The organism is uncultured Halorubrum sp., from assembly GCF_937146585.1.
GTDB classification, from domain to species: Archaea; Halobacteriota; Halobacteria; order Halobacteriales; family Haloferacaceae; genus Halorubrum; species Halorubrum miltondacostae.
On the sequence record NZ_CAKZRO010000067.1, the window covers coordinates 1 to 51901 of the forward strand.

The following is a 51901-nucleotide window of genomic DNA, read 5'->3' on the forward strand; positions in this document are numbered from 1 at the left end:
GTCGCGCTCACCCCAGAGGTCCTTTCGGAGCTCCGGCGGCGTCGCGGCGTACCCCAGCACGGTGCGGACGTACTCCCCGCCCCGTCGCCCGTCGCCTTCCCGGTCGGGGAAGACCACGAGCCGATCCGCCCGGAACACCGCCGCCGCACGGGCGACGTAGCCGAGTTTGCGAGTCGCCTCGCGGTCGTCCTCGGCTTCCCGGACGAGCGAAGACGGAACACATATCGTGAGTCCGTCTTCGGTACGCATCGTGGCGAGACTGTAACCCTCGATTCCGGACGCCACCGTAAAAGGATAGCGGTCCCGATCTCCGGCTGTGCCGCGTTCACACGGGGTCTGCGCGGGGATTCCGCCCGCAGATCCGAGCCAACTCGTCACACGGACCGACGCTGCCGCGGACCCGATCCCTCACGCCGGGACGACCCGTGTCACGTCGGGACGATCCGCGCGATCGGCGCGTCGGCGTCGTCGACGGCGGCGTAGAGCTGTCCCGTGTCCGGTTCGATCGCGACCGCGCGCATGCGCCACCCGCGGTCGGCGAGCAGCGGCTCTCGCTCGGTCACGGTCGCGTCGAGGCCGTCGCCGTCGACGGTGAACCGACCGAGGTACTGCGCCGCGAGCGTGCCCGCGAACAGGTCCCCTTCCCACTCGGGGAACGCGTCGCCGTCGTAGAAGACCGCGCCGCTCGGCGGGAAGCCGCCGGAGCCGCAGGGCCAGTAGTGTACCGGCGCGATCACGCCGTCGCGCTCGTCGTGAGCCGGTGCGAAGGGGTCGTCGGTCCCGTAGCGGCACGCCTCGCTGGCGACCGGCCACCCGTAGTCCCCCCCGCGCTCGATCACGTTGATCTCGTCGCCGTCCTCCTCGCCGTGCTCGCACTGCCAGATCCGCCCCGTCTCGGGCCGCACCGCCATCGCCTGCGGGTTCCGGTGCCCGTAGCTGTACAGCGCGTCCGCGGCGTCCGGGTCGTCGACGAACGGGTTCTCCGGGTGGGGGTCGCCGTCGGGCGTCAGCCGCAGCGTCGCGCCCAGTTCGTTCGACCGGTCCTGCGAGACGTGGCCGGGCCCGAAGTTCGTGTCGCGCCGGTCGCCGACCGTGACGTACAGCGACCCCTCGGGGCCGAACGTCGCCCGCGAGCCGAAGTGGTTCGAGCCGCCACGGAACGGCTCGGCGACGCGGATCGGCTTGAACTCTGCCAGCGCCGGCCCGTTGCTCGTGTCGAGCGAGAGCCGGCCGGCCCCGACGTGGGTCGTCGCCTCGCCCGCGCCGTTCGTCGCCGAGTACGTGAGGTAGACGCGCGCGTCGTCCGGGTAGTCCGGGTGGACCGCAACGTCGAGCAGGCCGCCCTGCCCCTCCGCGAACACTTCGGGCGCACCCGCGACCGCCTCGACCGCCCCGTCCGCGGGGTCGACGAGCGAGATGCCTCCGGTCCGCTCGGTGACCAGCAGGCGACCGTCGTCGGGCAGGAAGGCGAGCCCCCACGGGTTCTCGAACCCCTCGGCGACGGTTTCGACGTCGTACGCGACGTCCGCGCCGTCGTCCGGCGGGGCGTCGTCCCCGTCGGAGCCGTCGGTCCCGCCGCCGCCGGAGTCGCCGAGGCAGCCGGAGAGCGCGGGGAGGGCGGTCGCTCCGGCGAGGCCGCCGGCCGCGCGGAGGGCGGTGCGTCTGTCGATTCGATCGAGACCGTCAGTCATGGTTCACAGGTGGGGACGCGGCACCGATGACCCTTCCGCCGGCCGTCGTTCGGAACCCTTATATCTCCGACCCGGGCTACGATCGGATGCGAGGCACGCACCGGTAGTGTAGTGGTATCACGCAACCTTGCCATGGTTGCAACCCGAGTTCAAATCTCGGCCGGTGCATCTTCTCGCTGCGCTCGAATATCCACCGGCCTGACTCCCGCTCGCTGCGCTCGCGGGAGTCTCGGCCGGTGCCGTTCCTAACGTCGTGAGCCGACCCGGAGGGCGGTTCGTGTCAGTCGCAGTCACCGCGGAAACACGGGTTCGCTCGCGGACCGCACGGCACCTCACGGCTCCCCGGCCTCGTCGCACGGAGTTCCCCGACCGGTAGTTTCAATCGGCGATCCGGCGAACTCCCTCGCGTGACCGTACCAACGAAGACGCTCCCGAGCGGCGCGGAGCTGCCGGCGCTCGGACTGGGCACGTACGACCTCGACGACGATGAGACGGCAGACAGCGTGCGCGCGGCTCTCGACGCCGGATACGGGCATATCGACACCGCGGAGGGGTATCACAACGAGGAAGCCATCGGCGACGCCCTCGCCGAGAGCGACGTCGACCGCGACGACGTGTTCCTGACCTCGAAGGTGCTCGCGAAGAACCTCAACTACGAGTCCGTGATCGAGTCGTGCGAGACCTCGCTCGACCGACTCGGCACCGACTACCTCGACTTATACCTGATCCACTGGCCGAACCCCGCGATTTCACTGCGCGAGACGCTTCAGGCGATGGCGGAGCTTCGCGACCGCGGGCTCGTCCGCGACGTCGGCGTCTCGAACTTCAGCGCGTACCAACTCAGCTGCGCACACCACGTCTCGGACGTGCCGATCGCCGTCAACCAGATCGAGTTCCACCCGTGGTTCCAGCGCCCGGATCTCGTCGACTACTGCCGCGAGACTGACACCGTGATCGAGGCCGCGGCCCCGCTGGCGCGGACGGACGTGTTCGACGACGAGGTCGTCGCCGAGCTGGCCGAGAAGTACGACAGGCATCCGGCACAGGTCGTCGTCCGGTGGGCGATCGATAACGGCGTCGTCCCCCTCCCGCGCTCGTCGACCCCGGACCACGTCCGGGCCAACGCCGACCTCGACTGGGAGCTCGACGAGGCCGACCGGCGGCGGCTCGACGAGCGCGACCGCGACGCGCCGGTGTACGACACCCCGGCCCGCGACTGGACGAGCGACGTGTACGGGATCGAACGGTAGGTCGGCGGCCGCTGGTCCCGCTCCTCAGGCCGCGATTCAGTCGCTGAGTTCGACCGGCCGCCCGGTCTCGGCCGACTTGTAGACGCCGGCGAGCGCGCGCATATCCGTGAGGGCGTGCTTGCCGTCCGCGTGGAACGGCTCGTCCGCCAGCAGCTGGTGGCCGAAGTAGGCGAACTCCTCTTCGATCTGGTGGACCTGCTCGAAGTCGACGTCGACCCGCGTCCCGTCGCGGACGACGGCGAACCCCCGGTCTTCGCGCTCGTAGAACGCCGGGTCCAGGATGAGTCTCGCGTCCGTCCCGGTGATCTCCAGCCGACTCGCGTGCTGGGCGTTCTGACTCACCGTACAGAATGCGTCGACGTCGCCCGGGAACTCCAGTCGGAACGAGGCGTGCTCGTCGACGTCGGCGAACGCCTCGTGCTCCGAGCGGGTCCGCCCGGACACCCGAACGGGGTCCTCGCGGAGCGCGAACCGCGTCGTGTTGAGCGGGTAGACCCCGAGGTCCATCACCGCGCAGCCGCCGGACAGCTCGGGGTCGAGCCGCCACTGGTCGTGGTCGCTTCCGAGTTCGCCGAGCATCGTCTGCGACATCGTCGCGTGGACGTGGATCACCTCGCCGGCGACGCCCGCGTCGAGGAGGTCGCGGAGCCGCCGGACGGCGGGGTCGGTCTGCATCCGGTAGCCGACCATCAGGGGGACGCCGGCGTCGTCACAGGCCGCCACCAGCTTCCGCGCGCGCTCCGGCGTCACCTCCAGCGGCTTCTCGCAGAGGACCGCCTTCCCCTGCGCCGCGGCGGCCTCGACGTACTCCAGGTGCGTCGCGTTGGGCGTCGCGACGTAGACGGCGTCGTACTCGTCCGCGACGGTCCCCGACCGCAGCTCCTCGGGCGTGACGCCCGTCAGGTCGCGCTCGGCGGCGGTCGCCTCGACCGCGCCGGCGTCGACGTCGCTGACGACGGTCGCCTCGGTGTACGCCGACCGCGCGATGCCGGGCAGCGCCCACTCCCGAGCGAACCAGCCGAGGCCGACGACCGCGACCCGAATCGGGTCGGCGACGGCGTTCGGGTCGAGCGTCTCCCAGTCACGGCGCGCGAACTCGTCGAGGTACTCCGCGAAGGCGGCGTCCATGTCGCCCCCTCCGCGCGGGGGCGTCAAATAACCACGGCGACCCGCGGGGCAGCGGGCGAGTCACGTACTGCGACGCCCTCGCGGTCGTCCGCGCCGCGCTCACCACGGGCCGTCGTAGTCCACCCGCGGCCGGTCGACGTCGAGGCCGATCTCGCGGAGCGTCTCGGCCGCGCGCTCCACCGGCGCGGGGTCGGCGCGGTCGAGGGGGTCGTCGGTCGTCTCGGCGAACCGCACCGTCCAGTCGCAGTCGATCACGACCGTCGCGCGCCGCGGGATAGCGGAGTGCCCCTCCCACGAGTCGGCGAGGAGGTCGTACGAGTCGGCGACGCCGCAGTGGTAGTCGGCGACGACGGGGAACGGGAGGGCGAACCGGTCGGCGTACGCGAACGCCGCGTACAGCGAGTCGCCGGTGAGCGCGACGGCGGCGAGGTCGTCGCGGTCGTGCCAGCCGGCGTCGCGGACCGCGGCGAGCGCCGCCGTACAGGGCGGGACGAACGTCGCGGGCGCGACGCAGAGGACGACCGCGTCGTGCGCCTCGACGAGCCGGAACAGCGCCAGCTCGGCGGCGGTGCGCTCCGCGTCGCCGTCCGGAGCGGCGTCGACCGCTGGCGCGGCGAAGTCGGGGGCGGTGTCGCCGACGGTGACCATGCGTCCACGAGGCGGGTGACCGACAAATAGCCACTCCCGGTGGGGGCGGCGGCCTCGAAGTTGGGTTCCGGGCGGCCTGAGAGGTGTGAGCAGCCGGCTCGGGGGATGTTTTACGCGTGGGCCGCGGAAGTCAGTCGTGATCGGAGCCCACGCGGAGACGGCGCTCGCCCTCGTCGGCACCTACGGCGCCGTCGCGGTCTTCGTCGTCTTCGCGCTGGAGGGCGCGCTGGTGGGGAAGCTGCTGCCGGCGCGGACGCTGTTCGTCGCGGCGGTCGTCGCCGCGGGCGTCGACGCGGTGGCGGTCGTCCCGGTGTTCGTCGCGGCGGTGGCCGGGGCGACGACCGGCCAGTCGCTGCTCTTCGTCGCCGTCCGCCGGTTCGACGTGGACCCGACCGGAAGCAGACTCGTCCCGGTCGACGCGGGCCGGCTCGACGGCGCGACGCGTTGGCTCGACCGGTGGGGACTCCCGGCGGTCGCCGCCTCGAACGCCGTCCCCGGGACGCGCGGGTGGCTCGCGGTGCCCAGCGCGAGCGCGTCGTCGGTGTCCGCGCCGCGGTTCGCCGCCGCGTCGCTGCTCGGGTCGACCGCCTACGCCGGCGCGCTCTTGGGGCTCGGGCTGGCCGTCGCGCTCGGCGTCGAGAGCGCCGTCGGGCTGTTCGGCGGCGACCTCGTCGCGGCGCTGTAAGCCGGAACCCGACCTTTTGGTCCGGTCAGAGGATCGTCCCGTGCTTCTTGTCCGGCAGGTCCTTCCGGACGTCCTCGTAGAAGTCGAACCGCGCGGCGAGCTCGGCGCGCAGGTCGGAGGGCGGCACGATCTCGTCGATGACGACCTCGCTGGCCATCCGGTGGACGTCGATCCCCTCGCGGTACTCCGCGCGCAGCCGCTCCTCCTCGGCCGCGCGCTCCTCGGGGTCGTCGATCTCGGCGAGCTTCCGCGCGTACACCGCGTTGATCGCGGCCTCCGGGCCCATGATCCCGATCTCGCCGGAGGGGAGCCCGATGACGCTCTCGGGGTCGTACGCCGGGCCGCCCATCGCGTAGATGCCCGCGCCGTACGCCTTCCGCACGACGACGGTCTGTTTCGGCACCGTCGCCGAGGAGGTGGCGTAGATCATCTTCTTCCCCTTCTCTAAGATGGCGTCCTTCTCCACCTGCGAGCCCGCCATGAAGCCGGGCGTGTCACAGAGGTACAGCAGGGGGATCTCGTAGGCGTCGCAGGTCCAGATGAACTCCGCGGCCTTCTCGGCGGCGTCCGGGAAGATCGCGCCCGACCGCTCCGTCGGCTGGTTGGCGACGACGCCGACCGGTCGCCCGTCGATCCGGCAGAACGCCGTGACGATCTCCGGCCCGTACCCCTCCTTCAGCTCGAACACCGACTCGGCGTCGGCGATCCGGTCGATCAGGTCGTGGGCGTCGTACGGGCGGTTCGGCGACTCGGGGATCAGCTCGTCGATACCCTCGGGCGAGAACTTCGGCGGCTTCGTCTCGCGTTGCGGGGGCTTCTCCCCCGCCTGATCGGGGAGGTACCCGATCAGGTCGGCGACGAGCTCGCGGGCGTGCTCCTCGTCGCGGGCGATCAGGTCCGCCGACCCCGACTCCTCGGCGTGGACGCGGGGCCCGCCGAGATCGTCCAGATCGATCTCCTCGCCGGTGACCATCTCCACCATCCGCGGGGAGGCGATCGCCATCGCGGACATCCCCTCCACCATCACGGTGAAGTCCGCGAACACCGGCGTGTAGGCGGCCCCGGCGATACAGGGCCCGTAGAGGACGCAGATCTGCGGCACCGCGCCGGAGAGCATCGAGTGGTTGTAGTAGTACTTCCCGATCCCCTCGCGGTTGGCGAAGAAGCCGGTCTGCTGGTCGATCCGGCCGCCGGAGGAGTCCATCAGGTAGAGCACCGGGTTCCCCGTCTTCAGCGCGCGCTGTTGCATCCGGAGAAACTTCTCGACGCCCTTCGACGCCATCGACCCCGCCTTCACGGTGAAGTCGTTGGCCATGAAGTGGACGTCGCGCCCCTCGAACTCGGCCGCGCCCGTCAGCAGGCCGTCGCCGGGGAGGCGGTCGCCGCCGCGCTCGTTCTCCTCGCCGTCGTCGCCGGCGGGGGCGTCGGGGTGCCAGTCGTCGAAGGCGGCGAACTTCCCGTCCTCGAACTTCACGCCCGCGGGGTCGCCGTCGGTCGCGCCCGCGTCGCCGGTCCCTCGGGTCCCGTCCTCGCCGCCGAACCAGAGGTCGAGGCGGTCGCGGACGAACAGCTTCCCCTGCTCTGAGAGCCGGTCGCGGTACTTCTCCGGGCCGCCCTCGCGGATGTCGGCTATCTCGGCGCGCAGGTCGCGCTCGCGGTCCGTGGGGCCGAGGTCGTCGTCGAGCGGGTAGCTCGGCTCGGACGGCTCGGCGCTGGCGGCCGGCGTCTCCGCGTCCCCGACGTGGACGTCGACGTCGACGCCGAGGTGTTCGGCGAGCGACTTCGCGATCGCTTCGGCCTCTTCGGGCGTCGCCGCCGCGCCGACGTGGACTTTCATGGACGCAAGACTTGCGGTAGATCCTAAACAGTTTTCCATGTGGGATCGGCCGGCTCGCGTCGTCCGGCAGCCCGGGGCGGCGCGCCGCTCGTCCGGAGCGGCACCGCGCCGCTACTCCGCGTCGACGGCGGCTTCCAGCCGCTCGATCAGCGACTCGTTGCCGACGTGCACCGGCGTGCGCTGGTGGACCGCCTCGGGCTCGACGTCGAGGATCGACCCCGAGCCGTCCGAGGACGCGCCCCCCGCGCGCTCGACGATGTAGGCGATGGGGTTCGCCTCGAACTGGAGGCGGAGCTTCCCCTCCGGCGCGCTCCGGAGGGCGGGGTAGGCGAACACGCCGCCGTAGGTGAGCACCTGGTTCACGTCGCCGACCATCGCGCCGCCGTACCGGAGCTTCAGGTCGTCCTCGATGGCCCGGGCGTACGCGCGGAAGTCCGCGGGCCAGTCGGGGACCCGGCCCCCGAACCCGTAGACGGTCGGCGTCGCCGGGAGCGTCAGGTCCGCCTCGACGACGGACCTGTCGACGCCGTCGCCGTCGGCGGTGACCACCTCCTCGCGGACGCCCGCCTCGTCGGCGACGACCATCGTCGTGATCGGGCCGTAGAGGACGTAGCCGGCGGCGACGAGGTCGCGGCCGCTCGCGGGCAGCGGCGCGTCGTACACGCCGACGACGGTGCCCATCGCGTTGTTCGACCGGAGGTTCGACGAGCCGTCGAGGGGGTCGATTGCGACGGCGAGCGCCTCGTCTCCGCCGCTCCCGACCGCGCCGCCCGCGTCGACCGCCGCCTCCCGCTCCTCGCTGACGAACGAGCCGACGCCGTCGACCGCGGTTATCGCGTCGCCGAGCAGCTCGTCGGCGTACAGGTCGCCCGCCAGCACCGACTCGCCGGACTCGTTCTCCGTCCCGCTCTCGACGCGGCGGCCGGGGAGCGCGGCGCGGATCTCGGGGGCCGTCGCCGCGACCGCGTCGAACACCGCGTCGACGGTCGAGTCGGGGGACGCCATCAGTCGTCGCTCTCGGCGATGGCCAGCGCCTCGGCCGGGTCGACCTCCTGGAAGATCACGGCCTCCAGGGCGTCGAGGATGCGTTCCGGCTCGTCGCGCTGGAAGACGTTCCGGCCGACGGCGATGCCGGTGGCCCCCGCGTCGATGGCGTTCGAGACGTTCCGGAGGAACGCCTTGTCGTCGCGCATCGTCCCGCCGGACATGACGACGTCGGCGGGGCCGGCCATCTCGACGGCGTGGCCCATCGCCTCGGCGGAGCCGGGGTACTTCACCTTCACCACGTCGGCGCCGAGCTCCAGGCCGAGCCGCGCGCCGTACGAGATGACGTCCGGGCTCCCGTCGTTGCGGAGCCCCTGGCCGCGCGGGTACGACCACATGACGACCGCCATGTCGTTGTCGCGGGCGCCCTCCTGCGCCTCGCGGAACTCCTCTGCCATCTCGACCTCGTGGTTCGACCCGCCGTAGATCGTGAACCCGACCGCGTCGGCCCCCAGTTCGGCCGCGTACTCCGCCGTACAGTTGACCGCGCTGTTCGGCTCGCCCATCCAGAGGTTCGAGGTCCCGTTGAGCTTCAACAGGAGGTTTACCTCGTCCTCGTACGCCGGGTAGTACGCCTCGGCGAGCCCCTTCTGGACGGCCAGCGAGGTGACCGCCTCGTGGGTGGCGAGCTCGAAGATCCGTTCCGGGTCCGCCGTGTCCGGGTTCGGCTCGAAGTCGACCGGCCCGTGTTCGAGGCCGTGGTCGTACGCCAGGATGAGCGACTTACCGTCCCGCGAGATGTTGTCGGCGGCGTGTGGGAGCATCAGTTCGTAGTTCCGTTACATCGATAAAAAGGGCTGTGGTGAAACCGCCGGACGTAAAGAAACCGAGCGGCCGATTGAGCGGCCGTTCACGCCGATCGAGGAGCGATCGGCCAAATCCACTCGTTACTACTCGAATTGTTAATTTCTCCGCGCGGCACGCGTTCGACGGGCGGTTTCGCAATACTTACGCCCCGCGGCGCGGCAGCGGTTCGCATGCGAGCACTATCCGAGGTCGACGTCGTCGGCGTCGTCGGCGCCGGGACGATGGGGAACGGGATCGCGCAGGTCGCGGCGACGGCGGGCTACGACGTGGTGATGCGGGACGTCGAGGGCGAGTACGTCGAACGCGGCCTCGACAGCGTCGCGGACAGCCTCGACCGGCTCGCCGGGAAGGGCGCGCTCGACGAGGACCCCGACGCGGTCCGCGACCGGATCACGGGCACGACCGCCCTCGACGACCTCGCGGCCGCCGACCTCGTCGTCGAGGCCGTGATCGAGGACCTCGACGTGAAACGCGACGTGTTCGCCGACCTCGACCGCGTCACCGACGACGACGTCATCCTCGCGACGAACACTTCCACGCTGTCTATCACGACCATCGCGAGCGCGACCGAGCGCGCAAGCGACGTGGTCGGCCTCCACTTCATGAACCCCGTGCCGATCATGGACGGCGTCGAGGTCGTGGTGGGCGAGCGCACCGACCCGGCGGTCGTCGACTTCGCGCACGCCTTCGCCGAGGACCTCGGCAAGGAGACGTGGGAGGCCGACGACAAGCCCGGCTTCGTCACCAACCGCATCCTGATGCCGTGGATAAACGAGGGGATCCGCGCGTACGACGAGGGCGTCGCGGACAAGGCCGACATCGACCGCGGGATGAAGCTCGGCACGAACGTCCCGATGGGGCCGCTCGAGCTCGCCGACCACATCGGCCTCGACGTGGCGCTCGACGCCAGCGAGACGCTCCACGAGGAGCTCGGCGACCGCTACAAGCCGGCGTACCTCCTCAAGCGCAAGGTCGAGGCGGGCGACCTCGGCAAGAAGACCGGCCGCGGCTTCTACGAGTACGAGTAACGACCGAGGGCGCGGGCGGTCAGGCCCCCTCGGCCTTGCCGTCGCGGTCGTCGTCGGCCGTCCACCGGCGGGCGCCGGGCAGGAGCCCGACCAGCTTCGTCACGTAGCCGAACCGGAACAGGCCGAGCTGCGAGAGCGCCCCGAGGACGAACACCGCGAGGAACGCCGGCGCGGAGAGATCGAAGAGGAGGGGTTGAACCGTCGTCTCGGCGGCGGCCGTCTCGAAGCTCGCCGGCGTGAGCGACCGCGAGGCGAACGCCGCGCCGATGAGCGCCGTTGAGACGACGAGCGTCGTCCGCGTGAGGACGAAGCCGAACAGCGCGCCGACCGCGACGCCCGCGAGCGTCGCGCCGACGAGGAGGACCGTCCCCTCGATCCCCGCCGCGTCCGCCGCGTACAGCGGGCCCACCGCGAACCGCCCGGCGAACCCGCCGACGACGCCGCCGATCCCCAACACCGCGAAGGAGAGCCCGGCGTACGCCAGGAAGCCCCCGAGGAGGCCGCCGACGGCGACCGCCCCGGCGGTGAGGGCGGTCCCGTCGACCGCGACGAGGCCGACGACGTTCGGGGCGAACAGGTAGCCGGCACCGGCCCCGACGAGCAGCCCCGTCAGCGTCACCGCGTAGACCGAGACCGCCGCGCCGACGAACGCGAGCGCGAGCCCCGCGAAGATCAGGCCGCCGTTGAGTGGGGTGAGCATGTCCGTACCGTGGCGCGCGCTGGCACTTAAATTGTCGCGCCCGAGGCGACGCGAAAGCCACGGCTCACCGCGCCCGGCTCGCCGCCTGCCGGTCGAGGTAGCGCGTGTACCCGCCGACGGCGAGGCCGAAGCCGACGACGAGCAGGACGAACCCGAGCAGCCGGCTCGTCCCGACGGTCATCACCGCCAGGACGACGCCGAACACCAGCGCGAACACGCCGGCGACGACGACGCCGACGTCGAGCAGCGGCGACGGCTGGATGGTGCGACAGTGCGGGCAGATCCGCGCGTCGCCCGGGATCGGCTCGCGGCACTCGACGCAGTGGACGCGGTCGCTCGGCACGCGCCCCCGTTCGGCCGCGGCGGGTATGGCTCTGTTGACCGGCGAGGTCCGACCGGAACCGACCGCGGAACCGCCGTCACCGCCGGGCGAGTTCGCCCGGTTCGCGGAGGTCGAAGGCGACGCTCTCGGTCCCGTCTCCGGAGGGTATGAGGTGTACGTGACCGTGGTCGGTGAGTCGGGAGTCGTCTTCGTACGCGCGGTAGCGGACCAGGTACCGCCCGGCCTCGACGACCGCCTCCCGCGTGGCCTCGCCGTCCGGGCCGACGTCGAGCGACGAGCTGTACGCTCTCGCCGCCCGCTCCGAGGCGCCGTCGCCGAAGAATTCGAACTCGACGGCGTAGGAGTCGTCCGTCTGGTTGAACACGGTCAGGTCGACGCGGTCGTCGCGCGACCGGAGCCGCGAACACCCGGCGAAGGCGCTCGTCGTCGCGACACCGAGCGTTCCGAGGAGGGCTCGTCGGGAGGGCACGGTCGCAATGCGACGGTGCGCGTCATAAGCGTTCCTCGAACGCCGTTCGCGCGCCGTCGGCGCCATTTCACGCCGGCTCGTCGGTCAGCCTCCATCCCGCGCTCCGTCAGTCCGCGCCCGCCGCCGCGGCCGGCTCGTCGCCCACGTCCAGCGTCTCCTCGACCTGCGTGAACACCGCGACCAGCGCGATCGCGGCGGCCGCGGCCCCGACCGCGAAGGGGACGACGAACCCGAAGCCGTAGAGCCAGCCGGACGCCAGCGGGCCGAGCGCGACGCCGAAGCCGAACCCCATCGTGAGCACCGACAGCGTGGTCCCGGACTCGCCTTCGCGGGCGAGGTCGCCGGCGAGCGCGAGCGACGGCGCGAACACGCACGCGACCGCGACCCCCTGCCCGAGCCGGACGAGCATCATCAGCGCCGGCTCCGTCACGATCCCCTGGAGCAGCGTCGTCGGGACGAGGAGGACGAAGCCGGCGAGCAGGAACGGCCGGCGACCGATCCGGTCGCTGGCGCGCCCCACCGGGACCTGGAAGATCACGTTGGCGATCGTGACGGCCGCGAACTGCGCGCCGAACCACACCGGCGGCTGGTCGAGCCGGACGTTCACCTGGTTCTGGAGGGTCGCGAACAGCGCGATACACGCGCCCATGGCGACGGTCGCGAGCCCGAGCGTGAACACGGGGTCGAGCAGGCGGTCCTCGCCGCGGACGCGGATCGAGACGTCGTCGCCCGCCTCCGCGGTGTCGTCGGCGTCCCTGACGAGGAGGAACACCAGCGTGAAGCTGAGGTACGCCCCGGCGCAGGCCGCGACGAAGGCGGCGTCGAACCCGTCGAGGACCGGGAGTCCGACGACCGAGAGGTCGTACGGTCCGCGCGCGACGACCGCGCCCGCGAGGACCGGTCCGAAGCCGAAGCCGATGAGCCGGAACGTGTTGTACACGCCGAAGTTCCCGCCGCGGTCGGCGTCGCTCGCCGCGTACTCGTTCACGAGGGCGACCGTCGCGGGGATGATGAGCGCCGCGCCGAGCCCCTGGATCGCGCGCAGCAGGACCAGGGCGGGATAGCTCGTCGCCACCGTGTACAGGCCGCTTGCGGTCCCCAAGAGGAGGATGCCGGCGAGCACGAAGGGGCGCCTCGCCCCGACGCGGTCGGAGAGCCGCCCGGTGAACGGCTGCGAGAGGCTGTTGAGGAAGCCGAACAGCGAGAGGACGACCCCGATGAGCAGCGGCTCGGTCAGCGTGATCGCGGCCGCGCCGACGCCGACCTCGACGCCGAGGAGCCCCTCGATGTCGACGAGGTCGCTGGTGATGTATAAGGGGAGGACCACGATGAGGAAGGAGTTCCCGGCCGCGCCGACCATCCGCGCGAGCGCCAGCACGATCACGCGGCTGTCGGTGTCGGTGACGCCGGAGAGGATCCCCATTTATCGATCGTTCGAAACGGAGGATAAAGGCGCTTGTGAACGGGGGGAGTCGATCCGCTTTCCGCCCGGTTCAGCGCGCTACGAGGCGATCGGGCGGCGCGCACGGTCGCCGGTGGAGGCCGACGGCGCGCGCGTCAGTGGGTCGCCGGCGTCCGCTTGTCGACCCCGCGGACCTCGAACCGCGCGCCGCCGTCGCGGCCGGACGTGGCCGCGACGGACCAGCCGTGCGCCGTGGCTATCTCTTCGACGATGGCGAGGCCGAACCCGGTGTTGCCCGCGGTGCCGCTCTCGCCCGGCTCGAAGAGGGAGTCGGCGACCGAGGGGTCGACCCCCGGGCCGTCGTCCTCGACGAAGAACCCGTCCGGCAGGTCGCCGACCCGGATCGAGACGTCCTCGCCGACGTGGTCGACGGCGTTGCGCATCAGGTTCTCGAAGAGGTTCCGGAGGCGGTCGGGGTCCGCGAGCACCTCGCGGTCGGTCTCGACGGAGAGCGTCGCCGAGCCGGTGTCGACGGTCGACCAGCTGTCGTCGGCGACCGCGGCGAGGTCGACGTGCTCCGGGTCGCCGACCGTGTGGCCCTCGCGGGCGAGCGCGAGCGTGCGCTCGACGATCGACTCCATCCGTCCGAGCGCGTCGAGCGCGGCGTCGAGGTTCTCCGCGTCGTCCGACATCTCTCGGGCCAGCTCGACGCGCCCCTGCGCGACGTTCAGCGGGTTGCGAAGGTCGTGGGAGACGATGCTGGCGAAGGAGTCGAGCCGGTCGTTCTGGCGTTCGAGGGCCTCCTCGCGCTCTTTGAACTCCGTGATGTCCTCCTGGAAGCCGACCCAGTGGGTGACGGAGCCGTCCGCGTCGCAGATCGGCGCGATGCTGACGCGGTTCCAGAACTCCGTGCCGTCCTTCCGGTAGTTCAGCAGCTCGACGCACGTCGGCTCGTCGGCGTCGATCGCGTCGCGGAGCTCCTGGACGGACGCCTCTTCGGTGTCCGGTCCCTGGAGGAACCGACAGTTGACGCCGATCGACTCCTCGCGGGTGTATCCGGTCATCTCGACGAACCGGTCGTTGACGTACACCATCGGGTTGTCCTCCTGTTGCGGGTCAGTGACGGTGATCCCGACCGGCGCCTCGTCGAGCGCGCGCGTCTTCGTCTCCAGCTCCTCGCGGCGCTCCCGCTCGTCGGAGACGTCCCGGAGGATGCCGACGCTGCCGTCGAAGGTTTCGCCCTCGTACGGGAGCGCCGCCATGTGGTCCCGGCACGGGATCGGCTCGCCATCCTTCGGGAAGATGTCGACGCCGAAGTGCTGGACGTCGGGGCCCGACGAGGAGAGGATCGTGCCGAGCCGGTCCTCGGCCTCCTGGACCGCCGCGTCGTCTTTGATGAACCCGGGCTTCTCGCCGATGATCTCCTCGCGCTCGTAGCCGGTGAGCTCGGCGAACGGCTCGTTGACGAACCGGAACTCGCCGGTCTCATCGACGACGTAGACGGGGTAGCCGAGCGCCTCGATGACCGTCGAGTAGCGCTCCGCGATCTCCTTGGTCCGGTACTCGTCGACGGCCTGATCGACGCGGTTCGCGAGCCGGCGGAGCTGCTCGGGGCCGCCCTTCTGGAAGTAGCCGGTGACCCCGGCGTTTATCGCCTGGCTCGCGATCTCTTCGGACCCCTTGCCGGTGTACAGCACGAAGGGGATCTTCTGGTACTCCTCCGGGATCGCGTCGAACAGCTCCAGCCCGTCCATCGCGGGCATGTCGTAGTCGCTGATCACGCAGTCGAAGGCGTCTTCGTCGAGCCGGGCCAGGGCGCTCTCGGGGTCGGTCACGCTCGTCACCGCTACCGAGTCGAGCTCCCGCTCGAGGTACGCCTCCGTCAGGTCCAGGACCGACGGGTCGTCGTCGACGTGTAGCACGTCGATCGCTGCGGACATACCCGATCAGACGGCGGGGACGAATAAACGCCTACCGACCCGGCTATCGGATCTGGATCTGTGGACGCGGCGGTCCGGGGCCCGCGTTCAGTTCCGGTCCGCGTGGCTGATTCTTAAGTCCGCGGAGCGCGGAGATTGGGGCGATGACCGGCGGGACGCCAGTCGCCGGGGAGACGCTCCCGGGCGCCGGCGGCGGGGACGACGACGCCGCGGACCGCGTCGTCTGCCACGTCGACATGGACTGCTTTTACGCCTCCTGCGAGCGGCTGCGTCACCCCGACCTCGCGGGCGAACCCGTCGTGGTCGGGATGGGGTACGAGCCGGGCGAGTCGATCGGCGCGGTCGCGACCGCGAGCTACGAGGCCCGCGAGGTCGGCGTCGAGAGCGCGATGCCGATCTCGGAGGCGCTGGAGCTGCTGCCCCGCCGCGCCGACGCGGACCCGGACGACCCGGACGCGCCGGACCCGGCGGAGGCCGGCCGGTACGTCCCGGTCGACCTCGACTTCTACGAGGACGTGGCGGGCGAGGTGAAGGACGTGCTGCGCGACTGCGCCGACACCCGCCGCGAGGTGAGCATCGACGAGGCGTACCTCGACGTCACCGACCGGACCGCGTGGACGGTCGCGGGCGAGGACCCCGCCGACCCGCCGCCGAGCGCCGCCGCCGGGCCCGCCGAGGCGCGGACGCTCGCCGAGGGGTACGCCCGGCACGTGAAAGACCGGATCGAGCGCGAGGCGGGGGTGCCGGCGAGCGTCGGCGTCGCGCCGAACATGTCGGCCGCGAAGGTGGCGAGCGACGCCGACAAGCCGGACGGCCTCGTCGTCGTGCCGCCGGGGTCGGTGGCCGAGTTCCTCGCGCCGCTGCCGACCGCCGACGTCCACGGGGTCGGACCCGTGACCGAAGAGACGCTCGCGGACTTCGGCGTAGAGACCGCCGGCGACCTGGCCGCCGCCGACCGCGACCGGCTGGCGGAGGCGCTCGGCGAGCGCGGCCCGGAGCTCTCCCGGCGCGCCGCCGGCGACGACGACCGCGAGGTGACGCCGACCGGCCTCCCGAAGAGCCTCTCGCGGGAGTCGGCGCTGCCGACGACCGCCGACGAGGGGACGAAGCGGGAGACCGTCTCCGCGCTCGCCGCCGACGTGGCCCGTCGCGCCCGCGAGCGCGGCTGCCTCTACCGCACCATCGGGATCAAGGCGGTCGAGCCGCCGTTCGACGTGAACACCCGCGCCCGGAGCCTCCCCGGCCCCGTCGACGACCCCGACCTCGTCGAGGAGGTGGCGCTCGACCTGCTCGCCGAGTTCGACGAGACCCGCGTCCGGAAGCTCGGCGTGCGCGTCTCGAACCTCGACTTCGCCGAGACCGACCAGGCGACGCTCGGGGGGTTCGACGCGGGCGACGGACGGGGAGACGGAGACCGCGGGGCGGGCGACGACGCCCGCGGCTCCGGCGCGCGGACGGTCGCCACAGACGGCGACGGCGGGAAGCTCACCGACTGGGTCGGCGGGGAACCGGGGTCGGAAGACGACTCGGCGGCGGGCGACGACGAGCGCCGGACCGCCGACGGACAGGCGTCGCTCGGCGACTGGTCGTGAGCCGCGCTCGACGCGTGGATTTATCACGCGATCGAGACGATCCGGGCGTATGTCCCTCGCTCGCCGCGTCCTCCTCGGTGCGAACCCGGACGGCTCGTCGCGTCGGTATCGCCTCCTCGCCCCGCCGCTGGCCTTCCTCGTCGTCTTCGTCGGCTACGGCCTCGGCGTCTTCGCGCACGCCGGCGGCGTGGTGTTCCTCGCGGTCGACGCCGCGGCCGTGGGCCTCCTCGCGGCCGCGGCCCTCGCCTACCGACGGGCCGGGGTCGCGCTCGCGTGGGCCGCCACCTACGGAGCGCTGCTCGGGGCCAACGCCGACCACTACCTCCTCGGACTCCCCGGACGGCCCCTCGGCGAGCGCGTCGGCGCGCTCCTCGAACTCGACGGGCTCGTCTTCGTCGCGGTCGAGGCGCTCGCGCTGGGGACGATCGCGTGGGTCGCCGGCGCGGTCGTGAGCCGGGCGGTCGCCGAGGCCCGAGCGTGGCGGCGGGACGCGCCGGAGTGACGCGCCCGCCGAGCGGCGCGCCCGCGGAGTACGGGGATTAACATGCCCGAGCGCCGACCCGAACGTATGGACGACCTCTCGTGGGAGACGCTCGACTCGGCCGTCGACTACGCCTGCCCCGGCTTCGACGTGCGGCGCGACGAGGTGCGGTTCCCGGACGGGGAGACCGACGGGTATCACTACGTCGACGAGCCGCCGGCGGTCGTGGTGCTCCCGCTGACGCCCGGCGGCGACGTCGTCGTCATCGACGAGTGGCGACAGGCGGTCGGGCGGGTGAACCGCGGGATCCCCGCCGGGACGATGGAGCCGGAAGACGGTGACACGGAGGCGACGGACGAGGGATCGACGGCGACCGGCGGCGGAGCGACCACCGGGGCGATCGAGCGCGCCGCGGCCCGCGAGCTCGCCGAGGAGACCGGGTACGAGGCCGAGGGCTTCGAGCGGCTCACGACCGTCGAGCCCACGAACGGGATGGCCAACGCGGTCCACCACCACGTGCTGGCGACCGGCTGCGAGCCGACCGCCGAGCGCGAACTGGACCACAACGAGTCGATCGCGGTGGAGACGGTGCCGTACGACGACCTCCTCGCCGCCGTCGTCGACGGCGGCCTGCGCGACGGGCGCGCCGTCACCGCGGTGCTGTGGTACGAACTGCTCCACCGATAGCGGGCGGCGCGCGGGTCGCGAGCGCGGGGCGGCCGGTGGGTGACGGCGTCGCGGCTTCCGACACGGACAATCATTTTGCCGCGGGGGTCCTACCTCGGACGATGACAGATCCCTCCAGCGGCGATCCGACCCCGGACGGCGGGGTCCCCGAAGAGTTCGACGAGGTCGACCCGGACGCCGTCTCCGACGACGCTGGCGATCCGGGGACGACCGGCGGCTCGCCGGGCGTCGCGGTGGTGACGGCGCTGGCCCTCGGCATCCTCGGCCCCGTGATCGCGATCGCGAGCGGCGGGATCGTCTTCGGTGTCAGCGCCCTGACCGGAGGGCTCTCGCTGGCTGCGAGCGTCGTTCTGACCCTGATATTCGGCCAGTACGTCGCGTTCGGCGGGCTGGCGATCGCCTACCTCGCGTGGCGCGGGTTCGACCGCGAGGGGATCGTCTCGTACCTCGGCGTCCGGGTGCCGAGCCTCAAGGAGGTCGGAATCGTCCTCGGCGGCTGGGTCGTCATCCTGATCTTGATCCTCGCGGTCTCGACGGTCGTCCAGGCGCTCGGCACCGAGACCGCGTCGAACCAGAGCGCGGAGCTGGCGATGGGGAACCCCGCGATCATCCCGCTTTTCATCGCCGCGTCGTTCCTCGTCATCGGCCCCTGCGAGGAGATCCTCTACCGCGGCGTGGTCCAGGGGCGGCTCCGCGAGTCGCTGCCGGCGGCCCCGTCGATCGCCCTCTCCGCCGCCATCTTCGCGGCCATCCACGTGATGGCGCTGACCGGCGGCCTCTCCGCGCGGCTGACGACGATCGGGATCCTCTTCGTGCCGAGCCTGGTGTTCGGCGCGGTGTACGAGTACACCGAGAACCTCGTGGTCCCCGCGCTGCTCCACGGGCTCCACAACGCCGTGCTGTTCACCGCGCTCTACGTCGCCGTCACACAGACGGACGCGATGCCGGCGGTCCTCGGCTTCCTGCCGGTCTGATCCGCGAGCGGTCGGGCGCTCAGTACAGGTCGCCCAGCTCCTCCTCGACGTGCGAGTGTTCCTCGGCCGGGAACTCGCCGCTCGTCACGGCCGCCTCGTACGCCTCGACGGCGTCGACCATCTCGCCGCGCACGTCGCCGAACCGCTTCGCGAACGGCGGCGACCACTCGCCGAGCCCCACCGCGTCGTTGATCACGAGCACCTGTCCGTCGCAGTCGGGGCCCGCACCGATGCCGATCGTCGGGACGTCGAGCGCCTCGGTCACCGCGCCCGCGAGGTTCGCGGGGACGTGTTCCAGCACGAGCGCGAACGCCCCGGCGTCGGCGTGCGCCCCCGCGAGGTCGATGATCTCCTCGGCGGCGTCCTCGTCGGTCCCTTGCCGGGTGTAGCCGCCGAGCCGATTCACGTGCTGGGGCGTCAGGCCGAGGTGCGCCATCACCGGGATGCCGACCTCGGTCATGCGGCGGGTCACGTCGACGGTGTGCGGCCCGCTCTCGATCTTCACCGCGTCCGCGTTCGCCTCCTTCAGCAGTCGGCCCGCGTTGCGGACGGACTCGGCCTCGTCGACGCCGAAGGAGAGGAACGGCATGTCGGCGACGACCAGCGCGTCCTCGGTCGCGCGCGCCACCGCCGCGGTCCGGCTCGCAACCTCGTCGAACGTGACGGGGAGCGTGGAGTCGTAGCCCAAGGCGGCGTTGCCCATGCTGTCGCCGACGAGGACGACGTCGATCCCCGCCTCGTCGACGATCGCCGCCGTCGGGGCGTCGTAGGCGGTCAGCATCGTGATCGGGTCGTCGCGCTCCCGCAGCCCCCGCGTCGTGGTCATACCTCGGTGTGACCCGCGCGACGCCGTAAAATCGTCGGGAACCGGAAAGGCGGGGCGGCGCGTCCGAACGCCGGCGCCCCCGACGCCGCCGGCGACCGCCACCGATTTGCCGCTCGGCCGCCGAGTCGCTCGCGTGCAACCAGTCGAGCGGGCCGAGTACGAGGGGGTCGACTACGCGTGGGTGATGCAGACGACGTTCGTCGTCACCATCCTCGTGGGGGCGCCCGTCGTGGCGCTGCTGTCGACGCTCGTGACGCTGGAGACGTGGGGGGCGCGCGCCGCGTTCGCGGTCCGGGTCGGCGCGCCCATCTGGTTCGTCACCGCGGTCGCCGTCGCGCTGTACGCGCGGCGGTCGGACGCCGGCGACGGCGGTTCGGACGGCGACGCCACCGCTGGAGCGGAACGAGACGCCGACGCTGACAGCAGCGCGGAACGAGACGCCGACGCTGCCGCCGGAGACGGAGACGCTGTCACCGGAGACGACGGGCCGGAGACCGCCGGCTCGACCGCCGGGCCGACCGACGGGGCAGAGAAGGGCGACTGACCCGAGAGCGGCGGGGATCGCAGCGTCGCGGACGGCGCGGGTCGCTACTCGGCGATCAGGTCCGCGACCCACGCGAAGTCGACGCCGCCGCGCTCGGCGGCCACCGCGTCGGTCCGGGAGTCGCCGACGAACAGGGCGTCCTCGGGGGCGGCCCCGAGCCGGTCGATCGCCGCGAGCAGCGACTCGGGGTCGGGCTTGTGGCTCCCGACGGAGTCGCGGCCGACGATCGCGTCCGCGACGATGGCGTCGTCAAGGCCGTGCGTCTCGGTCGCGATCCGACACGCGTCCTCGCAGTTGAGCGAACAGACGCCCGCGGGCGGGTGGGGAGCGTCGCGACCGCCGTCCGCGGCCGGTCCGTCGGCGGAGTGCGCCTCGCTCCCGGCCGCGAGTCGGTCGGCGAGCGGAAGCCGCGTGGAGTCGCGGGCGCCGTGTCGCTCGTGGCCCGCGATCGCCTCCTCGACCTCGGCCCGGATCCCGTAGTCGTCGGCCGCGCCGAGGAGCCCCCACAGGTCCTCGGTCGGCGGGATGAGCGCGTGCGCGGCGTAGACGTCGAGGACCGCGTCCGCGACGGCGTCCCAGTCGACCGCGAGCTCGACGAGCGTCCCGTCGAGGTCGTAGACGACCGCGTCGTACGCGGCGAGCCGGGGGGCGTCGCCGTCGCTCACTCGTCGAACACCCCGCGGGCGATGATCGTCTTCTGGACCTCCGTCGTCCCCTCGTAGATCTCCGTGATCTTCGCGTCGCGGTAGAGGCGCTCGACGTCGAACTCGGTCGTGTAGCCGTAGCCGCCGTGGACCTGGATCGCCTCGTTCGTCACCGACATCGCGGCCTCGCTGGCGCGGTACTTCGCCTTCGAGGCCGCGACGCGGTAGTCCTCGCCCGCCTCCGCCTGCCGGCACGCCTCGCGGACGAGCAGCCGCGCCGCCGACACGTCGGTCGACATCTCGGCGAGCTTGTGCCGGATCGTCTGGATGTCGGCGATCGGCCGGTCGAACTGCTCGCGCTCCTCGGCGTAGGACGTCGCCTCGTCGAGCGCCGCCTGCGCGACGCCGACCGCCTGCGCCGCGATGCCGATCCGCCCCTCGGTGAGCGTCCGGAAGGCCGCGGAGAGCCCCCTCCCCGGCTCGGTGAGCCGGTTCTCCGCGGGGATCCGACAGTCGTCGAAGGTTAGCCCGGTCGTGTCCGACGCGCGGAGGCCCAGCTTCTCCTCCTTCTTGCCGACCTCGAACCCGTCGGTGTCGGCCGGGACGAGGAACTGCGTGATCGCGTCGTCGTCGGGGTCGTGCGCCTCGTCGACGACCTTCGCGAAGACGATCGCCACCCCGCCGCGTTTCCCGTTCGTGATCCACTGCTTCTCGCCGTTCAGCGCGTACTCGTCGGTCGCGGGGTCGTACGTCGCGGTCGTCGACATCTCCGCGGGGTTCGAGCCCGCGTGCGGCTCGGAGAGACAGAACATCCCCACCGGGCGACCGGTCTCCGCCATCTCGGGGAGCCACGCCTCGCGCTGGGCCTCGCTGCCGAACTCGGCGATACAGGAGGTGGCGAGGCAGTGGACGGAGAGCGCGGTCGCGACCGCGAGCGACCCGTGCGCCAGCGCCTCGTTGGCGACCGCGTAGGTCGTCTCGTCCGCGCCGAACCCGCCGTACTCCTCGGGGACCGTCAGTCCTGTCAGCCCGAGTTCGGCGAGCCCGTCCCACACCTCCTCGGGGAACGTCTCGGTCTCGTCGGCCTCGGCCGCCGTCGGTCGGACCTCCTCGGCCGCGAACTCCTCGACGAGGTCGCGGACCGCCTGCTGTTCGTCGGTGAGCGCCGACCCGACACGTGCTCCGGTCATGTCACCGACTTCGGTCCCTCACCGAAAAAGGTGAGCGATCGGCGAGACCGTCCGCCTCGGCGTCTCGGACGGCGTCACCGCCTACTCGCCCGCGTCGCGCGCCGCCCAGAGCGGGTACAGGTCGTCCCGCGGCGGCTCGGCGAGCGTCTCCCCGTCGAGCCGGACGGTACCCGCGGCGTCGTCCGGGTCGCCGCCGTCCCTAGAGGGCGATTCGACCGACCCGATCGCCGCGCCCGCGATCCCGGCCGCGTCGAGCGCGTCGAGCGCGCCGTCGACCCGGTCCGGCGGGACGGCCGCCAGCAGCGCGCCCGAACCGAACGTCGCGAGGGGGTCGACGCCGAGCGCGTCACAGCAGGCGCGCGTCTCGGGGCGGACCGGGACCGCGTCGCGGTCGACGGCGAAGACCGCCCCGCTCGCCGCCGCCATCTCGACCAGCGCCGTCGCCACGCCCCCCTCGGTCGGGTCGTGGAGCGCGGTCGCGGCGTCGCGGACCGCGGCCGCGTCGGGGACGACGCTCACCTCGTCGAGGAAGCCGGCGGCGGCGTCGAGCGTCGCGGCCGAGACGCCCGCCTCCAGACACTCCTCGCGGAAGTCGGTCGCGAGGATCGCCGTCGCCTCGATCGCCGCCCCCTTGGTGAGGAGGAGGCGGTCGCCCGGCTCGGCCCCGCCGCTCGACACGAAGCGGTCCGTCGTCCCCATCGCCGTCATCGAGCAGAGCGGCCGGTCGAGCGCGTCGAGCACCTCGGTGTGGCCCCCGACGACCGACGCGCCGAGGGCGCTCGCGGTCGCGTCGACCTGGTCGACGACGGCCCGGAGCCGGTCGGGGTCGTCGTCCGGGAGGAAGAGCGTGTGCGTGAGCCACCGCGGGTCGGCCCCGCTCGCGGCGACGTCGTTACAGGCGACGTGGACCGCCAGCGTCCCGACAGACTCGGCCGCCAGCGACAGCGGGTCGCTCGCGACGACGAGCGTCTCGCCCGCGTCGGCCAGGTCGATCGCGGCCGCGTCCTCCCCGTAGGCCGGCCCCTGCGTCACCGCGGCGTCGGGCGCGCCGGTCGCCGCGAGCGCCGCGGCGAGCGCCTCCGGCCCCAGTTTCCCGGTCATCGCTCGCGGAGCCACGCCGCGACGGCGTCGGGGTCCGCGTCGAGCCCGCCGCCCTGCGCGAACGTCGGGCCGCCGCCGCCGCCCCCGCCGAACTCGTCGGTGACCGCGCCGACGACGTCGCCCGCGTCGACGGCCGCGTCGCCCGCGGCCGCGACCACGACGAAGGGGGCGTCTCCCGCGCCGACCGCGGCGAGGGCGTCGACGGCGGTGTCACTTCCGACCGCCTCGGTCGCCGGCTCCCGGAGCTCGTTCGGGTCGGCGTCGGCGACGGTCCCGATCGCCCACCGCGCGCCGTCGACCTCGGTCGTCGGGAGGTCGCGCAGGCGGGCGGCGAGGAGTTCCCCGCGCGCCTCGCGGAGGTCCGCCTCCAGCCGGTCGGCCTCCTCGAGGAGGCGAGAGACGGCGTCGGGGAGGTCACCGACGCGTGCGTCCAGCGTCGTCGCGGCGTCGAGCGCGGCGGCGTGGACCGCGCCGATCTCGTCGATGGCGGTCGGGCCGACCGCGAACTCGACGCGGGTGACCCCCTCGCCCGGGTTCGACCGGTCCAGAACCGCGATCGGCCCGATATCCGCGGTGTTCTCGACGTGAGTCCCGCCGCAGGCGGCGACGTCCCACGGGTCGTCCGCCTCGCCAACCGTCACGACCCGGACCGCGCCACCGCTCATCGCGCCCTCCTCCGTCTTCGTGTTGAACGCGATCCCGTCGACGTCGCGGGCCTCCTCGGCCGAGTGGATCTCCCACGAGACGGGTAGCGAGTCCCAGACGGCGCGGTTGGCGAGCCGCTCTAGCTCGATCAGGTCGCCGTCGTCTAACGGCTCGGCGGTCGTCAGGTCGACGCGGACCTTCGTCTCCGAGATGTCGAAGCCGGCGTAGCCGAGGTCCTCGGCGATACGGCGCGCGGCCCCGTACAGCACGTGGGAGGCGGTGTGCGCCCGGGCGCAGTAGGTCCGGAACGCGTCGTCGATCAGGCCCGTGACCTCGTCGCCGGGCGCGAGGTCGGGGTCGGCGTCGGGGTCGAGGACGTGGACCACGTCCCCGTCCCGCTCGGTGACGTCGGCGACGAGGTGGCCGTCGACGGTCCCCCTGTCGGCCGGCTGGCCGCCGGACTCGGCGTAGAAGTACGTCTCGTCGAGGACGACCTCGCGGCCGTCGACGCGGTCGACCGTCGCTTCGAACTCCCGGACCGTCGGCTCGGCCGGCGCGCGTGAAGCGGTCATTGCCGGGTCGTGGGCGCGGGCGGGTAAATAGGTGACCGCCGCGGTATCCAACGTAAACGAACTGCGGTGGCGCGCGCCTCCGAGCGCCCGAAAGGGCGCGAGGAGCGCGTGCGAGGGAGTCGGGCGGCCGGAGCGAAGCGGAGGCCGGCCGACGAGGTTGGGGAGGCGTGAGGCTGCGGTCGCTGTGCGGGGCGGGACTCGAAGGGGCAGTCGCGAGGCGGTGTTCGTCGACAATCCGTGAACCACCGTTTATAAACGGGCCCCAGCGCCGCTCGCGGCTACCGATAAACGATCAGAAGGACCGCCTCCCGGTTATCCCTCCAGTTCGAACGCGACCTCGACTTCGGCCTGATACTCGCGGTCGGTCGCCCCCTGTAACTCGACGCCGAACTCCTCGACTTCGACCCAGTAGACGTTGTCCAGCGTGTCCTCGGCGCGGTCGATGGCGTCGTCGGCCGCGGCGTCGAAGCTCTCCTCGCTCGTCCCGATCAGCGTGATCTTCTTGAACACCATGTCACGTGCTGGTAAGACGCATGGGGAGATAAAAATAGGCGTCTCCGCGGGCGGGGCCGCGGCGGCCCCGTTCTATCCGCGCCGGTTCACCGGCTACCTGTCCGCGGTCGCGCGACCGATGACGGTCTCCGGCCGCAGCTCGTACAGGGTGAACTCGACGGCTTCGACCGCCTCGTCGAAGAGCCGGAACGGCTGGAACCACTCGTTGAGCGTCGCCTCGTCGACGTCTCGCTCGTACTTCCGGATCGGCCCGCGGGCGTGGACGCTCCACGACTCCTCGGTCGACGACTCGTAGCACACGAACGTGGCGGTGTCGGTGGTCTCGACGAACCGCCCCTTCTCGCCGTCGTCGCCGTGAGCGCTCACGCGGAGGAGGAAGCGGTCGCCGTCGTAGTGGTAGCTCAGCGGGACGGCGTACGCGTCGTCGCCGTCCGCCAGCCCCAGGACGCCGTGCTCGCCGGTCCGGAGGCGGGCGTCGACGTCCGACTCGGTCATGCCGCTCGTGTAGACGTACTCGACGTGTTCCATGGGGACCGTACGCGGCGGGTGCGCAAATAGCCGTAGCCGCGGGGAGTCAGGGGCTGCCCGGCGCGCCTTCCATCACGGCGAAGTCCTCGCCGTCGTGATCGACGCCGATCACCGCCCAGTCGTAGGGCGGTTTCGAAGCGAGGAGCCGCTCCTGGAGGTCGGCCGCGCGGTCGCGCCAGGTGACGAAACACCGGAGGCGCGCGTCGTCACCGCCGTCTGCGAGATACGGGTCGAGGTCGTCGTCGTCCATACACAGCACCGTCACGAACACGCGCCGCCACTTTCGTTCCGCGACGAACTCTCGTCCGCCGTCGGAGACGGTGTATCCCAGTTCGCGGAAGACGTCTCTGGCCTCGGTCGTCGGGGGGATGCTCGCAGTGGCCATCTACCTCGAAGTTCGGCTCCATCCGTGATAAAGTTTCTCACGATTTCGGACGGGGAGAATCTGCGGTGCGGTCGGGAACGCCGGGGAGAGCCGCGAGCGCGCCTCGTCGCCGGCGGCTCACTCGTGGGCCGCGTCCCACTCGTCCGGCTTCCGGAGGTTGCCGCACTCGGTACACTGGATCCGGCCCATCGTGTCCATCGCCGTGTCGAACGAACCGCAGTTACCGCAGCGGAACCCCCAGCGGGACTCGGCCGCCTCGTCCGCGAACACGAGGTAGAAGGGGCCGTCCGCGCCGCGCTCCGTGCGCGACCGGTCGGTGTACACCCGCTCCCCGCTCGCCGTCGTCGACGCTTCCAGGCTCATGGGAGCCCGTACCCGCCCGAGCGACTTAAGCGGCGGACTCGGGAGTCGGGAGAAACGGGGAGCCGAGGGTGAGGAAAGTTCGGTTCTCGGACCGCGGGCGGACGGCTACGTCCGGAACGACTCGCCGCAGCCGCACTCGGAGACGACGTTCGGGTTCTCGACCTCGAAGCCGGCCGCCTGGAGGCCGTGTTCGTAGTCGAGCGTGCTCCCGCCGATGTAGTTCTTGCTCGCGGGGTCGACGAACACCCGGAGGTCGTGGTGTTCCACGACGAGGTCGTCTTCCTCCGGCTCGGTGTCGAAGCGCATGCCGTACGACAGCCCCGCGCAGCCGCCCTGCTGGACGAACAGCCGCAGTCCGGCGATGTCGGTGTCGAGCCCCTCGCCCTCCAGGAGCGAGAGCGCCTCCTCGGCGGCGTCCGGAGTCACCTCGATCGCCGGGTCGTTCCCCTCGGTCCCGGTGTCGGCCGGTTCGGTACTCATGCGAACGCGTTCGGCGTCGACACTCAAAACCCTGCCGGCGGGAGCCGTCAGGTCGCGGCGTCGACGCCCGGGTCCGGGTCGGACTCGGGCGCACCGTCGCGGGCGGCCGCCGCGGGCCCGACGGCCCCGCTGACCGTTACGTCCCGCTTCGGGTACGGGATCTCGATGTCGGCGTCGCCGAGCGCGACGTACAGCGCCCGGTTGAGCTCGTGTTGCGCGCGGCGGCGACGGGTCGGCCCGTTCACCCAACAGAGGATCTCGTACTGGAGCGCCGAGTCGCCGAACGACCGGAACCGCGCCCGGGGCTTCGGGGAGTCGAGGACCAGCGGCTCGGCCGCCACGACTTCCAAAGCGAGCGCCTCGAACTCGTCCACGTCGGTCCCGTAGGCGACGCCGATCGGGACCCGGACGCGGCGGCGGCGCTGGGGCGCGGACTCGTTGGTCACCTTCGCGGCGTTGAGCGCCGCGTTCGGCACCGTCACGAGCACCTCGTCGCGGGTGAGCAGCGTCGTCGAGCGGACGCCCACCTTGATCACGGTCCCGGCCGTGCCGTCGTCGAGGACGATGTAGTCGCCGATCTTGTAGGTGTCGTCGAAGTACAGCGCGATCCCGCCGAAGAAGTTCGCGACGGTGTCTTTCGCGGCGAAGCCGACCGCGATGCCGGCGACTCCCGCCGCGCCGAGCAGGGGCGTGATCTCGATGCCCCAGAGCCACAGCAGGGTGCCGACGCTCCCGACGAGCACCGCCAGCGTCCAGACGTTCGAGAAGACGGGTGCGAAGTCGAACCGGCCGCCCTCGGCGTTGACCGCGGCGACGAGTCGGTTGACGACGGTGTTCGCCCCGTACGCCCAGACGAGGACGATGAGCGACAGCGACGGCCGACCGAACACCGCGTCGAGCAGCTGCGGGCTCACGAGCACCGACGACCGGACCGCCGGCACCTGCGTGAGGAGGAACACGCCGGCGAGCGCGGCGGTGACGACGAGCGGCGGGCGGAGCGAGGAGACGACGATGTCGTCGTACGCGGAGTCGGTGCTCGCGACGTACCGACGGGCGACCCGCAGGATCGCGTACTCCATCCCCACCGCGGCGACGACCGAGACGACGAGGACCGCGACCGTCGCCTCCAGCGCGGTGAACCCCTCGAACAGCGTCAGCGGCGACGGAAACATACCGTCCCGAGGCGGCTCCGCGGCATAACCGTTGCTGCCAGCCGATTTCCCGGATCCGTCGCTACTCGAACCGCTTCCGGACGCTCTCCGCGTGCGCCTCCAGCCCCTCCGCCTCGGCGAGGCCCGTGATCGTCCCCGAGAGGTCGTCGAGCGCGTCGCGGTCGAGCCGCTGGACCGTCGAGGAGCGGAGGAACGTGTCCACGGAGAGCCCGCCGTACCGCTTCGCGCCGCCGTTCGTCGGCAGCACGTGGTTCGTCCCGGCCGCGTAGTCGCCCGCGGCGACCGGCGAGTACGGGCCGAGGAAGACGGAGCCCGCGTTGGTGATCCGGTCTAAGAGCGCCTCGTCGTCGTCGGCCACGATCGAGAGGTGCTCGGCGGCGTACTCCTCGGCGAACAGCACGGCCTCGGGCATCGACCGGGCGTGGAGGACGCCCGAGGCCTCGTTGTCGAGGGCGGCCCGGATCGTCTCCTCGCGCTCGCGCTCGGCCGCCTGCGCATCGATCGCGTCGGCGACGGCGGCGGCGAGGTCGGCGTCGTCCGTGACCGCGACCACGGAGGCGTTCGGGTCGTGTTCGGCCTGCGCGACGAGGTCGGCCGCGACGAGGTCGGGGTCCGCGGTCTCGTCCGCGAGGACGAGCACCTCGCTCGGGCCGGCGAGGAAGTCGATCTCGACGTCGCCCTGGACGATCGACTTCGCGGCGGTGACCCACTTGTTACCGGGGCCCACGATCTTCTGGGTCCGCGTCACCGTCTCCGTGCCGTACGCGAGCGCGCCGATGGCCTGCGCGCCGCCGACCTGGTACACCGCGTCGGCCCCCGCCTCGTGGATCGCCGCGAGGGTGACCGGGTTCAGGTCCGCCGCCGGCGGCGTGGCGACCGCGACGTGGTCGACGCCGGCGACGACCGCGGGGATGACGCCCATCAGCGCGCTGGAGGGGTACGCGGCCGCGCCGCCGGGCACGTACACCCCGACGCGGTCGATCGGGCGGAAGCGCCGGCCGAGCTCGCGGCCGCCGAAGTCGTCGCGCCAGTCGTCCGGGCGCTGTCGCTCGTGGAACTCGCGGACGTTGGCGGCCGCCTCCCGGACCGCGTCGAGGACCGGGTCGTCGGCGTCGGCCAGCTCCTCGTGCGCCCGCGCCGCGTCGTCGGTGATGTCCACGTTGCCGACGGCGACCCCGTCGAACTCCTCGGCGAACTCGCGGACCGCGACGTCGCCCTCCTCGCGGACCCGATCGACGATCTCCCGCACGTCTTCGCGGACCCCCTCGACGCCGGCGTCGCGCTCGAAGAAGGCGCGCCGTTCGGCCGGCGAGAGGTCCGCGACGGTTCGTACGTCCATACGCGTCGTCGGGGACGGCGGGGCAAGGGCGTTCCGACTCGGTCGAACGGCGCGGGCCGACCGCGCCGGCACTCAGGTCAGCGGACGGATCCCGGCGACGTCGAGCAGGGCGAGGACGAGGAGCGCGGCCAGCAGCGCCGCCGCCGCGAAGAGGACGGGGGCGGACGCGGCGACGGCAACGCCGTACGGGGCCACCAAGCGCGTCGTGCCGCGGATGAGGAAGGAGATGAACACGAGGCCGAACGCGGCGAACGCGAGCGCGACGAACCGGGAGCGATCCATCCGGGCGCTCAGTCCGTCTGTGGGACGCCGGTCCCGTGGGGGCCGTGGCCGTGAGGCTCGCGGCTGGGGTCGAAGTCGGTACACATGTCGTAGAACACCGCCTCGGGGTCGCGGTTCCACTGCCACTTCCAGCGGGTCCGGACGAGCAGCGACAGCTTCCGGGTGAGCGACAGCTCCGGGGTGGTCGAGACGGTGTCGTACCCGAGGTTGCGGATGAGCCGGTGGTGGTCGACGTACAGCACCGCCGCGAGCAGGACACCGAGCTGGCAGTCCTCGGGGAGGTACTTGATCCCCGCGACGCCCTCCTCGTAGAGGCGCTCGGTGCGGGCCATCTCCTCGCGGATCGCGGCCGCGACGTCCTCGTCGAACTCCAGGTCGAGGATCTGCTGTTCGCTCACGCCGTGGCGCCGGAGCGTCTCCAGCGGGAGGTAGATCCGGTCGCGCTCGACGACGTCCTCGCGGACGTCCCGGAGGAAGTTCGTCATCTGGAACGCCTCGCCGAGCTTCGTGGCGTGCGGGAGCGCCTCGGCCTCCTCCTCGGCATCGAGGTCCATGATCGCCGTCATCATCCGTCCGACGGCGGCCGCGGAGCCGTCCATGTACTCCTCCAGGTCGGCGTACGTCTCGTACCGGTCGGTGTCGATGTCGCTCGCCATCGCGTCCACGAACGAGTGGACGTCCGCGTCGCGGATGCCGTTGCGCTCGCGCACGTCGGAGAACGCCTCCAACACGGGGTCGTCGGTCGGCTCCTCCCCGAGCGCGGCGGCCCGGAGCCGGTCGAGTTCGGCCCGCTGCTCGTCCGGCGGCGCGGTGTCTTCGGCGTCGACGACCTCGTCGGCGATCCGGAAGAATCCGTACAGCACGTACGTCGGATGGCGAATCCGCTGGGGCAGCAGCCGGGTGGCGACGTGGAAGGTCTTCCCGGTGCGGCGCTGGATCCGCTTGCTCCGGGCAACCTGGTTTTGCTCTACCATGCTGACCTCGGACGGTCGGCAAGGAGGGTCACGTACGGGTCGCCCATCATAAAAGAAAGGTCGGCCTCCAAGAACATAACAGTTCGCACAACACAGTTCGGGTCTCGGTCGGGGCGGCGAATTCCGGCGACCGCCGCGGCGCGCGGGGGAACCGCCGGCTCAGTAGAACGTGTCGCTACAGTCGTAGACGACGCCGTGAGCCGGGCAGACGTACTTACAGTGGCGGTGGTACATCGGCGTCTCACAGACCGGACAGGGGCGGCCACCGTCGCGGGCGGGTTCGTCGCTCACGGGCGGAGTACGCGGTCGAGGGGCAAAACGCTATCCGACGATCGCCCGCCGCGACCCTGACCAGTCAGCGTCGGTCCGGTGACGCGTCAGTCGTCCGCCAGCCGGTCGAACACGGACCGGGCGACCGACTCCTCGCCGAACGGGAGCGTCAACACGCCCTCCCACTCGGCGCCGGTGAGGGCGTCGACCGTCTGGCGGTCGAGTTCGACGCGCCGCACCTCGGTCCCGTCGAGCGTCATCGACACGACGAACGCCGCCGGGTCGTCCGTCGCGCCGGCCTCGTCGAGGCGAGTCCGGAACGACTCGACGCCCGCGTCGGGGAGCGCGACCTGGACGAGGTACTCGCCCTCCTCGGCGAAGACCCCCTTGACGCGGTCGAGGTCGCTCGCGTCGAACAGCAGCGCGTCGGTCCCGTCGTCGCCGGTCAGGCGCGCGACGAACGGCGCGTCCGGGTCGACGGCCGCCGACCGCGGGCCGGCGGCGGCGTCGGAGTCGCCGCCCGTCGGCCCGGGGCCGTCGCCGCCGACGCCGCCGAGCGCCTCGCCGTCAGTCACCGTGGCCGCGCCCGCGAAGCCGACGGCGCCGACCGCACAGGCCGCGCCGAGGCCGCCGAGCACGCCCCGTCGAGAGATGTCCATACCTCGCGGTTCCGGCGAGCGGTGAAAAGGATTACACGCCGATTTCCGCGCGCGATAATTACGGAAATCCGGAACGTTCGCCGCCGGTCACTCGGACGCGAAGGCGACCTCGGCGCGGGTCGCCGTCTCGCCGAACAGCCAGTCGGCGTGGTCGACGGCGTACTCGCGGTGCTCCGCGGTGATGTAGCCGAGCGCGTCCTCGACGACGACCGGACGGTAGTCCCGGAGGCCAGCGCTGCCGGCGGTGTGGAGGACGCAGACGTTCGCGAGCGTGCCGCAGATCAGCAGGTCGTCGATCCCGTGCGCGTCGAGGTACCCCTCCAGGTCCGTTCGGTAGAATGCGTCGTAGGTGTGCTTCTCGACGACGTGGTCGTCGTCGCGGACGTCGAGGTCGGCGACGAGCTCGGCGTCCCACGACCCCTCGACGACGTGTTCGCCCCAGCGGTCGAACTCGTCGTAGTAGTGGGTCTCGTCGAACTGTTCGGGCGGGTGGACGTCGCGGGTGTAGACGACGGACGCGCCGGCCTCGCGGGCGCGGTCGACGAGCGCCGTCACCGGCTCGACGGCGGCCTCGCTCGGCTCGGCGTAGAGGCTCCCGTCCGGGTGGCAGAACCCGTTTTGCATGTCGACGACGACCACCGCGGTTGCTGTCGGATCGAACGCCATACCGACGGTTAGCGCGCGGGGGGCAAAAAGCGTCGTCCGCGCCGCGGACCCGTCCGAAAAATTCGCCGGCCGCGGCGGCGAAGGAACCGACAAACTACTTACCGGGGCGTCCGATACGATTCCTATGCGACGGGTTCCCACCCTCCCGACCGCGGCCGCGGTCGTCGCCGCTGTCGTCGTCCTGTGTGTCGCGTTCACCGCCGGCGTCGCCGCCGCCCCCGACGCCGGCTCGGTCGCCGCCGCGTCCGACGGCGGGCCGACAGCGCCCTCCGTCTCGGCCGAGGCGTGCGACGCCGGCGACGGGACCGGGCTGGTGGGCTGTTGGAACGGAACCCACTACGAGGACTCCGTCGACTTCGCGGAGACCGACGGCCTCAACGAGACGCAGCTAGCGGCCCTGACCGACCTGACGATGGCCCGGGTCGAGCACGTCCGCCAGCGCCCCTTCCGCGAGGACGTGCCGGTCGAGACGGTCACGCGGAGCGAGTACGCCAACGACACCGCGAGCGGGAACGGCTCCGAGGCGTTCCGGCGCTGGAACGACCAGGTGTGGGAGGCGCTGTTCGTCGTCGGCGACGAGACGAACGCGAACGACGAGATCGACTCGGTGTTCGGCGGCGCGGTCTCCGGCTTCTACTCGCCCTCGCAGGACCGGATCGTCATCGTCGTCCCCGACGGCGAGTCGCCCGACATCGACCCCTCGACGCTCGCGCACGAGCTGCTCCACGCGATGCAAGACCAGTACCACGACCTCACCGACCCGCGCTACGTCGGCGCGACCCAGGACGGCGACCTCGCGGTCGACGGCGTCGTGGAGGGCGAGGCGGTCCACGTCGAGGAGCGCTACGCCGCCCGCTGTGACGCCAACTGGACCTGCGCCGAGGCGCCCGAGAGCGACGGTGGAGGCGGGGGCGACGGCCAGGAGTTCAACTTCGGCATCCTCCAGACCGTCCTCCAGCCGTACGGCGACGGAGCCGTGTACGTCCGCGAGCTCCGCGACGAAGGGGGCTGGGCGGCCGTCAACGAGACGATGAACGACCCGCCGGCCTCGACGGCGGAGGTCATCCACCGGAACCCCGACTACGAGGAGGGGAACGTCACGTTCGAGGACGCCGCGACCGGCGGGTGGGAGACGTACGCGGACCAGGGGGTCGGCGGCGCGGAGACCGCCGGCGAGGCGTCGATGTTCGTGATGTTCTGGTACCAGAGCCTCGAGTACCGGAACGCCGTGTTAGAGCCCGACGCGACCGTTCGCGAGAACGTCCAGATCCACCTCGACGCGGAGGCCCAGCTCCAGACTCGGGCGAGCTACAACTACGCGCACCCGGTGACCGACGGCTGGGCGGGCGACGAGCTGTACCCCTACCGGAACGGGGACCGCGACGGCTACGTCTGGGCGACCGAGTGGCAGACCGAAGAGGACGCCGCGGCGTTCCGCGACGCCTACGTCCGGATGCTGACCGCGCACGGCGACGACGAGTACGCCGCGGGGACCGTGTACGAGATCGGCGATGAGAGCGACTTCCCCGGCGCGTACGGCGTCGAGAAGGACGGGACGAGCGTGACGATAACGCACGCGCCCTCGCCGGCGGGCGTCCTCGAACTCCGTCCGGACGCCGACCTCGCGCTCCCGGACGCGGACGACGGGACCGACGACGACGGAACCGACGGCGGTGACGGCAACACCACCGACGGCGACGGGACCGACGACGACGAGAATACCACCGACGAGGGCGGCGACGGCAGTGACGGCAGTGACGGCGGCGACGGCGGCGACGGCGGGAGTACGGAGGGCAGCACCCCCGGGTTCGGCGTCCCGGCGGCGCTCGTCGCCCTCGTGGCGGCGCTCGCGCTGGTCGCGCGACGGACGGTCTAGGGGTTCGTTCGCCCCACGTCCGGCGCCGCGGTCGTCGCGGGGGCGCGGCGGTGGCGGCGCGACACGGGTGGCTTTTCGTCCCCGCGGTCGAACGCCCGGCCATGAGCGACTTCGACATCGTCGACGCGGTCGCGATCCGGGACGGCCGCGCGACCGACGCGTACTTCGAGCGGACCGAGGCGGCGCTGGAGGCGGCGGGGCGGAACCCCCGCGTCGTCGCCGAGGTGACCGCGGACCAGTTCCCGGACGGGGCGTTCGAGGTGTTCGCCGGGCTCGGCGACGCCGTCGAACTGCTCGCCGGTCGCGGCGTCGACGTGGACGCGGTCCCGGAGGGCCGCCTGTTCGACGGCGGGCCGGTGATGCGGATCGAGGGGCCGTACCGCGCGTTCGCGCGGCTGGAGACGTCGCTGCTCGGCTTCCTCTCGCACGCCTCCGGGATGGCGACGGCGGCGCTCGACTGCCGGGTCGCCGCGCCGGACGCGTCGGTGCTCTCGTTCGGCGCGCGCCACGTCCACCCCGCGATGACCGCGGCGGTCGAGCGGTCGGCGCTCGTCGGCGGGTTCGACGGCTTCTCGCACGTCGCGGCCGGCGAGCTGCTCGGGCGCGAGGCGTCCGGGACGATGCCCCACGCGCTCGCCATCTGCTTCGGCCGCGGCGAGCAGGAGGCCGCGTGGCGCGCCTACGACGAGGGCGTCCCCGCGGACGCGCCCCGGATCGCGCTGTGTGACACCTACTCCGACGAGGTCGACGAGGTGCTGCGGGCCGTCGAGACGCTCGGCGACGACCTCGACGGCGTCCGCCTCGACACGACGGGCTCCCGGCGCGGCGACTTCCGGCACATCGTCCGCGAGGTCCAGTGGGAGCTCGACGTCCGGGGGCGCGGCGACGTCGACGTGTACGTCTCCGGCGGGCTCGGTCCCGCGGACCTCCGGGCGCTACGCGACGTGGTCGACGGGTTCGGCGTCGGCGGGTACGTCTCCAACGCGGACCCGGTCGACTTCGCGCTCGACATCGTCGAAGTGGACGGCGAGCCGGCCGCCAAGCGGGGGAAGCTCTCGGGCGCGAAGGCGGTCTACCGCACCGCCGACGGGGGCCACGCGGTCGGGCTCGCGGACCGGTCGGGCCCAAACGGTGCGGAATCGCTCATGGAGCCGGTGATCCGTGACGGAGAGGTCGTCGACGGCGACGCGGCCGACCTGTCGGCGGCGGCGGAGCGGGCGCTCGCGGACGCGGAGGCGGTGGGGTACGGCGCGGACGACTGAAAAGGAACGCGACGCGGACGGTTACAGCTCTTCGACGGCGCCGCCGTCGGCGCGCTCCCGGAAGACCTGTCCCTCGATGAGCGTCACCATCGTGTCCTCGTCCTGCCACGCGGTGGGCGACAGCTTCGCCTTCCGGCAGGTGCGCGAGAGGAACTCCGCGCCCGACCAGCCGTTCTCGACGGGGACCGTCGGGTAGAGCCAGCCGTGGGCGTTCCCGCTGTCGACGGCGACGCCGTGGGTGCCGATCTCGAGGTCCTCGGCCGGGTCGTTGGTGAGGACGGTGTTCGAGACGACGAACACCGAGACGGTGATGTTGTCGAGCTCCTTCGGCTCGACCTCGGAGCCGCAGGAGTCGCCGGACGCCGCCTTGATCGCGGCCTCCACGATGGCGTGGCCGAGCTGATCGGAGGTGTCCCACGCGCCGGCGCAGCCGCGGAGTCGGCCCCGGCCCCGCGTCGACTGGAGGCGGACGAAGGCGCCGGTGCGAGCGTAGAACGCCTCTCGCATGCTCCCGGGCTGTTCGCGTTGCCCGTGTCGAACGAACGACTCCACCGCCTCCCGCGCGAGTTCGACCGCTCGTGCACCGTCGTCGTACGACAGCTGAACGGTCTGGGCCTCGGACATGAGAGTCCATTACGTTGCTGACGACTTGAACGCTTCCCTTGTGGGACCGCGCTCGCGGCGCTCGCGCCGTCTCGGCCGAGAGGCGCCCGACCGAACCGCTTATTCGCCGGCGGGCGCAACGACGGATCGGACAGAGGGAGCCCGACTCCCGTGCCGCTGGCATGAGGAAAGTCCCCCCACCGGCCGGACAGGCGACCGGGCACACGCCCGGAGTCGGAGACGGCTGGCTCTGGAACAGCAACGACACCCCCCGCCCCGACCCGTGATTCGCGCGAACCGACCCGCGAGGGAAGGGAGTTAACCCGAGGAGGACCGACGGGCGGGAACGGATGGAACGGCGAATCCTCGCCGGTGCAAGTCCGCGCCACAAGGTAGTCCGGCCGCGGCGCGGACGCTCAGCCGAATGTCGGGACGAACCGAAGGGGGCTTACTCCCCTCAGTCCGCTCACACCGACCAGCGACGCGGCCGTCCCGCGATTACTGAGACACCGAACTGCGGTGGCGCGTGCCTCCGAGTGGCCGCCGGAGGCGGCCGCGAGGGGCACGCGCGAGGGAGCGGTGAGCGCTCGGAGAGCGCGAACCGCGAGGCTGGGGAGGCGTGAGGCCGCGGTGCTGTGCCGGGAGGGACTCGAAGGGGCAGCCGCGAGGGCGGCGCAGGCGACGGAAGCACCGAACGAGGGAGCGCGAGCGACCGAGCGAGGCGCGCAGCGAGCGTGCGCCGCCCTCGCGGCTGGGGCTTCGGCGGTGTTCATCACCGATCCGCTCTCAACAGTTCGTAACCGACTGCCCGGAAATTCAGATTCGGCTCAGTATCAGGCCGTCTCCATCTCCTTTTCGAGTTCGCGGAGGCGCTCGATGCGGTTCTCCGTCGAGGGGTGCGTGGAGGCGATCTTCCCGACGAAGCCGGCCTTGATCGGGATGATGAAGAACGCGTTCATCTCCGCCTCCTCGCGGAGGTCCTCCTCCGGAACCCTGTCCATCCGGCCGTCGATGGTCATCAGCGCCGAGGCGAGCGCGCCGGGCTTCCCGGTGATGAGCGCCGCGCCGCGGTCGGCCGAGTACTCGCGGTACCGCGAGAGCGCGCGGATGAGCAGGAACGAGATCACCCACACCAGAAGCGACGCGACGATCGCCACGATGACGGGCGCGCCCTGCCGGTTGTCGCCGCCGAGCAGCCAGCCCCACCGCACGATGAAGAACGCGATGGTCGAGAGGAACGACGCGATGGTCATCACCATCACGTCGCGGTTCTTGACGTGGGCGAGCTCGTGGGCGAGCACGCCGTCGAGCTCGTCCGCGTCGAGGCTGTCGAGGAGCCCGGTCGTCACCGCGACGGTGGCGTTCTTCTTGTTCCGGCCGGTGGCGAACGCGTTCGGGACGCGGGTGTTCGCGACCGCGATCGTCGGCTTCGGCAGGTCGGCCTGCTGGCTCAGTCGCTCCACCCGGCGGTGGAGGTCCGGGTACTCGTCGGGGTCGACCTCGTGGGCGCCCATGCTCCGCAGCGCGAGCTTGTCGCTGAAGAAGTACTGCGCGAGCGAGAACGCGCCGAACATCGCGAGCGTGAAGATGATCCCGACGTTGAACACCTCGATCAGGACGCCGATGAACACGACGTAGAGGGCAAAGAGCAGGAACATCGTGAACCCCATCCGTCCACGGAGTCCCCAGTCTGTCTTCCAGTCCATGCCTCCAAGTTACCGCTCGGCGCGTTAAAGCCTGCCGGAGCCGGGGACGACGGAGGGGGGAGCCACCCGCCCGCGGCGGTGCGATTTTCGTCGCAACGGTGCGTTTTTCCCCCGCGACGGCGACGCCGACGCATGGAGACAGTCCTCGTCACCGGCGGCCGCGGCGCGTCCGGGCGCTGGGTCGTCGACCGCCTCGCCGGCGACTACGAGGTCGTCGTCGTCGACTACGACCACCCCGGGCTCGGCGTCGACCCCGCCCCGCACGTCTCGTTCCGGGCGGCCGACCTCGCCGAGCGCGACCAGGCGCTCGACGTCGTCGCCGCCGTCGACCCCGACGCGGTGGTCCACTGGGCGGCGATCCCGGTCGCCGGCACGCACCCCGAAGGCCGGGTGTTCGAGACGAACGCGCTCGCGGCGAAACACGTCCTCGACGCGGCCGGCCGGGCGGACGCGCCGGTCGTCCAGGCCTCCAGCGACGGCGCGTACGGCTTCTTCTTCGCCGAACCGACGCCGTTCCCGGACGAGCTGCCGGTCACCGAGGCCCACCCGCTCCGCCCCGAGGACCCGTACGGGCTCTCGAAGGTGACCGCTGAGGCGGCGGCGGGCGCGGCCGCGCGCCGCCACGGTGTCCCCGCGGTCTCGGTGCGTCCCTCGTGGATCCAGTACCCCGGCGCGTACGCCTGTCGCGCGGAGGAGTACGTGACCGACCTCGACGCCGGCGCGGGCAACTTCTGGTCGTACGTCGACGCCCGCGACGTCGCGGACCTCGTCGCGGCCGCGCTCGCGGACCTCCTCGGAGCGAGTCCGGCCGTCGAGCCGGGCACCCACGAGGCGGTCAACTGCGTCGCGGCCGACAACGCGCTCGGCCGGCCCCTGCGCGACCTCCTGCGCGAGTCGTACGGCGAGATCCCGGACGACTGCGCGGTCGACGAGGGCGCGTTCGCCGCGCGCGACGACCGCGGCGCGTACGCGGTCGCGAAGGCGGAACGACTGTTCGGGTGGACGCCGTCGCGGTCGTGGCGCGACGCGGCCGACGAGGCGGTCGCCGAGCCGACGCTGTTCGCGGAGTGACCGTACGACGGGAGTCGTGGCGGGTCCCCGTCGACGGCGACGAATCCCGTCAGATCGATAGGATCGCGTTGACGAGCGTCCGCGTCGCGATGGCGGTCACGGAGCCGAGCCACGTCAGGAGGACGAAGTGGATGTAGCCGTTCGCGGGGTTGCCGCCGTCGATCCGGCGGATCATCTGCGAGGAGAGCGCCGCGTTGAACAGCACGACGGTGAGCAGGAGGTACTCGATGAGCGGGATGTCGTAGGCGCCGGGGTAGACGATCTGCCCGATGTCCATCTCCTCGAGCCCGAAGTCGGCGGTCAGGTCCGCCAGGATCGCGACGATCTCCAGCCCGATGAAGAAGGCGAACGTCGCGGCCGCGGTGATCCCGTACAGCAGCCCGATGAACGTCATCGCCGCCTGCCGGCGCTGCTCGCGGAGCTGGTTGACGGCGTTCATGTTCCGCGAGATCAGCTCGCCGAGCATCTTCGGGTCGCCCCCCATCCGCCGGCCGACGAGGTACATCTCGGAGAACTTCTGGATGAGGTACGAGCGCGTGTCACGCGTGAACGCCCGCCACGCGCCCTCGGTGCTGATCCGCATGTTGAGCCGGCGGTAGAGCCGTTCGATCGACTCCGATAGCTCGCCGAAGTTCTTGTCGCGCAGCGTCGTCAGCACGTCCGTGGTCGTCGACTGCTTCGCGCTCTCGGTCGCCCCCAGCGCGCGCACGAACGACGGGAACTCGCCGTCGCGGGCCGTGATCGCCTGCTCCTCGCTCCGGAGGACGACCCCGGTGATGATGAGCGGCGAGATGGGGACCGCGAGGTACAGCGGCAGCCGCACGTCGTCGATGAAAAAGAGGATGCCGGGGAGCCCGGGGCCGTACCCGAACATCCCGGCGGCCGTGATCCCGATGATGAGGAACGAGAGCGCGCCGCCGCCGATCAGCGACCCCCACAACTTGAGGTCGCCGGGGGCCCGCTCGTCGGGGTGGTACCAGATGGGGTCGTACGGCGAGGTCGCGCGGATCATCGCGTAGAAGCCGAGCTGGACGAAGACGAAGAGGACGATGACGGCCGCGACCGTCGCGGTCGGGTCGTTGCCGGTGAGGATCGGGAGGACGACGGCGAAGACGAGGGCGAACGTCATCGAGAGGATCATCGACATGTACAGGTCCTTCATCACCTCCAGGTTCGAGAGCGCGGACTCGTACCGGGTCTCGTACTGCGCGAGCATCACGTCCTGCTCGGAGACGAGGAACTCCTCTAACGACTGCCCCGCGCCCATCGTGTAGCCGAGGCGGTCGAAGAAGTCGGCCATCGCGTCGGAGGGGACCTCCTGTGCGCGGCGGCGACAGGCGTCGTCGAGGCTCTGGTTCCACGTGTCGACGAGGTGGACGACGCGACCGATCTCCTCGGCGGCGACGCCGTACTCCTCCTCCTTCGCCAGCGTCCGGAACACCTCCATCCGGTCGATGTTCGTCGTCGACAGCACCGTCATGTGGGTCATCACGAGGTGTAGCTGGTTGTCGATCTTCGTCTCCAGGCTGGAGAGGTAGATCTTCGGGTAGATGACGGCCGCGAACAGCACGAGCCCGCCGAACATCGGGATCGGCACCCGGGCGGCGAAGGGGAGCGGCAGCACGACCAGGCCGACGACGCTGCCGAGGAACACGAACAGGGCCGGCAGGAGCACCAGGCCGACGTACTTCCGCTTGGAGATGTCGAGCTGGTCGTACGACTCCATCACCTCCGAGGTCAGCTTGGCGGCCGTCGCGAGCCCGTCGCCCATCTGTTTCACGGCCATCGTCAGCGCCCCTCGGTCGCGGTCATGCGGTGCTCGCCCCCATCGCGGTCACCTCGTGTTCCGGTGCATGTCGAAGGGGAGCCCCTCGACGCCGTCGCGCTGGAAGGAGTTGATCGCGTCGTTGACCTCGTGGTAGCCGAGGATTCCCTCCTGGATCATCCGCTCGATCAGCTCCGCGCGGAAGTCGAGGTCGTCGTAGATGTCGCGGGTGTCGGCGTAGCCGAGCAGCGTCGCGATCTGCTCTTCTAACACGTAGGAGTTGTTCATCCCCTGGAAGACGATCTCGTCTTCCACGGGGTCCCAGCTGAACACCTCGCGGGTGACGACCCCCTCCATCTCCTTGGAGTACCCCTCGATCTCCTGGACGCTGGTCACGCGCCGCAGGACTTGGTCACCCTGTTTCACGCGGTTCTGGAACAGCGCCACGTCGGCGTTGTCCATGAACGTCTCCGGGACGTTGATCGGCTCGGAGGTGAACCGCTGGATCATCGAGACGATGTCGGACGCGTGGAACGTCAGCATCACGGGGTGGCCGGTCTGGGCCGCCTGGAACGCCATGCGCCCCTCGGCGCCGCGGACCTCGCCCACGATGATGTAGTCGGGGCGCGACCGCAGCGCGGCCGCGACCAGGTCGAACATGTCGACGTCGGAGGAGCCCTCGCCGCCGCCCTCCCGGGTCAGCAGCTGCTGCCAGGTGTTGTGCGGCGGGATGACCTCCGCGGTGTCCTCCGCGGTGTAGATCTTCGAGTCGTCGGGGATGTACGAGAGGATCGCGTTCAGCGTCGTCGTCTTCCCGGACGCCGTCTCCCCGACCACGAACACCGTCTGCTCGTTCTCCAGGCAGAGCCAGAGGTACGCCGCCAGCTCCGGCGAGAGCGTCCCCCAGTTGGTGATCTGGTTGATCGACAGCGGCACCTCCTCGCCCTGCCGGATCGTGAGCGAGGAGCCCTTCAGCGACACGTCGTCGGAGTAGATGATGTTGATACGCGACCCGTCGGGCAGCGTGGAGTCGACGATGGGGTCCGAGTCGGAGAGCGGGTCGCCGATCCGCTCGCCCATGTTGCGCAGCCAGTTGTCGAACTCCTGGGGCGTGCCGAAGTCGACGGTCGTCTCCAGCATGCCGTACGTGCCGTGGTCGACGTGGCACTCCTTGGGGCCGATGACGTGAATGTCCTCGTTGGCCGGGTCGCGCATCACCGGTTCGAGCGGGCCGAGCCCGACGATGTCGCGGTTGAGCCGGTACCGGATGTTCTCGTACGTCTCCTCGGTGACCGACAGCTTCCCCATGTTCGTGATCTTCGAGAGGCTGCGCCGCCACCCCGAGGAGGAGTCGTCGACGTGGGTCACCTCCTCTAACAGCTCCTCGATGAGGTCGTCGTACTCGGCCTCGTTCTCCGGCGCGCTGTGCTGGCCGCTCACGGTGAGCAGCCGGTTTTTCACCTCGTTGAGTATCTCCGCCTGCGGCCCGGTGACCTCCGGCTCGATGGCGTAGTACTTCGTGTCCTGCCCGAGGTCGCCGTAGATGTGGCTGTAGATGGGGCCGCCGACCGGGTAGATGACGTTCGGCCGGTTGGACTCGTACTCGTCTTTCGGCTCCTCGATGAACTGCGGGAACTCCCCCGTGATCTGTTTGAACTCGCGGAGGTGCTCCCGGAGGTGCGGCCGGCGCATGGCGGCCTTCCGGAGCTCTTCGGACGGTTGTGCGGTGCCGTGTTCGGTCATCGCTCACACCGTATTGGGTTGGTCGCGGTCCGGTCGTGCGGACCGACTGTGCGGCTGCGGGTCATGTGTTAGGCGACGCTCCGGCTCTCGATGACGATTCCGGTTCCGGACCGCACCGAGAACCCGATCGTGTCGCCGACCTGTTCGCCCATGCCCGCGAACCGCTTCACGTTGATCTGCCGGCGGATGTCGTTGCCGACCTCGATCATCTCCAGTTCGAGGAACACGTCGGCGATGGAGCGGAACGGCCCGATCGCCTCGTCGTCGACCGCCGAGGGGTCGACCGTGAGCACCACCACCTTCCCCTGCGAGATGATCTCGCGGAAGAAGGAGATGATCTCCAGGGCGGCCTGCCGCTCCTCGTTCTTCCGGACGAGCGCCTCGAAGGTGGGGTCGTTCCGGAAGATGGCGTCGAACGTGTCGAGGAAGACGACGTCGGAGTTCCACATCGCCTCGGCGTTCATCAGGCGCTTGAGCAGCTCCTTGCGCTCGCCGTCGCCGTCGGAGAACGCGCCGCCGGAGTCGAAGTCGGCGTGGAGGAAGAGCAGCTCCTCCTGGAGGAGCGGCTTCACCATGTCGTACTCCAGCGAGTGCATCTGGTCGATGAACCCGCGGACGGTGAGCTCCGTCGACATCATCGTCACCGACGCGCCCTCCTCGACGAGCCCGTAGGCGAACCGCTGGGAGATGGCGCTCTTGCCGGCCCCGTAGTCGCCCTCCATGAGGACGATGCTGCCGCGGGGGATGCCGCCGCCCAGCTCCTTGTTGAGTCGGTCCCGCTCGCCGAGGCCGAGCGAGAGGAGGTTGTCGTGAGGCATCTCAGTTCCCCCCCTCCACGCGGAACTGGAACAGCTCCTCGTCGCCGTTCACCGAGAGGAACACCCGGTGGTCGCCGTCGGCGAGGCCGCCGCTCACGCCGTCGATCTCGCTGACGTCGATCGTGAGCCGCAGGACGTCGCCGCGGCTCCACGCGTTCGCGCCGTCAGCTGAGACCAGCGTGCCGGAGAGCGCGTCCGGCCGGACGTACGCGCCGTCGAAGACGACGTCGAGGTCGGAGCCGTCGGGCGCGAGCCGATAGGTGCCGGTGTTCTTTATCAACAGCGTCACGTTCCGGTCGCCGCTCGCGTTGTACACCCCCGCGCTGGCGTCCGAGATGATCGTCACGTCGGTCCGGAGCTGCTCCGTCGCGTCGAGGCCCGCGTCGTCGACGGCCGCGCTCACGCGGTCGACGCCCGTGGTGATCGTGCCGACGACGCCGGCGGCGATGACCAGGCTGGCGATGAACAGGATGAGGTGCGAGACGGGGACGCTGGCCATCTACGCGCTCACCTCGGTCACGGTGGCGGCGTCGCGGACGCCGGACTCGACGACGAGGACGACGCGCGTCCCGTTGTCGATGGTCGTCGCCGTGTCGCCCTGTGCGACCCGCACGGTGAGCGTCTCGTCGCCGAGCCAGAGCGCGGTGTCGCCGTCGCCGTCGACGGTCGTGGTCGCGTTCCGGCCGCCCACGTCGACGTACTCGTTGCCGACGACGAGCGTCGCGTCGTCGGCGACGAGCCCGATCGACCCCTCGTTCGCGGCGGTGACGGTGAGGTTGCTAGTGCTGGTGTTGTATGTCGCGTTCGTCACCACGAAGTCGGTGTTCTGCCGTTCGAGCGCGCGCTCGTTGATGCCGTGCTGCGCGTCGGAGACGCGGTCGAGCCCGTTGGCGGCCACGGGGTAGAACGTCGTGAACGCGAAGAACAGCCCCGCGACGATGATGGCCGTGGACGCGGAGACGCTAACGCCCATCTCCCCACCCTCCGTCGGCCGGATCGGCGCGGTCGGAACGGGGATTCGGGTCGTTCATCGGTCGCGTCGAGCCGTTCCGGTCGCGCCGGTCGTCGCGTCGGTCCGCGTCGGTCCCGCGGGCCGCGTCGCCGCGCTCCGTCGCCTCGTGGTCCGCGCCGTTCGTCCGCCGCTCGCGCTCGTCGGGCGCGTCGCGCCGGCCCGACGAGTCGTGGCCGTTCCGGCTCGGCTCGGGGCGCTCCGACCGACCGTTGCGCCCGTTCCGTCCGCTGCGGCCGTTGCGGCCGGTCTCCGCGCGCCCGCCGCGACGGCCGCCGCGGCGACCGCGGACCGGTCCGCCGCCGACGATCGAGCCGCCGGCGAGGTCGTCCCAGCGGTCGAGGAGGACCGTGTGGCTGCTGGTCCCGTTGAGCTGGGTCACGTACCGCAGGCTGCGGGTGTGGTGCTCGCGGACGAGCCGGTCGGTGCCCGGCCGGTCGACGAGGTTGCGGTCGATCGTGCCGAACCCGGAGAGGAAGTCCCGGAGCCGCGCGGCGGCGTCGGGGCCGATCCACTCGATCCGCTCGTAGTAGTTGATGGCGCGCACCGCGTCGGTGACGTCGCTCTCGGAGACGAGGAACTCCAGCCACTCCATCACGAGGAGGTCGCCGACGTAGTCGCCGGGGAGTTCTGTGAGGTACGGCTTGCCGCGGCCGCTGCTCCCCGAGAGGTCGTCCTGGCCGACGTACTCGAAGCCGCCGGACGCCTCGGCGGGGTCGCCGCCGGGCTGCCGGTCGGGCGCGGGCTCCGGATCGGCCGTGGGCTCCGGATCGGCCGCGCCCGCCGGCTCGGAGTCGGCGGGTTCGTCGAACCCGACGCCGTCGTCTCCGACACCGTCGAGGTCGTCGTCGCCGAAGCCGTCGTCGGCCTCGCCGAAGGAGTCGGTTTCGTCTGCGGGGTCGTCGAACGAGTCGTCCCCGTCGTCGAACGGGTCGTCGTCCGCGGCGTCGTCGCCCTCCTCGGCCCAGTCGGCCTCCCCGGAGTCGTACTCTTCTTTCAGTTCGCTGAAGCTCTTTCCGTCGTCGTTCATATCGTCTCCGTCGTCCGCCGTTTCGGTCTCGGACGCGGCGTCGCCCGTGTTGTCGTCGTCCAGTTCCTCGAAGTCGTCGTCGAGGTCGTCGAACCCGTCGTCGTCGAGGTCCTCGTCGAGGTCGTCGAAGCCGCCGTCGTCGATGTCGTCGAACTCGTCGTCGTCCTCGAACTCGTCCGCCTCCGCGTCTTCCTCCTCGTCGAGGAGGTCGTCGTCGAAGAAGCCGTCCGCGTCGGCGTTCGCAACGTCCTCGTCGAGGTCCTCCTCTTCGCCGCCGTCCTCGTCGTCGAAGATGCCGAACGACCCCTCGCCGCCGCCGGCGACGCTGTCGAAGCCGCCGGAGTCGTCGACGAAGGGGTTGATGCCGCGGGTGACCATCTCGTAGATGTCGAGGAGGTTGCGGACGTCCTCCTCGATGTCGTCGACGGCGTTCGAGATCTCTTCGTTCTCAGAGCGGACCGTCGAGACGGTCGAGGAGAGCGAGGCGACCTCGTTCTCGAGCTCGTCGAGCCGGTTCTCGAGCTCGTCGGTGGCCGCGCCGCCGCCGCCACCGCCGCCGCCGTCGTCGAACTCGTCGTCCCACTCGTCCATGCCGTCGAAGTCGTCGAAGCCGTCACCGCCGCCACCGCCACCGCCGCCCATGTCGCCGCCCATGCCGCCGCCCATCCCTCCGCCGCCACCGCCGCCGCCCATGTCGCCGCCGAAGGGGTCGTTATCGCCGTCCATGCCACCGGAACCGTCGTCGTCGGATCCGTCGTCGTCGAGGAACCTGTCGAGGACGCTCGCACCGACGAGCCCCAGCGTGGCGACTGCCCAGGCGGCGGTTGGAGCTCCCCACACCGGTAGTTCGAGGCCCATTACCGTGTACGACCCGCAGAGCACACTTCAATTCACCCCTCAAAATATCAACCGTGAGAAAACACGCCACGGGACGGAGATCGGCCGTGGTCCGAATCGGGACGAGAGAGCCGGCCGGCGAAGCGTCCCCCGAACGACCGATCGAGCGTCAGATCGCCCGTTCGAAGCCGTCCGCGGCGCGGATGACGAGCCGGCCGTCCGGGTCGAACCTGACCGTCCGCCCCACGGTGTCGCCGACGTCGCTGGCGACGATCGGGACGCCGACGCTGTCGAGCACCTCGCCGACCCGTTCGACGTTCCGCGGGCCGACCGCGTCGGTGAGGTCGAGCATCTCGGCCCCGCCGGCGACGCGCGCTTCCAGGCGGCGGGGGTCCGCGCCGGCGTCGTCGAGCGCGCCGATCAGCGTGTCGACGCCGGTGTCGACGTACTTCGCGGGCCGCGAGGCGGCGGTCGGCCGCCCCTCGCCCGTGGGCAGCATGGCGTGGAGGAGCCCGCGGACGCCCGCCCGCTCGTCGACGAGCGCGACCGCGACGCAGGAGCCGAGCCCGCTGGTCGTCAGCGTCGACTCGTCGGTCGCGACCGCGAGTTCGCCCACGCCGACCTTGATGCGCCCGCGGTCGTCCGCGGCCGACCCGCCGGTGACGGTCGCGGGATCGGCGTCGGTGACCGCGTCGCTCCCCGTCGACGTCGCCGGATCGTCCGGTCGATCGTCGGGGAGCGAGCGGGTCACGACTCCGAGAGTCGGTCGAGCGCCCGGGCCAGTTCGCGCTCGTCGGGGAGCGCGTACACGTCGCAGCGCGCCTGGATCCCCTCCGTCTGTATCGCGGTGTCGATCACGAACCCGTAGTCCTGCCGCTGGCTGAGCTTCGCGACGAGCGGACTGATCGTCGACGCGCCGATGTCGTGGACGAACTCCGGCGGGGAGTGGGTGATCGTCGTGCCGAGCACGTTCGCCCACCCGTCGATGAACCCGCTCGTCATCACGTTGCCGAGCTCGCAGAGGGCGTTCTGGGCCATCTCGCCCAGCGGCTCGTCCGTCTCCATCGGGAGCATCGCGTCGGCGACGGCCGCCGCAGAGGACTCCTCGAAGAGGATGGCGAGGTAGCCGCTCGGCTCGCCCTGTAGTTCGAACACCGTGCCCGCGTGGGGCTCGGTGCCGACCTCCGCCGGCACGTCCGCGAGCGGCACGAACCGGAGCCGACTCACGTCGACGCTCGTCTCCAGCCCGGTCATCATGGAGATGTTGTCGGCGGCGTTGGCCGACCCCCGCTTCGCGAGCGACGAGAACGTCGACAGCGACTCGTAGGGGACCGCCGTGCTCGTCGTGCCGCCGTCCGCCTCGCCGCCGGCCGTCACCGCGGGCGCGGTCTTCCCGACGATGAGGTCGCGGAAGGGGCCGGAGTCGGGCAGCATGTAGATCGAGAAGTCGAGGTCGGTCGTCGTCGCGTCGAGGCGGCTCTCGAAGAGGAAGACGCCGTCGCCGGCGAGCGCGCCGTCCGGCAGCACCGCCGCGCCGTCCGCCTCGAAGTAGCGCGGCGGCGACATGTCGATCGCCTTGCCGAGGTAGTTCGCCCACCCGTCGAGGAAGCCGCCGAGCGCGATGTTGCCGACCTCCGTCACCGCGCTGCGCTCCATCGACTGCCCGCCGGGGAGCAGCGAGAGCAGGGCGTCGGCGTTGACGGCGTCGAACGCGAGGACCGCCTCGCCGTCCAGCCCGCCCCGGAGGCCGACGCTCACGCCGATCGACTCCCGACCCGCGAACGACTCCGCGAGGTCCTCGCCGCTGGCGACGCTCGCGCCCGTCACCTCCACGGCCAGATCGGTCCCGGTCAGGTCCGAGAGCGCGCCGGCGGCCTGTTTCGCCCCCCGCTCCGCGAGGCGGTTACAGGCGCCCAGCGCGCGAACGTCGACGCGCATTATACCGCCGAGCCGATGGCGTCGAGCACGTTCGGCTTCTGGAACGGCTTCGTGATGTACCCCTCCGCGCCGGCCTTGATGGCCGCCTTCATCTTCTCCTCCTGCCCGACGCTGGTACACATGATCACCGTCGCGTCGGGGTTCTCCTCGAGGATCTCCGTCGTCGCCTCGATCCCGTCGCGGATCGGCATCACGATGTCCATCATCACGAGGTCCGGACCGTGCTCCTCGTACATGTTGACCGCTTCCACGCCGTTCTCCGCCTCCCCGACGATCTCGAACTCGCCCTCGAGGATCTCCCGGAGGAGGTTCCGCATGAACTCCGAGTCGTCGGCGATGAGTACCCGCGTAGCCATTGTTGTCTGAAGGGGGGCACAGCGAGCACTTAATCGCTCGCCCGCGGTTCTCAGCGCTGAGAACGGAGCGGCGAGCCGGTGCGACGGTCGAACGCTCGAAGCGGGCGCTCGCCTCGCGGTCGCGGACGATCGGAAGAATCGCGAGTCGGCGGGGCGCGCCGCCGAGCGGTGGCGGCGGTTAGACCCAGTGGCCGAGGAGGTGGATGGCCCCGACGAGGACGGTGCCGCCGAACGCCTCGCGGGTCCCGAACGGAAGCGGGATCATCCCCACGCTGTCGGACTCGCCGTCGGCGGGCGTCTCGTTCGCAGGTGCGCTGTCGTTCGTCGTCTCGTCAGAGTTCCCTCCGGCGTCGGTCCCCCCGTCGGTGTCGGACGTGTTCCCGGAGCCCGTCTCCGGCCCGTCCGCCTCGGACGCCGTGCTGTTGCCGTCGGTGTCGGTCGCCTCGTCGCCGCTCACCGCGCCGCCGTCGGTGCCGGACGGGTCGTCGTCGTCGATCGTCGTCGTCGCCGGGTCGGCCTCGACGACGAGGGTGCCGCCGTGAGTGTCGCCGTCGAGTCGAAGCGTGAAGGGGTACGTGCCTGGGTCGAGGTCGGGGGTCACGGACGCGAAGTCGTACGTCCGGGACTCGCCCGGCTCGAGGCGCACACCCCACGAGCCCGCGGCGCTCCCGTTGTCGATCGAGAGGGTGAGCTCGCCCTCGCCCGTGATGCCGCCGGTGTTACGCGTCGTGGCGCGGATCGACGACAGGTTCTCGCCCTCGGTGACGGTGACGTTCTCGGGCGCGTCCTCGATCACCAGCTCGTCCGGGTTGTCGGCGTCGGCGACGACGATGACCGTCCGGCTGTCGCGCAGCCTGGACCCCTCGTACAGCTCGTAGTTCAGGCGCGTTCCGGGGGAAACCTCGTCGAGATCGACGTCGACCGTGAAGTTCCCGTCAGAGATCTCGAGCGGCGACTCCGTGCGGAACGGGGCGTCGCCGGCGTCGTTCACGAACGTCGCGGACATCTCGCGCACCGGGAGCAGCGAGGTCGTTCCCGTGAGCTGTCCGTCCTCGACCTCGACGAGGAGCTCCCCGTCGTCGGTGACGTGGTCGTACCGGAGGAACCGCTCCCGCACGGTGAACGTCGCCTCGGCGCGCACCGTCCCGTCCGACGCCTCCCAGTAGGGGAACTGCTGTGAGACGCCGTCGTCGATCGCCGAAGTGGCGTTGAACGCCGCCGGCGGCTCCGCGCCGTCCGCGAACGCGTACCGCTCGCCCTCGGTGCCCTCCAGCGCGAACTCGACGGCGAACTCGTCGCCCGGCTCGGCGCCTGTCGCCTCGCCCGTGTCTAATACGAGATAGAATCGGCCGGGAGCATCGGGAGTCTCTAGTTCCGTCGCGTCCGCCACGATGAGTGAGACATCGTCCGAGTCAGCCCGCGACAGGTCGAGCTTTGCCGGTGGTTCATTCATCTCCGGGTTCGTCTCTCTGACCCGGAGCGAAACACCCTCATTGGCCTCCAAGAGGTCGACCAGCACTCGGTGGTCGATCGGTTCGCCCGCCTCGATTGGACCCGCGTCGCGTTTCGCCGCGAAGTGCGACAGCGCCCCCCAGATGCCGGTCGCTTCGAACCCGAGGACGACCCGGTTGCCCTTCGTCACCGCGGTCCGTTCGAGCCCGTTGTCTCGGAGCGCGTTGAGCGACTCGGTCTCCGCGTCCTCGTCGAGGTAGTCCGGATCGATGCTGGTGAACACCTCGACGTCTTCGCGGAACTCCGGCTTCTCCAACACGAGGTCCGCTTGGTCCGCGCTCTCGGTCGGCGTCACCACGCCGGAGTCGTCCACGACGAACGTCCCGTTGGTGATCGCGAGCCGATACCGATGCGGGACCAAGGGCCGGGCGAGCCCGCCCGCGCCGGTCGAACTCGAGAGCGCGCTGAGGTTCTCGGCGACCGTGTCGCCGCGCTCGTCGACGAACTCCAAGTCGCACGTCGTGTCTTCGAGACCGCAGCTCTTGACGTTGCTCGCGTCGGTGCCGAGCGTCCGCGTGTTGATAGTCACCTCACTGGTGCCCGAGATCTTGACGACGTCGACGAAGCCGACGGGCTGGCCCGTGTCAGTGAGTCGGTTCCCGCCCACGAGGAGGTACACGTCACCGTTCGAGTTGTCGGCGGTGTATCTGATCTCGACCGGATCGCCCGCGACGCCGGTGTACGTCGACCGGGAGAAGCCGCCGCTGACCTCGGGGCGGTCGTCGGAGCCGGCGCCGGAAGCCTCGATCGCTGCGGGCCCCGATGCGCCGGCGTCGAGAGACGGAGCGGACGGGCCGGCCGACACGCCCGCTGCGGCCGGGACGGTCGCGACGACGCCGCCGAGCGCGACGAGGAGCGTGAGCCCGATCACGCTCGCCTGGAACGCCGACAGCCCGAGCGGCGCCGCTCGGCCCCCCTCCTCGTCGCCGGAACTGACCGTGCGGTCACTTTCGGTCGCCGTCGAGCGCGTCGTGGTGGTGTCGGTGGCGTCGTCGTGTTCCATCGTCATGAGGGCGTGTTCAACGGGGGCGGGCCTGCTCGCGGCCCGCGGTCTGTTGACGACGACTCGGCGGGTCACCGACTAAAGCGTACGCACCCGATTATCAGGGCGTGTAACAAGAGTCGAGGGAAACGGGTGGAAAACGCGGGAATCGCCCGACGCGAGCGGAGTCCTCGGTCCGAAGAATTAAGCCCGGTCGTCACCCGATCCACGCCAACATGCCATCGTGTCCCCGCTGTGACGCTCCGGTCGGCGACGAGGCGCGGTACTGCGCTCAGTGCGGTGCCCCGCAGACGGAGGACGCGGCCGAGGAGTTAGACGAGTACGTTCAGCGGCAGGCGGAGCAGATCGGCGGGGGTGGCGGCGGCGGGTCCGCGGGAGGTGAGTCGAGCGCGAGCGACGCGTTCCCGTCCATGGAGGAGCTCTCCGACCGCGAGCAGCTCTGGCGGCGGGGGTCGTACGTCGTCGGGTACGGCACGGTCGTCGTCGCGCTCACGCGGGTTCCGGCCGCGGAGTCGTGGCCCCTGCTTCTCGGGGGAATCGCGATCCTCCCGCCGATCCGCCGGCTCACCGCCGAGCCGCTCGGCAGCCCGCTGAAGCGCGAGGTGATGGCGGGGATCTACGCGGTGTTCGCGCTGATCGGTATCGCGCTGTTCGTGCTGTTGTGAGGCGATAGCGCCGTTATGAGACGCGGGCTGTGAACCACCACCCGGTACGACACTGGCGAGCGGTGGGTGATCCGGACGCTCCGCCGTGGGCGAGGGCGCCCCCGGTGTGAAACGAGACGGACAGATGGTGTCTGTCGCTTCAGCCGTCCAGACGGAGAACTGGCCGATGACAGCCCGAGTTACACCCGTTTGCCCCGCCGCAGTATGTCTGTGGCTGGACGCGTGTCATCCCGCGCTAGCGCCCCTTTGGCACCGTCACTGAGCGCTTGCTCGCAGCCCGGATCTGTCGAGACGCGCCGTCAGAGACGGGAAAACGAGAATATCACGGGTCCCCTCTCAACGAGAACGGGCCCGGCGCTCACCGACAAATACCTACGACACGTGACCTGCTGAATCCGTTCTGCCGGAACACCCCGGGACCACCGGGGGTGTTCGAGCGGATCTGCGATCTCCTTTTTGTGACATATGCCGCGCCTGCGGCGAGCGGGCGACCGACTCGGTGGCTGGACTCTGACTTCGACCTCCGCAGCCGCTGGCGGTTTTCGGCGACGCGGCGACTGACAGCATCGGACGAAGAGCGGATCGCCGCGTCGCGCTGACGCAATCAACCGTAGCGGGAGTGTCACACCCGTTTTTGAGAGGAGGTACTGCGGCGGGACGCAGTCGGTGTAACACCGCGGATATACCGGGTTTGAGCGGTTTTCGCCGGGGAAACCGCCAGGGAATCGCTGTCAGCTCATAGGAGTCTAACGATGGAACAGGGGCAACTTACTCGAGTCGGAAGCCGCCTTCCTCCTCGGCGGCGCGCACCAAGTCGCCGATGCTGTCGCTCGCGGAGAGCCCCTGAC

The 51901-nt window shown here is 71.2% G+C and carries 53 protein-coding genes, 1 tRNA gene and 1 other RNA gene; 14 read left to right on the forward strand and 41 right to left on the reverse strand.

Annotated elements, in window-relative coordinates:
• Together Q0116_RS05980 and Q0116_RS05985 are read right to left on the reverse strand one after the other, a co-directional pair.
• Positions 1-249, reverse strand: a 249-nt coding sequence (locus Q0116_RS05980) for a putative RNA uridine N3 methyltransferase (protein WP_297886434.1), incomplete at its 3' end; no start/stop codon positions are given.
• A 179-nt stretch (positions 250-428) separates the two neighbouring features.
• A complete protein-coding gene (locus Q0116_RS05985; RefSeq protein ID WP_297886435.1) occupies positions 429-1691 on the reverse strand; it encodes a PQQ-dependent sugar dehydrogenase in 1263 nt (420 codons plus the stop codon).
• A gap of 97 nt (positions 1692-1788) precedes the next feature.
• Between Q0116_RS05985 and Q0116_RS05990 the strand changes: the two genes are divergently transcribed.
• Positions 1789-1859 (forward strand) — tRNA-Gly (locus Q0116_RS05990).
• 239 nt (positions 1860-2098) lie between these two features.
• A complete protein-coding gene (locus Q0116_RS05995) occupies positions 2099-2941 on the forward strand; it encodes an aldo/keto reductase (RefSeq protein ID WP_297886436.1) in 843 nt (280 codons plus the stop codon).
• Positions 2942-2977: 36 nt separating this feature from the next.
• Here Q0116_RS05995 and gfo6 read toward each other — a convergent pair whose 3' ends face one another.
• Together gfo6 and Q0116_RS06005 are read right to left on the reverse strand one after the other, a co-directional pair.
• On the reverse strand, positions 2978-4069 hold the full coding sequence (gene gfo6 / locus Q0116_RS06000) for a D-xylose 1-dehydrogenase Gfo6 (RefSeq protein WP_297886437.1): 1092 nt from the start codon (positions 4067-4069) through the stop codon (positions 2978-2980).
• Positions 4070-4168: 99 nt separating this feature from the next.
• The gene (locus Q0116_RS06005; protein WP_297886438.1) at positions 4169-4717 is read right to left on the reverse strand and encodes a redoxin domain-containing protein; all 549 of its coding nucleotides are present in this window, start codon (positions 4715-4717) and stop codon (positions 4169-4171) included.
• 136 nt (positions 4718-4853) lie between these two features.
• Between Q0116_RS06005 and Q0116_RS06010 the strand changes: the two genes are divergently transcribed.
• Positions 4854-5402, forward strand: coding sequence for a VTT domain-containing protein (locus Q0116_RS06010; protein ID WP_297886439.1), 549 nt, complete (start codon positions 4854-4856; stop codon positions 5400-5402).
• Positions 5403-5427: 25 nt separating this feature from the next.
• Here the strand turns inward: Q0116_RS06010 and Q0116_RS06015 are convergent, their stop codons facing one another.
• From Q0116_RS06015 to Q0116_RS06025, 3 genes are all read right to left on the reverse strand, one after another.
• The gene (locus tag Q0116_RS06015; RefSeq protein WP_297886440.1) at positions 5428-7239 is read right to left on the reverse strand and encodes an acyl-CoA carboxylase subunit beta; all 1812 of its coding nucleotides are present in this window, start codon (positions 7237-7239) and stop codon (positions 5428-5430) included.
• A 111-nt stretch (positions 7240-7350) separates the two neighbouring features.
• The gene (locus tag Q0116_RS06020; protein ID WP_297886441.1) at positions 7351-8244 is read right to left on the reverse strand and encodes a class 1 fructose-bisphosphatase; all 894 of its coding nucleotides are present in this window, start codon (positions 8242-8244) and stop codon (positions 7351-7353) included.
• Positions 8244-9047 carry a class I fructose-bisphosphate aldolase gene (locus tag Q0116_RS06025; protein WP_297886442.1) on the reverse strand — a complete coding sequence of 268 codons (804 nt, stop codon included), beginning with the start codon at positions 9045-9047 and terminating at the stop codon, positions 8244-8246. The genes Q0116_RS06020 and Q0116_RS06025 overlap by 1 nt, the downstream gene beginning before the upstream one ends.
• Positions 9048-9260: 213 nt before the next feature.
• Between Q0116_RS06025 and Q0116_RS06030 the strand changes: the two genes are divergently transcribed.
• Entirely contained in the window at positions 9261-10118 is an 858-nt protein-coding gene (locus Q0116_RS06030; RefSeq protein ID WP_297886443.1) for a 3-hydroxyacyl-CoA dehydrogenase family protein, read from the forward strand.
• Between the two features lie 19 nt (positions 10119-10137).
• Here the strand turns inward: Q0116_RS06030 and Q0116_RS06035 are convergent, their stop codons facing one another.
• From Q0116_RS06035 to Q0116_RS06055, 5 genes are all read right to left on the reverse strand, one after another.
• On the reverse strand, positions 10138-10818 hold the full coding sequence (locus Q0116_RS06035) for a phosphate ABC transporter permease (RefSeq protein WP_297886444.1): 681 nt from the start codon (positions 10816-10818) through the stop codon (positions 10138-10140).
• A gap of 64 nt (positions 10819-10882) precedes the next feature.
• Positions 10883-11161 carry a zinc ribbon domain-containing protein gene (locus Q0116_RS06040; RefSeq protein ID WP_297886445.1) on the reverse strand — a complete coding sequence of 93 codons (279 nt, stop codon included), beginning with the start codon at positions 11159-11161 and terminating at the stop codon, positions 10883-10885.
• Positions 11162-11237: 76 nt separating this feature from the next.
• Positions 11238-11630, reverse strand: a complete 393-nt coding sequence (locus Q0116_RS06045) for a hypothetical protein (protein WP_297886446.1) — start codon at positions 11628-11630, stop codon at positions 11238-11240.
• A gap of 106 nt (positions 11631-11736) precedes the next feature.
• The gene (locus Q0116_RS06050; protein WP_297886447.1) at positions 11737-13053 is read right to left on the reverse strand and encodes an MFS transporter; all 1317 of its coding nucleotides are present in this window, start codon (positions 13051-13053) and stop codon (positions 11737-11739) included.
• Between the two features lie 134 nt (positions 13054-13187).
• On the reverse strand, positions 13188-14972 hold the full coding sequence (locus Q0116_RS06055) for a PAS domain S-box protein (protein WP_297886448.1): 1785 nt from the start codon (positions 14970-14972) through the stop codon (positions 13188-13190).
• A gap of 143 nt (positions 14973-15115) precedes the next feature.
• Here Q0116_RS06055 and Q0116_RS06060 point away from each other — a divergent pair, with 143 nt between their 5' ends.
• From Q0116_RS06060 to Q0116_RS06075, 4 genes are all read left to right on the forward strand, one after another.
• Entirely contained in the window at positions 15116-16564 is a 1449-nt protein-coding gene (locus tag Q0116_RS06060) for a DNA polymerase IV (RefSeq protein WP_297886449.1), read from the forward strand.
• Between the two features lie 49 nt (positions 16565-16613).
• Positions 16614-17066 carry a hypothetical protein gene (locus tag Q0116_RS06065; RefSeq protein ID WP_297886450.1) on the forward strand — a complete coding sequence of 151 codons (453 nt, stop codon included), beginning with the start codon at positions 16614-16616 and terminating at the stop codon, positions 17064-17066.
• A gap of 66 nt (positions 17067-17132) precedes the next feature.
• Complete coding sequence (locus Q0116_RS06070; RefSeq protein ID WP_297886451.1) at positions 17133-17732, forward strand: NUDIX hydrolase; 600 nt, start codon at positions 17133-17135, stop codon at positions 17730-17732.
• Positions 17733-17833: 101 nt separating this feature from the next.
• Positions 17834-18706: a CPBP family intramembrane glutamic endopeptidase gene (locus Q0116_RS06075; RefSeq protein ID WP_297886452.1), complete on the forward strand. Its 873-nt coding sequence runs from the start codon at positions 17834-17836 to the stop codon at positions 18704-18706.
• Between the two features lie 19 nt (positions 18707-18725).
• Here the strand turns inward: Q0116_RS06075 and panB are convergent, their stop codons facing one another.
• Positions 18726-19532, reverse strand: a complete 807-nt coding sequence (panB, locus tag Q0116_RS06080) for a 3-methyl-2-oxobutanoate hydroxymethyltransferase (RefSeq protein ID WP_297886453.1) — start codon at positions 19530-19532, stop codon at positions 18726-18728.
• Positions 19533-19665: 133 nt separating this feature from the next.
• On the opposite strand from panB, the gene Q0116_RS06085 reads away from it, so the two are divergent.
• Positions 19666-20076, forward strand: coding sequence for a DUF5822 domain-containing protein (locus Q0116_RS06085; protein WP_297886454.1), 411 nt, complete (start codon positions 19666-19668; stop codon positions 20074-20076).
• Between the two features lie 44 nt (positions 20077-20120).
• On the opposite strand, the gene Q0116_RS06090 is transcribed toward Q0116_RS06085, so the two are convergent.
• The 16 genes from Q0116_RS06090 to Q0116_RS06165 form a co-directional block, all read right to left on the reverse strand.
• A complete protein-coding gene (locus Q0116_RS06090; protein WP_297886455.1) occupies positions 20121-20741 on the reverse strand; it encodes an HAD family hydrolase in 621 nt (206 codons plus the stop codon).
• Entirely contained in the window at positions 20738-21910 is a 1173-nt protein-coding gene (locus Q0116_RS06095) for an acyl-CoA dehydrogenase family protein (RefSeq protein ID WP_297886456.1), read from the reverse strand. The genes Q0116_RS06090 and Q0116_RS06095 overlap by 4 nt, the downstream gene beginning before the upstream one ends.
• A gap of 81 nt (positions 21911-21991) precedes the next feature.
• Positions 21992-23011, reverse strand: coding sequence for an AIR synthase family protein (locus tag Q0116_RS06100; protein WP_297886457.1), 1020 nt, complete (start codon positions 23009-23011; stop codon positions 21992-21994).
• Positions 23008-24228 (reverse strand): DHHA1 domain-containing protein, encoded by a 1221-nt coding sequence (locus Q0116_RS06105; protein WP_297886458.1) that lies wholly within the window; start codon positions 24226-24228, stop codon positions 23008-23010. The genes Q0116_RS06100 and Q0116_RS06105 overlap by 4 nt, the downstream gene beginning before the upstream one ends.
• A 312-nt stretch (positions 24229-24540) precedes the next feature.
• The gene (locus Q0116_RS06110; RefSeq protein WP_006114497.1) at positions 24541-24741 is read right to left on the reverse strand and encodes a dodecin; all 201 of its coding nucleotides are present in this window, start codon (positions 24739-24741) and stop codon (positions 24541-24543) included.
• Between the two features lie 93 nt (positions 24742-24834).
• A complete protein-coding gene (locus tag Q0116_RS06115) occupies positions 24835-25269 on the reverse strand; it encodes a pyridoxamine 5'-phosphate oxidase family protein (protein ID WP_297886459.1) in 435 nt (144 codons plus the stop codon).
• A 46-nt stretch (positions 25270-25315) separates the two neighbouring features.
• On the reverse strand, positions 25316-25654 hold the full coding sequence (locus Q0116_RS06120) for a hypothetical protein (RefSeq protein WP_297886460.1): 339 nt from the start codon (positions 25652-25654) through the stop codon (positions 25316-25318).
• Positions 25655-25771: 117 nt separating this feature from the next.
• Complete coding sequence (locus Q0116_RS06125) at positions 25772-26017, reverse strand: DUF5816 domain-containing protein (protein ID WP_297886461.1); 246 nt, start codon at positions 26015-26017, stop codon at positions 25772-25774.
• 105 nt (positions 26018-26122) lie between these two features.
• Entirely contained in the window at positions 26123-26497 is a 375-nt protein-coding gene (locus Q0116_RS06130) for an iron-sulfur cluster assembly accessory protein (RefSeq protein ID WP_049930136.1), read from the reverse strand.
• A gap of 47 nt (positions 26498-26544) precedes the next feature.
• Positions 26545-27669 (reverse strand): mechanosensitive ion channel family protein, encoded by a 1125-nt coding sequence (locus Q0116_RS06135; RefSeq protein WP_297886462.1) that lies wholly within the window; start codon positions 27667-27669, stop codon positions 26545-26547.
• A 61-nt stretch (positions 27670-27730) separates the two neighbouring features.
• Positions 27731-29008, reverse strand: coding sequence for a histidinol dehydrogenase (hisD, locus tag Q0116_RS06140; RefSeq protein ID WP_297886463.1), 1278 nt, complete (start codon positions 29006-29008; stop codon positions 27731-27733).
• A gap of 72 nt (positions 29009-29080) precedes the next feature.
• Positions 29081-29290 carry a hypothetical protein gene (locus Q0116_RS06145; RefSeq protein WP_297886464.1) on the reverse strand — a complete coding sequence of 70 codons (210 nt, stop codon included), beginning with the start codon at positions 29288-29290 and terminating at the stop codon, positions 29081-29083.
• Between the two features lie 8 nt (positions 29291-29298).
• Positions 29299-30264, reverse strand: coding sequence for a phytoene/squalene synthase family protein (locus Q0116_RS06150; protein WP_297886465.1), 966 nt, complete (start codon positions 30262-30264; stop codon positions 29299-29301).
• A gap of 159 nt (positions 30265-30423) precedes the next feature.
• On the reverse strand, positions 30424-30555 hold the full coding sequence (locus Q0116_RS06155) for an HVO_2523 family zinc finger protein (protein ID WP_297886466.1): 132 nt from the start codon (positions 30553-30555) through the stop codon (positions 30424-30426).
• Positions 30556-30641: 86 nt separating this feature from the next.
• On the reverse strand, positions 30642-31193 hold the full coding sequence (locus Q0116_RS06160) for a hypothetical protein (RefSeq protein ID WP_297886467.1): 552 nt from the start codon (positions 31191-31193) through the stop codon (positions 30642-30644).
• A gap of 87 nt (positions 31194-31280) precedes the next feature.
• Positions 31281-31859 carry a cysteine hydrolase family protein gene (locus tag Q0116_RS06165; protein ID WP_297886468.1) on the reverse strand — a complete coding sequence of 193 codons (579 nt, stop codon included), beginning with the start codon at positions 31857-31859 and terminating at the stop codon, positions 31281-31283.
• Between the two features lie 124 nt (positions 31860-31983).
• Here Q0116_RS06165 and Q0116_RS06170 point away from each other — a divergent pair, with 124 nt between their 5' ends.
• Both Q0116_RS06170 and Q0116_RS06175 read left to right on the forward strand, forming a co-directional pair.
• The gene (locus Q0116_RS06170) at positions 31984-33735 is read left to right on the forward strand and encodes an Hvo_1808 family surface protein (protein WP_297886469.1); all 1752 of its coding nucleotides are present in this window, start codon (positions 31984-31986) and stop codon (positions 33733-33735) included.
• Between the two features lie 101 nt (positions 33736-33836).
• On the forward strand, positions 33837-34997 hold the full coding sequence (locus Q0116_RS06175; protein WP_297886470.1) for a nicotinate phosphoribosyltransferase: 1161 nt from the start codon (positions 33837-33839) through the stop codon (positions 34995-34997).
• 21 nt (positions 34998-35018) lie between these two features.
• Here Q0116_RS06175 and Q0116_RS06180 read toward each other — a convergent pair whose 3' ends face one another.
• Positions 35019-35621, reverse strand: a complete 603-nt coding sequence (locus Q0116_RS06180) for a TIGR00296 family protein (RefSeq protein WP_297886471.1) — start codon at positions 35619-35621, stop codon at positions 35019-35021.
• Positions 35622-35750: 129 nt separating this feature from the next.
• Here Q0116_RS06180 and rnpB point away from each other — a divergent pair.
• Positions 35751-36063, forward strand: an RNA gene (rnpB, locus tag Q0116_RS06185) — RNase P RNA component.
• Positions 36064-36433: 370 nt separating this feature from the next.
• Here rnpB and htpX read toward each other — a convergent pair.
• The gene (gene htpX / locus Q0116_RS06190; protein ID WP_297886472.1) at positions 36434-37306 is read right to left on the reverse strand and encodes a zinc metalloprotease HtpX; all 873 of its coding nucleotides are present in this window, start codon (positions 37304-37306) and stop codon (positions 36434-36436) included.
• 132 nt (positions 37307-37438) lie between these two features.
• Between htpX and Q0116_RS06195 the strand changes: the two genes are divergently transcribed.
• Positions 37439-38377, forward strand: a complete 939-nt coding sequence (locus Q0116_RS06195) for an NAD(P)-dependent oxidoreductase (protein ID WP_297886473.1) — start codon at positions 37439-37441, stop codon at positions 38375-38377.
• A gap of 49 nt (positions 38378-38426) precedes the next feature.
• Here the strand turns inward: Q0116_RS06195 and flaJ are convergent, their stop codons facing one another.
• The 10 genes from flaJ to Q0116_RS06245 all read right to left on the reverse strand — a co-directional run bounded on the left by flaJ (position 38427) and on the right by Q0116_RS06245 (position 50394).
• Complete coding sequence (gene flaJ, locus Q0116_RS06200; RefSeq protein ID WP_297886474.1) at positions 38427-40163, reverse strand: archaellar assembly protein FlaJ; 1737 nt, start codon at positions 40161-40163, stop codon at positions 38427-38429.
• A gap of 48 nt (positions 40164-40211) precedes the next feature.
• The gene (locus Q0116_RS06205) at positions 40212-41885 is read right to left on the reverse strand and encodes a type II/IV secretion system ATPase subunit (RefSeq protein ID WP_297886475.1); all 1674 of its coding nucleotides are present in this window, start codon (positions 41883-41885) and stop codon (positions 40212-40214) included.
• Positions 41886-41953: 68 nt separating this feature from the next.
• Positions 41954-42703 (reverse strand): ATPase domain-containing protein, encoded by a 750-nt coding sequence (locus Q0116_RS06210; protein WP_297886476.1) that lies wholly within the window; start codon positions 42701-42703, stop codon positions 41954-41956.
• Position 42704: 1 nt separating this feature from the next.
• Entirely contained in the window at positions 42705-43202 is a 498-nt protein-coding gene (locus tag Q0116_RS06215) for a flagellar protein G (RefSeq protein ID WP_297886477.1), read from the reverse strand.
• Complete coding sequence (locus tag Q0116_RS06220; protein WP_297886478.1) at positions 43203-43676, reverse strand: flagellin; 474 nt, start codon at positions 43674-43676, stop codon at positions 43203-43205.
• Complete coding sequence (locus tag Q0116_RS06225) at positions 43666-45600, reverse strand: FlaD/FlaE family flagellar protein (RefSeq protein WP_297886479.1); 1935 nt, start codon at positions 45598-45600, stop codon at positions 43666-43668. Before Q0116_RS06225 ends, Q0116_RS06220 begins: the two co-directional genes overlap by 11 nt.
• 148 nt (positions 45601-45748) lie before the next feature.
• Positions 45749-46330 (reverse strand): chemotaxis protein CheD, encoded by a 582-nt coding sequence (locus tag Q0116_RS06230; protein WP_297886480.1) that lies wholly within the window; start codon positions 46328-46330, stop codon positions 45749-45751.
• Positions 46327-47517 (reverse strand): chemotaxis protein CheC, encoded by a 1191-nt coding sequence (locus tag Q0116_RS06235; RefSeq protein ID WP_297886481.1) that lies wholly within the window; start codon positions 47515-47517, stop codon positions 46327-46329. Before Q0116_RS06235 ends, Q0116_RS06230 begins: the two co-directional genes overlap by 4 nt.
• Positions 47517-47873: a chemotaxis protein CheY gene (gene cheY / locus Q0116_RS06240; RefSeq protein WP_004597560.1), complete on the reverse strand. Its 357-nt coding sequence runs from the start codon at positions 47871-47873 to the stop codon at positions 47517-47519. Before cheY ends, Q0116_RS06235 begins: the two co-directional genes overlap by 1 nt.
• A 178-nt stretch (positions 47874-48051) precedes the next feature.
• Positions 48052-50394 carry a BGTF surface domain-containing protein gene (locus Q0116_RS06245; protein ID WP_297886482.1) on the reverse strand — a complete coding sequence of 781 codons (2343 nt, stop codon included), beginning with the start codon at positions 50392-50394 and terminating at the stop codon, positions 48052-48054.
• 209 nt (positions 50395-50603) lie between these two features.
• Here Q0116_RS06245 and Q0116_RS06250 point away from each other — a divergent pair, with 209 nt between their 5' ends.
• Complete coding sequence (locus Q0116_RS06250) at positions 50604-51053, forward strand: zinc ribbon domain-containing protein (protein ID WP_297886483.1); 450 nt, start codon at positions 50604-50606, stop codon at positions 51051-51053.
• The last annotated feature ends 848 nt before the right edge of the window (positions 51054-51901 follow it).

Coding starts and splice junctions, on each gene's coding strand:
- Q0116_RS05985 (WP_297886435.1), bottom strand. CDS start 1,691: ATGACTGACGGTCTCGATCGAATCGACAGACGCACCGCCCTCCGCGCG.
- gfo6 (WP_297886437.1), bottom strand. CDS start 4,069: ATGGACGCCGCCTTCGCGGAGTACCTCGACGAGTTCGCGCGCCGTGAC.
- Q0116_RS06005 (WP_297886438.1), bottom strand. CDS start 4,717: ATGGTCACCGTCGGCGACACCGCCCCCGACTTCGCCGCGCCAGCGGTC.
- Q0116_RS06015 (WP_297886440.1), bottom strand. CDS start 7,239: ATGAAAGTCCACGTCGGCGCGGCGGCGACGCCCGAAGAGGCCGAAGCG.
- Q0116_RS06020 (WP_297886441.1), bottom strand. CDS start 8,244: ATGGCGTCCCCCGACTCGACCGTCGACGCGGTGTTCGACGCGGTCGCG.
- Q0116_RS06025 (WP_297886442.1), bottom strand. CDS start 9,047: ATGCTCCCACACGCCGCCGACAACATCTCGCGGGACGGTAAGTCGCTC.
- Q0116_RS06030 (WP_297886443.1), top strand. CDS start 9,261: ATGCGAGCACTATCCGAGGTCGACGTCGTCGGCGTCGTCGGCGCCGGG.
- Q0116_RS06035 (WP_297886444.1), bottom strand. CDS start 10,818: ATGCTCACCCCACTCAACGGCGGCCTGATCTTCGCGGGGCTCGCGCTC.
- Q0116_RS06050 (WP_297886447.1), bottom strand. CDS start 13,053: ATGGGGATCCTCTCCGGCGTCACCGACACCGACAGCCGCGTGATCGTG.
- Q0116_RS06055 (WP_297886448.1), bottom strand. CDS start 14,972: ATGTCCGCAGCGATCGACGTGCTACACGTCGACGACGACCCGTCGGTC.
- Q0116_RS06060 (WP_297886449.1), top strand. CDS start 15,116: ATGACCGGCGGGACGCCAGTCGCCGGGGAGACGCTCCCGGGCGCCGGC.
- Q0116_RS06065 (WP_297886450.1), top strand. CDS start 16,614: ATGTCCCTCGCTCGCCGCGTCCTCCTCGGTGCGAACCCGGACGGCTCG.
- Q0116_RS06070 (WP_297886451.1), top strand. CDS start 17,133: ATGGACGACCTCTCGTGGGAGACGCTCGACTCGGCCGTCGACTACGCC.
- Q0116_RS06075 (WP_297886452.1), top strand. CDS start 17,834: ATGACAGATCCCTCCAGCGGCGATCCGACCCCGGACGGCGGGGTCCCC.
- panB (WP_297886453.1), bottom strand. CDS start 19,532: ATGACCACGACGCGGGGGCTGCGGGAGCGCGACGACCCGATCACGATG.
- Q0116_RS06095 (WP_297886456.1), bottom strand. CDS start 21,910: ATGACCGGAGCACGTGTCGGGTCGGCGCTCACCGACGAACAGCAGGCG.
- Q0116_RS06100 (WP_297886457.1), bottom strand. CDS start 23,011: ATGACCGGGAAACTGGGGCCGGAGGCGCTCGCCGCGGCGCTCGCGGCG.
- Q0116_RS06105 (WP_297886458.1), bottom strand. CDS start 24,228: ATGACCGCTTCACGCGCGCCGGCCGAGCCGACGGTCCGGGAGTTCGAA.
- Q0116_RS06110 (WP_006114497.1), bottom strand. CDS start 24,741: ATGGTGTTCAAGAAGATCACGCTGATCGGGACGAGCGAGGAGAGCTTC.
- Q0116_RS06115 (WP_297886459.1), bottom strand. CDS start 25,269: ATGGAACACGTCGAGTACGTCTACACGAGCGGCATGACCGAGTCGGAC.
- Q0116_RS06120 (WP_297886460.1), bottom strand. CDS start 25,654: ATGGCCACTGCGAGCATCCCCCCGACGACCGAGGCCAGAGACGTCTTC.
- Q0116_RS06125 (WP_297886461.1), bottom strand. CDS start 26,017: ATGAGCCTGGAAGCGTCGACGACGGCGAGCGGGGAGCGGGTGTACACC.
- Q0116_RS06130 (WP_049930136.1), bottom strand. CDS start 26,497: ATGAGTACCGAACCGGCCGACACCGGGACCGAGGGGAACGACCCGGCG.
- Q0116_RS06135 (WP_297886462.1), bottom strand. CDS start 27,669: ATGTTTCCGTCGCCGCTGACGCTGTTCGAGGGGTTCACCGCGCTGGAG.
- hisD (WP_297886463.1), bottom strand. CDS start 29,008: ATGGACGTACGAACCGTCGCGGACCTCTCGCCGGCCGAACGGCGCGCC.
- Q0116_RS06145 (WP_297886464.1), bottom strand. CDS start 29,290: ATGGATCGCTCCCGGTTCGTCGCGCTCGCGTTCGCCGCGTTCGGCCTC.
- Q0116_RS06150 (WP_297886465.1), bottom strand. CDS start 30,264: ATGGTAGAGCAAAACCAGGTTGCCCGGAGCAAGCGGATCCAGCGCCGC.
- Q0116_RS06160 (WP_297886467.1), bottom strand. CDS start 31,193: ATGGACATCTCTCGACGGGGCGTGCTCGGCGGCCTCGGCGCGGCCTGT.
- Q0116_RS06165 (WP_297886468.1), bottom strand. CDS start 31,859: ATGGCGTTCGATCCGACAGCAACCGCGGTGGTCGTCGTCGACATGCAA.
- Q0116_RS06170 (WP_297886469.1), top strand. CDS start 31,984: ATGCGACGGGTTCCCACCCTCCCGACCGCGGCCGCGGTCGTCGCCGCT.
- Q0116_RS06175 (WP_297886470.1), top strand. CDS start 33,837: ATGAGCGACTTCGACATCGTCGACGCGGTCGCGATCCGGGACGGCCGC.
- Q0116_RS06180 (WP_297886471.1), bottom strand. CDS start 35,621: ATGTCCGAGGCCCAGACCGTTCAGCTGTCGTACGACGACGGTGCACGA.
- htpX (WP_297886472.1), bottom strand. CDS start 37,306: ATGGACTGGAAGACAGACTGGGGACTCCGTGGACGGATGGGGTTCACG.
- Q0116_RS06195 (WP_297886473.1), top strand. CDS start 37,439: ATGGAGACAGTCCTCGTCACCGGCGGCCGCGGCGCGTCCGGGCGCTGG.
- flaJ (WP_297886474.1), bottom strand. CDS start 40,163: ATGGCCGTGAAACAGATGGGCGACGGGCTCGCGACGGCCGCCAAGCTG.
- Q0116_RS06205 (WP_297886475.1), bottom strand. CDS start 41,885: ATGACCGAACACGGCACCGCACAACCGTCCGAAGAGCTCCGGAAGGCC.
- Q0116_RS06210 (WP_297886476.1), bottom strand. CDS start 42,703: ATGCCTCACGACAACCTCCTCTCGCTCGGCCTCGGCGAGCGGGACCGA.
- Q0116_RS06215 (WP_297886477.1), bottom strand. CDS start 43,202: ATGGCCAGCGTCCCCGTCTCGCACCTCATCCTGTTCATCGCCAGCCTG.
- Q0116_RS06220 (WP_297886478.1), bottom strand. CDS start 43,676: ATGGGCGTTAGCGTCTCCGCGTCCACGGCCATCATCGTCGCGGGGCTG.
- Q0116_RS06225 (WP_297886479.1), bottom strand. CDS start 45,600: ATGGGCCTCGAACTACCGGTGTGGGGAGCTCCAACCGCCGCCTGGGCA.
- Q0116_RS06235 (WP_297886481.1), bottom strand. CDS start 47,517: ATGCGCGTCGACGTTCGCGCGCTGGGCGCCTGTAACCGCCTCGCGGAG.
- cheY (WP_004597560.1), bottom strand. CDS start 47,873: ATGGCTACGCGGGTACTCATCGCCGACGACTCGGAGTTCATGCGGAAC.
- Q0116_RS06245 (WP_297886482.1), bottom strand. CDS start 50,394: ATGACGATGGAACACGACGACGCCACCGACACCACCACGACGCGCTCG.
- Q0116_RS06250 (WP_297886483.1), top strand. CDS start 50,604: ATGCCATCGTGTCCCCGCTGTGACGCTCCGGTCGGCGACGAGGCGCGG.